This window comes from Fluviicola sp. (assembly GCF_029266855.1).
Taxonomy (GTDB): Bacteria; Bacteroidota; Bacteroidia; order Flavobacteriales_D; family Crocinitomicaceae; genus Fluviicola.
The window spans coordinates 576716-634386 of the sequence record NZ_JAQSWB010000001.1 but is presented as its reverse complement, the minus strand read 5'-3'; the positions used below and the strand labels follow the sequence as shown (position 1 = coordinate 634386).

Sequence of the window (57671 nt, the reverse complement as noted above, 5' to 3'; positions counted from 1 at the left end):
AGATCAAAAAGGTGTTGACTTGCCAGTCAGAGATACCGACTGCAGGAAATCTTAAAAAACTATAGGTAATGGCGGCCAGGCCCGCAACCAGTAACAGTGCTCCGGGAATGTCTACCCTGCCTTTGTCTTCTTCATTGGAGGTTTCGGGTACTTTTAGCCAAAGAACTATCAGTGAAATGATGCCGACCGGGATATTAATAAAAAAGATGTAGCGCCACAAACCGTGGTCGCCGAGAATCCCGCCGATTACCGGTCCGCCGATACTTACGATAGTAGTCACTGCCGACCAGGTCCCGATCGCTTTTCCCCTCTCCCCGTCTTTGATCAGGGAAGTAATAAGCGACAAACTTCCCGGGATCATGAAGGCACCGCCCAAACCCTGGATCAGCCTGGAAATGATCAGGAATTTGACATTGGGAGAAAGACCGCATAGTAACGAACCGATGATGAACAGCACAATTCCGATCGCAAAGATTTTCTTTCGCCCGAACTTGTCTCCGAGCGATCCTCCCGGTAACATCATTGCGGCCAATACCAGCAGGTAAGCATTTAATACCCAAAACACATCTGCTCCTGTGGCTTTCAGGTCGGTTTGAAGAGATGGAAGAACTACATTTAACGCACTTCCGTCAATGAATACCATAGACGTGGCTAAAATGGTTGAAAACAGGATCCATCTGCCAGTTGCGCTTTTTAAAGATATTCCCGACATCCGTTTGTGATTTGAAGAAGTAAATTACTGATTTTCTTTCGAATGACGATGTTCTCAATCTTCGTTCTTAAAATCTTAATATCCTAACACTTTGAGAAAGATCCTGCTTGCTAAATTGCAAATGCGGATGGTTGAGCGATGTCGGAACCATGCGTTTTAAACTTTCTCAAAAGTGTAAATGTTTCCGGATACAAATATTGGACTTTTGACTATCGAGTCTCTCAAAGCCTTTCGTATTTAGTCTCTTGCCGTAATAACTAACAAGTTTTAACAGCGTAAAAGGACAAAGAGGATTTCTTTTCGTAAAGTTAAAATGGCCCTTACGCTGAGAATCGTAGCAAACGAAGGAATGAAGCGAAGAAAAGCATTTGCTGTTTGAGTTCGCTCTGCTACTGCAGGGTGGACGAGTTTTAAATGCTTTCGCGTAATGACCTGTAGTTTGCAGATTCTTGAGTATAGGCCTAGACTTTTGGCTCCACCTTTTTGGCAATGAAAAAGGTGGAAGAAAAAAAACGGCGAAAGCCGTTTTCTTACCTTCATCTCTCAGGTGGTTTGATCTGGTTGATAGTGAAGGATAACCAATGATGTTTACTTCTGCACCTGGAATTTAAAGGTGTAATTGAAGGTGTTTCCGATCAGATTTTGGGGTACTTTGATCTTTATTTGCTGCACTTGTTTTTCGATTGCGGCTTTCATTTCTTCGGAATCCGAAGCTATTTCTATTAGTTCGATTTGATTTTCTGACAAAACACGCACTTTTACCTTTACCATCGTTTCAATCCCCTTTTCACGTAGTGATTCAGGATAGGAAATCTTGCGGTGCATAATGCGATCCAATAAGTTCTCACCGTTTCCTGCAAAAACAAATGAACCGGTGGTGGTGAAGAAAAGTGTAATGAATAGGATTGTTGCTTTCATAATCTAAAAATTGAATTGGTTTCCCGTAAGACCAACTCAGCCGGCATTTGTTACAGCAGGCACTTATTTTTCTTGTTAAAGAAAGTGAAAGCAAATCGAAACCCTTTTGGGGTTATGAACAGCTTATGTCTGTTTGATCAGTAAAATCAAGGTGTTATGACTAATCTGACGAAAATTGATTTCATAAGATCAAAAATTGGGACTCAAATAAACGAGTACCAGATCGAACGTATGCTTTTTTGATTTGGTTGGTAATGGTTTCTATTTTGCTGGGTCCACGAATATGGATTATTTCAAAAATCCCTGCTTTTTCAACGCATCCTGTCGTTGTTTGATGTTCTCAGGAATTTCTCCGGAAGTCAGCCAGTCAATATCCAATCCGTTTTCCATTGCTGTTTTCTTCAAAAGCGCATTTTGATTGATCAGTTCGCCCAAACTTGCCAGGTCATCTCTGAAATCGGCGAGGTAATCTTCATGCATAGATCGGATCAAAACCAAAAGCTTAAATGCTCTCGCAATGACATAAACAGCAAATTTATGTGCCTTTACCCGGGAGAAAAAGGAAAGCTGGGGTTTGTTTGTTTTTAGTATTTCGTTGAGCATCAGTAAATTCAAACTGACCTCTCCGAATTTGTCTTTGGTAATTTTGATCTGTTCCGTAATATCGCCGCTCAGAGAACGCATCTCTTTCAGCAGATCGTGGATCGATGAACTGCGCTTACTCATATTGGAAGCTCTTTTAATAACCATTTCCTCGAGTTCTGAGCGACGTTCTTCCACTGTTTGTGTGCTAACCAATTCAAAATACAACTGATTGGCCAATGGAACATCGCGTTTCAATAACCTGAGAAGAAGTTTGTCTTTTTCCTTAATGGGTAAATCAAGTAAAGCTTCTTTGAATTCTTTTTCAAATACCATATTCTTTTTCCGAAAGTTTGTCCGGGATAATTATTCTGAAAATTAAGAATAGAACAGGAATTAACCAAATAGTGAAAATTAGGAAATTCCTTTTTAAGAGCATTTTTATTTTAAAAGGTCTTTTTTATCTTTAATCCATATTTGAAACTTAAACACTATTCATTATGAGCGCGATCTCTTTACCATGCCAGTTGCTGTGCGCATCTGCTTCGGCTTATGCCATCAGCCCCACAGATCCGAGTGGAAGATACAATCCACTGGGAGAAAATTCCCCCTTCCAAAATCAATACGATGCAGTCGGTTTTACCAGTGATCCTTTTGTGGTTACTGCAGATCAGATCGAAGCTGCACTGGTCGGACAAACAGCTGAGGGAATTATAGTTGCTTTTCGGGGAACCCTCCCTCCTGCTGAGAATTGGGATTCTTTTTTCGATTGGTTGCAGGATTTTATGATGCCGACCACGAGTAATATCGATCTTCCGGGTGAAGTGCACGAGGGTTTTCTCTTTGCCTTGAACTTATTGAGAGGTGGTATTATCGAGGCGATTCAAACGCTTGATCCGACAGGTTCCCTGCCCTTGTACATCACCGGACACAGCAAAGGCGGTGGAATTGCACCAATTGCAGCTATGTTCTTTAGAAATGTGTATCAATTGTCTGTTACACAAACCATTACTTTTGCCGGACCGAACTGCGGAAATGGAGATTTTGCAACGGTCTATAACGAAGTTTTCCCGAATCATATTCGCTATGAAAATTATTTGGATATCGTTCCTTTGTTACCTCCTGACAGTGAGTTTATCACGCTTTTGGAACAGATTCCGGACCTCCCGGTTTCGTTTATCAATAAGCTAAATGAAATGAAAAACTATGATTACGACCCGGTTGGTAGCCTGATGTATATCGATTCGGATGGTCATGCATCTGCCTATTCTACCATCGAAGCGGAATTGCTGCTGCCGATTCGGATAGCTGAGATTGTGAGCAGGATCCTAGTGTTTGACTTATCTGCTATCGGGGACGCGCATCATGCAAGCTGTGGGTATCGTTATATGCAGGGAACTTGTTCCGGTACAGGTATTTGTCCCACTTCATATTAAGAATGACTCCACCTTGAAAATTAAAAGCAGTCTGATCCAAATCAGGCTGCTTTTTAATTGATGCCTGCCTAAAAATCCAGTATGTCGGAATCGGTTCTCCGGTCTTTTGGCGGCTCTGTTATTGCTCTTATAAATGATTGTGTGATCAAAACGACCTGGCAAATGAGCATCAGGTAGAATCCGCTTAGCATCTCATCCTGCAATGTTCCTCCCCTGTTTTCCGATGTGGTATAAATAAGCAGCAATAATGAGATCACAAATACGAAGGCGGTAATGAGTGCTGTGGGAAAAGATCTTGGGAAAAAGAAGCGGGATAAAAGCAGAATAATTGCAATGACAAGATTCATAAGTGCGAAGATTGATCCGAAGCCATTGAATACCCAAAATGTGACGCCAAAATCCGACGATTCGTAGGTTTCAACGATTACAAAACTTTCGCCGGAAAACAGGTTCTCACTTCGTGGGCTCTCATAAAACGGCAAAAACATGGAAACCAGGATAATCCCAAAGCAAATAAGAGTAAGTAATATTGATTTGTTTTTCATTACCTGCAATCAGCGGGTTAAATTCCAGTTTGTGCAATAATTGGTTTAAAAATAAACTAATTTATGAATCGAAGAACGCAGTAAAGAAAAAGGGCTGCACCAACCTGGATACAGCCCTTACTTCCTGGATAAATTTAAATTATTCGATTACAAGTCGATATGTTTTTAAAGTACCGTCAGCAGTTACATGAACCAAATACATTCCTTTTGGTTGATCCGAATGAACCGCAAGTCGATCACAATCTGTAAATGACTCCGTATAAACTTGTTTCCCGGCAAGGTCAGTAATTTCCAGCCTTACAGTTTTGTAGGTGCTATTTAATTCCACAAATACTTCTCCTGCTGTAGGATTAGGGTATAATTTCCAGCTTTCGGAAATGACCTCAATACTACCTGATTTTGTATTGTTGTTTTCTCCGTAATTAGGAGCGATAATCATTTCGCGTGGCGGTGATGTGGTACAGAAAGCATTATTCGAATTGTTGAAAAAGTAAGTTTGACTCCCCTGGCAGCCGGTAGCAGTATTTGTTACAACGACTTCATAAGTAGCATTTGAACATGGATTAGGATATTGACTTGCTGATCCGATATAGGAACCATTTCTATACCATTTGTAAGTGTGTGTTCCAGTTGTTCCGGAAACGACCGCATTTAATGAAGTGGTGCCGTATGGCCAACTGGTACTAATGGTTTCAGTAATAGTAACCACCGGTAATGGATTGATCGTATATGTGATGGATGTGGATACCGGTGTTCCGGTACATGAAGTGGAGTTGAACGTGATGGTATAAGTTCCCGTCGCACTCAATGAATGGTTAATAGTTCCTGTTGAAGCATTGATGGATAATCCAGCAGGCAATGAGGTGAAAGTTCCGCTTGCTCCACCTGTGTTCGGAGTAGACGGATTCGCATTTTTACATTGAGCATGACCGGCCGGGTAATAAAACGCACCTGCAACGGTATTCAAATGTTCGTATGCGCCTTTGTCGACATTCTGAAAAGTCCGTGTGTTTCCATCCAGATCTTTGGAAATTTGAGCAGTGCTTCCCAGTCCGAAATAATTGTAAGCGTCTAAGGAAATGTTTCCATTGACTCCGCTGTTAATAGCCGGTGAACACACCTTTAAATGATAATTTCCATCTACTGATGGAGGCACAGAACCAATTTGAACAAACATCGGGTTAACTGGAGAGGCGCTGCTGCCGATCAAATCATTGGTTGTTGGTGTAAAAACTCCTGGCGCAAGCCCGATTTTTCCGATTAAATTTCCTCCGGTTGAGATGCATTGAACATTTGCGGTTGGCAAATATAGATCAGGGTCATTTCCCGGTGAGCTGGAATTATTGGCAACAATACAATTTCCGATGTGAAATGGAGCTGTATTGTCCAAATAAATTCCACCCCCTTTTGGTGCAAAGTTGTTGGCAACAGTAAGATTCGACAATTTACATTTGATGATATAGTTTGATGGTGAATTGATAGCAAAAGCACCTCCAATTCCACCTAATCCTCCTTGTGCAGCATTCCCGGTAAACGATGAGTTGGAAAATTCCAGGTTTACATTACCGGTAACATAGATTGCTCCACCGTAACCACTTAGATTTGATGGGGCTGAGGCATAGTTTCCAGTAAAACTGCAATTCAATACATACGCCTCAGCATTTATAATATAAATTGCACCTCCACCCGCTCCGGTAGCAGTAGAGACTACTCTTCCATTGTTCTTAAAGCTGCATCCTTGAGCACTTAACTTAGCAAATCTTATATAAATTGCACCTCCAATACCCGATCTGTTGTCTTCAAAAACACAGTTCGTTACTTTGACCTCTGAACCGGCAGTGTTGCTATAAATGGCACCTCCGTATTTACTTACATTATCCTTGAAAATACAATTTGTTGCGATAAGGTTTCCAAATAAATGCACGGCATGTCCGTATAAGGGAAGCGGATGATTAGGTGCTAGTGATCCTTCCTGTAAAGTTAAACCGGTCATTTCTAAGGTTACTCCGGAGTTGACTTCAAATAAATTGGTCATCAGGTTTCCATCGATCACACCTGGTCCATTATGAGCTACTAATTTTACATTCTTTGTAATAATAATTGAATCCAGTAAGTTGATGGAACCGGTTAATCCTGAGAGATAAATAGTCGTTCCGGGTGCCGCATGATGAATTTCATAACGTAATGTTCCCGGAACATAGCTCGCATCACTCGGATTGTTAACGATGGCAGTTTGTGCCTGGCTGTTACATGTGAAAAGCCCAAATAAGAGCAGTAACAATTGGTTTCTTTTTTTCATAATGAATAATGATTGTTTTGCACAATAGTAAAAGATTGATAAGAAAAAATTGGATTTAATTCAGGAACGGACAATTGGCTTCAGCAATGGATTATTTAGCTCCCGGAAGATGGTATTCGTTTGAACTCATCTTTTAACTTGTCCCCGATTTTGGTCGGTCAAAATGTAAATTCGTTCATTCCGCTTCTTAAATGAACTCATTTTGAGAACTTTTTGTTTAATTTGCACAAAATCTTCTACAACATGAAAAAACTAATTATCGGATCAATTTGTTTATTTTCTTTACTTGCGTGTACAAAAGAAAAATTCTCGGTTAATCATTCTTTTTGGTATAATACAGCTACGGCAGATGATTTGGCAGCCTATGGCATCGATGAATTGACTTTGTATGTTGATGAAGTCGAAATTGCTACGATAGATGCTTACGCACATTACACGGCAGATCCGGGATGTGGTGTCGGTAATTTCGTTTTCACCGATATGATGTTTAAAAGAGAAAACAAAACACATGCATATAAAATCCTGGATGAAGGTGACAGCCTGATCTTTCAGGGAAGTTTTCAAATGAAACAAAAAACGGGTTGTGAATCAACTCAATTGGTGCACAGCTTCTAGTTTTGTCTTCTTTCCTTTTAACGGGCATTCCTTCAGTTCCTGATTACGGGCCGGTTTACCGTGAAACAACCGACTTGTCCTCGTTCATTGTAGAACCCTGGAATGCCTGGTCTTCTTTGACTTTCCTGGTTCCTGTGATGATTTTTTTGTGGCAACTCCGTGGACGCCATTTCGAATATGCATTCATCGTCTGGTTCTGTTGTCCGCTGCTGGTTCTCGGTGGATTAGGAAGCACTTTTTTTCACGCTTTCCGGACTTCAACCATTTTGTTGTTAATGGACGCCATTCCAATTATGATTTTAGTAGTAGGCGTCAGTATTTGGATGTGGCTCAAAGTCCTCCCGAAAAACATTCAGATCCTCTGGGTTTTGTTGATCTTCTTCGGATTGACTTTTTTATCGCTGGTATTTCTGAGCGGACAGGATCGTATTTCGGCCAGTTACTTTATCCGCGGATGGATGTTACTCCTTCCCTGCTACTTATTTCTGCGCCAGACCAAGTTCCGGAACTTGGGCCGTTTGTTCACAGCTATTGCTTTTTTTGCGCTTGCCTTGCTTTTCCGCTTTTTGGATGAAAAGGTTGAAATCGCATTCATGCCTTGGGGAACACACTGGCTGTGGCACGTTTCAACTGCCTTTGGTGCTTATTTTTTAGGAGAATACCTGATTAAGAATGCTTACGATAAATAGGTGATTTTTCACAATTCAAAAATTTCATTCAATTGCGGAATAATACATTCGTATCCATATGTTTCCGAGATACTTTTTTTCAGTCCTTGAGCACCTTCCTTTTCACCATGAACAATGAAAATTCTTTCCGGAGCATACTCAAGTTCACCCAGCCATCCTATTAATTCGGTTTGATCTGCATGGGCAGATAATCCTTCCATCAATTCAATTTTTGCACGGACTGTCCAAAACTTCCCACGCATCTTAATCTCCTGAGCCCCGTCCAATAAAGCCCGGCCTCTTGTTCCTTCTCCTTGAAAGCCTACCAGTAAAACCGTTGCTTTCTCATCTCCAAGGAAGTGTTCAAAATAAGTTAAAACCCTTCCCCCGGTTGCCATTCCGCTTGCTGCAATAATGATCTTGGGACTGTGGTCTTGTGCTAAGCGGTAAGTTTGTTCAGGTTTTGTAATTAATTTGATTTTGTTAAACAACTCATCGAGCATGTTTTGATCAAGTTTATGCCACGGATGATTTCTTTTAAAAAGTGAAAGCACCTCTGAACCCATTGGACTGTCCATATAAACCGGGACTTCCGGTATGAGTTTCTTCATGGATAGTTCCCAAATGTGATACATGATCAATTGTGTCCGTTCAACTGCAAAACTTGGAATAATGATCACACCATCCCTGTCAATGGCTGAATTGATAGCATTCATCAGCAATAGTGAAGGGTCTTTTTTATGAATCCGCGCACCATAAGTGGATTCCACAAAAAGGATATCAGCTTGCTTCGGCTTGGAAGGTGGGAACAACAAAGGATCCTCCGGGCGTCCGAGATCTCCTGAAAAAACCAATAGTTTGCCGTTTATTTTTAATTCAATGGATACAGCACCTAAAATGTGTCCGGCATACTGAAACCTGAAAGAAACTTCCTTATCCAAAACGATCCATTGGTCCGCTTGTTCTCCCTGGAGATGAGAAAAAACTTTTTCAGCCTCTTCGGTTGTATACAATGGTTTTGCCGGATGGTGTTTGCTGTATTGATGCTTGTTCGCACGTTCAGCGTCTTCCTCCTGGATTTTTGCACTGTCTTTTAAGATCAGTTTCGTGATTTCAACTGTGGGCCCGGTGCAATGAATAAGACCTTTAAATCCCTGTTTGATCAGTAACGGAAGATAACCGACATGGTCCAGGTGCCCGTGAGTAAGTAAAACATAATCAAGAGAAGAGACATCAAAAGGTAATGGTTGCCAGTTGAGTAAACGAAGTTCTTTTAAGCCCTGGAAAAGACCGCAATCCACCAATATTTTTTTATTTCCCGTTTCGATCAGGTATTTTGATCCTGTAACAGTTCCGGCAGCACCTAAAAACCGTACGCTTATTTTTTCACTCATTATGCTAACTATTTGTTGTTGGGAACTTGTTCCGGTATTTGACACAATTTATCTGCTTCTTCCAAAACCGTTATAAGCCTTTTTGATTTAACTCCGATTGATTTCAGGGTTTTCTCATGACTCAGAAGCTCTTTGCACAGTACGATTTTTAAATCAAGTAATTGCTGTTTTTCACTTCGCGTTAGGGATGTAAGACAAGTTATCGGATAAAGCCCTGATTGATCAATTAAGTCCTTCAATCCGTGATTTACAGGATAATCCCAGCCAAGTAATTCAAGATTTGAACAAATGGCATATTTTACCGCATCTATGGAAAACCGGGTATTTGTAGCAATAAGTACCTGAAAGGCGGGATTGTGCTTGCTTGCCGTTTTTTGCCGGTAAGCTTTGATGTCTTCGAACCTTGCGTGGATATAAAGGGGGATTTTTACGTTGCAAAAGATTCCGGGATGATTGTGGTATTTACATTCAACCATCGTTAACTGATCGTTTTTTTTGGCAATAATATCAATTTCATGAGTAACACATCTGCCCTGAATGATTTGCCCGATTTGAGTAGAGTATCCCTGGTTCTTCAGCAATTCCGCAAAGTATTTCTCAAATGGAAACCCGGAAGGACCAAGTTCCATAATTGCTTGTTTTAGATGATAACGCGCCGCTGTATGTCTTCCGGAGCCTTTTAGAATTGAAAAAGCAATTTGGTAGATTTTTTTTGTGGTAATTCCATTATACAATTGACTGGAAATTTGTTTTAGGATAAGTTCGATCTGCTCATCGCTGGCACCCGATCTGGAAAGTGAACGGCGAATTTTTTCTGCTGAAAACAAACTTTTTTCACCTGAAGCTTTTGTTACATGTATATTTTGATTCATAGTCAATATCCTCGTTTCAATCTGTGACCTTATAATGATCAAACAAATCTAAAACAACGGACACCCCATTAAAATGATGCAGATAAGTCTATCGGCTGATGCTAATCAGTTTTAATGGGGGAAAAAGAATTGTTTGATGATAATTGTAATACCGATAACCAGTATGAGTGAGAGTACAATGTATTTAAATTGCAGCTGCGTAAAGAACGAAAGGATTTTTTTTCCGATAAAAGTTCCGATAATACTCACAATCAATAGAATGGGAACCAGGTATAGATCGTGTTTGTGCACATAGCCGTTCGAAAAGTAAACAATACTTCTGCTTAGGTCTATGGCGAGATCAATAATTGCTGAAGTCGCAATAAAACGCTCCTTATCCATGTTGAACGCAGTTAGTGTCAATCCGCGGATCGCTCCTCCGGTTCCGAACAATCCTGCACTGAACCCTGATAAAACTCCTCCGCTGATAGCATTGAATCGAGTGGGTTTTAAGGAGAATTTTTTGAATACGATCAATAAAATACTGATTACAATCAGGAATACTGCCAAGATTATTTCAAGGATGTTTCCATCAAGGAATTTACTGAAATAAGCTCCGGTTACAACGAATAAAACTGCTGGAATGCCAATCGTAAAAACAATTCGTTTGTCAAATCCTTTTCTGAAAAGTGCAATTTTGGCAGTATTGCTTGAAAGGTGGAAAAGCGCCGTAATTCCAAGTACTGAATGAAAATCAAAAAAGAAGCCGGCTATCGGAACAAAAAACATAGATGACCCGAAGCCGCCTATCGTTCCTAATATTTCGGAAAGCAGGGCAAGTGGAATAAAGTAAATTAAAAATCCCATGGCGCTATCCGTGTTTGATTAATTAACAGGCATTATTTCATTTCGAACTCAGGATCTCCCCTTCTCTATTCTGTTCTTCCAGGGTCCAGTGACCGGTCAGTTTTGTCTCTATCCATTCTTTTCCCGATTTTCTGAATAGTTTAATTTGAAGATCAAATTCATCCCGAAACATTTTTTCGAGTGAGTCAATGCTCATCCCGGGCAATATGTATAGATCGTCAAGCTGGTTAAACTTTCTGAGCGAACTGGGTCTCAATTGTGAAGGTGTAACTATTTCTGTAGCATTCCTGAATACTTTTAACCTTAAATAAGGAAACAGCTTGTTGAACTCTTCTTCAATTTCAACTACAGTTTTGTTATTGCTGATTTTCATATTAAACCGAATTACGAATTGAGCAGGTTTAATTTATAACAGACCCAATGATGTTTCGTACAAAATTACACCTTCAAAGGAGGGTGTAAAATGAGTCTTGTCAGCTAAGTAAATGATGTGCATCACTGACGAAACTCATGTCAAAAACTGATCGGGATCATGTTTTACGGCTGCGGAATATTGCAGCTTTGTCATGTAATTAAGGGTAAGGCTCAAAGCAATCAGAAGTTAAGTGCCTTCCTGATGTGCATATAACAAGGTTATTTGCCGATATTTTGAGCTAAATAAGGCACCCTTTGAAAACCAAAGGGTGCTCTTATGATTAGCGTCAATACGAATATCGATCCGGTCATAATTTTGAAGTCGGACTCATTTATTTATGAACCAAAAAGTGTACATTGGACATGAATTTTGGAAAACAGAGAATGGAAACAAAAGAAGGAGTTGATGCACTTTTTTTATATGCAACAGAAGGAATTTTAGTGGTTAACGAAAAAGGTGAAATCGTTAGGATCAATCCAAGTGCAGAAAAATTATTCGGTTACCCGCAGGATTACCTGCTTGGAAAAAAAATAGAAGCATTGATCCCTAAACGCTTTTCAACACAACATGAAAAGTACCGGACAAATTATGCAGAAAAGCCATATGCACGTTCAATGGGTGCAGGAATGGAACTTTACGGACTCAGAAAGGATGGTTCCGAATTCCCCCTTGAAATAAGTCTGAGTCCTTATTCTACAAATGAAGGAAGGTTTGTGATTGCCTTTATTTTGGATATCACTTCAAAAAAACAGTCTGAGGAACGGCTTAAAAATTATTCCCTGGAATTGGAAAGACAGGTTCGAAACCGGACACTTGTACTGGAAGAGGCCATTGATGAACTTGAAAAGACCAAAATGGAATTGAGAAAAGCACTGGAAAAAGAGAAGGAATTGAATGAGATGAAATCTCGCTTTGTTTCCATGGCTTCACATGAATTCAGAACTCCGCTCACCACGATGATGTCTTCGCTTTCCTTAACTTCAAAATACGGCGCGCAAAACGATTTGACGAATCAGGAAAAACACATTCAGAAAATAAAGAACTCAATTCATAATATGACCGATATCTTGAATGATTTTCTTTCTGTCAGTAAACTGGAAGAAGGAAAGATCGTCAATATGCCGCTTGAATTAAATCTTAAAACCCTGATAACTGAAATCGTTGGGGAAATAGAGGCCTTAACGACAAAAGATCATTCGCTGACGTACACTCACCAGGGAGCAGAAACAGTTGAACTGGATCCTAAATTGTTGCAGGGAGTTCTGTTTAACCTGCTTTCAAATGCTATTAAATTTTCACCTGAAGGTGGTGCCGTAGACTTGGCCTCACTGGTGAATGAAGAAGAAGTGAGGATTAGCGTAAAGGATTCGGGGATCGGAATCTCGAAGGAAGACCAGGAACACTTGTTTGAGCGTTTTTTCAGGGGACAAAATGCAACTCACATCCAGGGAACGGGACTTGGTTTAAATATTATTGCGAGTTATTTAAAATTAATGAATGGAACCATTCGGATTGATAGTGAAGAGAATAAGGGGACACTCATTACGGTTATTTTTAAAAGATAAGGATTACAAATAAGAATTATGAAGAAGATTCTACTGATTGAGGACAATAAAGATATACGAGAGAATACAGCTGAAATTCTTACTTTGGCAAACTACTCCGTACTGACTGCTGAAAACGGGAAAATAGGTGTTGAGCTGGCGCTGAAAGAGAAACCGGATTTGATTATTTGCGATATTATGATGCCGGTTCTCGATGGTTATGGCGTACTGCACCTCCTTTCAAAGAATGACGAAACTGCAACTATTCCCTTTGTTTTTTTGACTGCAAAGGCAGAACGTTCCGATTTTCGAAAAGGAATGGAAATGGGAGCGGATGATTACCTGACAAAACCTTTTGATGATATGGAATTGCTTAATATCGTTGATGTCAGGCTAAGAAAAAGTGCATCCCTGAAAAAAGAGTTTTCTAAGAATATTTCCGGAATTGATGACTTTATTCAAAGTGCAAAAGGATTTGAATCGTTGAAAGAACTTTCTGAAAAGAATGAGGTCCGGTCCTACAAAAAGAAATCCGAGATTTTTCGCGAAGGATCTTACCCGAAAGGAATCTATTTCATCAGTAAAGGAAAAGTAAAGATCTTTAAAAGTAATGACAACGGAAAAGAGCTGATAACTTCTTTTTACAAAGAGGGCGAGTTCTTTGGTTTTCTGGATCTTTTGAAGGATGAACAATATTCTTCTTCTGCAAGTGCGTTGGAAGATTCGGAGATTTACGTTATTCCAAAAGATGACTTCTTCTCCTTATTGTATAACAATTCCCAGGTTGCCAGGAAATTTATTGAAATGCTTTCGGATAATTTGCAGGAAACGGAGCAGCAATTAATCAAAATTGCTTACGACTCAGTAAGGAAACGTGTTGCTGAAGCGTTGGTAAAACTTTCCGACAAGTATAAAAAAGAATCCGAAACCCAGTTTTCAATGTATGTCTCAAGGGAAGATCTGGCAAATGTCGTTGGAACTGCAACGGAGACCGTGATCAGGACACTTAGCGATTTTAAAGAGTCGAGGTATATTGATATTGCCGGGGGAACAATTACTATTTTGGATTACGATAAGTTGGTTCACATGAAAAATTAAACTATTCGTAATTTTGAAAGATGAAATTCTCGCCCCTTACAATTGGTTTAAAAGATGGACGAAGTGTGTTGCTTCGCCATGTGGAAGTTGCCGACGCGCCCAAAGTAATGGAATTTGTGCATGGTTTTGTGTACGATGAAGAGTATGTTCCATTAACGGAGGGTGAGTTCAACCCTACCCTTGCTGAAGAAGAACAAGTCCTGGCAAACTATATTAATCGATCAAATGCCTTGTTTCTGGTAGCGGAATTTGACGGGAAACTGGTTGGGAATATTAATGTGGACGGAAATCAGCGTAAAATATTGCGACATACTGCTGTTTTTGGAATGGGAATGCACAAGGAATGGCAAGGCTGTGGCCTGGGAACTGCAATACTAAATGCCGCAATTGATTGGGCGAAGAACAATTCCGAGTTGGAAATCCTATTCCTGCAGGTTTATGCTGATAACAAAGCCGGGTTGGCATTATATCGGAAAATGGGATTTGTCGAACATGGAAGGATCCCGGATTTTTTCAAGCAAAATGGCCGTTATCACGATGAGATCTCCATGCATCTGTCTGTGAGATAAGAAGTTCAGATCATAATCAGTTACTATTTGATACCGTTCCTCAATTCCGAAAGCAGGATTTTTAAGGACTTTTCACTTTTATCTGCTCACTTGTCTGGCGAATCTTCTTATATTTAAGAAAGTCAAGATTATGGTGAACCTACAAGACAAATATTTGAAGCGTATTTTCACAATCCTGCTTCTGACATCACTTACGGTAATTATTTGTCTGGCAAGCGATATCCTTTTCCCACTGTTACTGGCATTTATCTTTGCTGTGCTTATTCGGCCAATTGATTCCTTTTTGCAGAATAAGTGGCGCTTTCCCAAACTATTGTCGGTAATTCTCACGGTTACAATTGCGATCTTATTTTTCGCAGGGGTTATGTTCCTGCTAGGGTTACAGTTGAGAGACTTCTTTGATGATCTTCCAACCCTGGAAAAGAATATGACCAAGGTGCTCCATGATATAGAAGGATGGATCAACAAAAAGTTTGGGGTGACACACTTCCAGCAGGAGAAAATGGTGAAAGAAAACTTCAAAAAAGGGAACTTTTTCTCCATGGAGAATTTTGGGTCAATTACCGGGGCATTGATAAATTTCATTTTAGTTCCGCTTTACCTCTTCCTGTTCTTATTCTATCGTTCACTGTTGCTGAACTTCTTGTTGAAATTAGTTCCTGCTGAGAGTTCTGAAAAAATGCAGATTGTTGTGAATGATATCAAGATTATCATCCGCATGTATATCCTGGGATTATTACTTGAAATTGCAATTGTAGCTGCATTGACGACCTTGGGCTTGTGGCTGATCGGTGTGAAATATGCTTTGTTCCTGGGACTTTTGGTTTCTTTACTGAATCTGATCCCATATGTTGGAATACTTGTTGCAAATTTTTTAAGTTGTCTGATATCGCTTTCCAATAATCCGAGTATTGAACAATCTGTTCTGGGAGTTATAGCCATAATCGGTACGGTACAGCTCATTGATAATAACATTTTGTTGCCGCGAATTGTAGGTTCCAAAGTTCGGATCAATGCCCTCGCCTCGATTTTATGCGTGATCATTGGGGGCTCTCTTGCCGGAGTTCCAGGTATGTTCCTCGCAATTCCGGTCACAGCGATCCTGAAAGTTGTTTTTGATGCGATTCCGAATCTGGAACCTTATGGTTATTTGTTGGGGGATGAACTGCCAAAAGCCTTGTTCTGGTCTAAAAAGAAAGATATTGGTAACCAGGCAGAAAAACTGGTGAGCAAACCGAAAAGTAAAAGTGAAGGTACGACTGAAAGCAAACCGGAAGATAAACCGGTAAGTAAAAAAACAGACAGTAAACCTGCCGATAAAACTCCGGGTAAAACTGGAGGTAAAACTAAACCGGAATAAGGTCCTGGAACCAAAAACCGTACTCAAGAGGTTTGTCGTCCTTATCCTTCATGGAATAGGTTTTCAGAACTCTTTCCCCTAATTCGAATTGGATGGGTTTTTGAAAGATCGGTCCGTCGTAAACAAAGGTGTGGAATTCCCCATTCTCTCCGCATGGATCTACGTTTGCAGGCAGATCGTTAAGAAAGTCCCTGTCAATGATTCTTCCGGCAAACTCCTCGCCCAGTTTGGATCCGTCTACACAGACAACCATTGTTTTGAAGCCGAGATCTATGAACTCATTTACAAGATCGGAGGTGTCTCCCTTCCATAGTGGGAAATGAGCGGAAATTTGAACTTCCTGGAGTTTTTGTTCCCGGTAAGCTCTCAGGTCTTCCAGGAAGATATCACCGAAAATACAATCTGAAATTCCTTCTGCTTTCAATTCCCGGATTGCGGTGCTCATGACGGTTTCATAGGCTCCCATATCTGCACTGCTGGGCAATTGAATTTGTTTCACGGGAATCCCAAGTGATTCAGCCTGTGGAAGTAACAACTCACTCCGCACTCCATGCATGGAAATACGGTCGGCTTCCTGGTTCAGGGTGGTAAGCAAATAACGGATGTCAAATTTTTTCTCCCGGAGGATTTTGTAAAGCGCCAATGTACTGTCTTTACCTCCGCTCCAGTTGAAATATGCGGGGATCAAACGTCCCATTCTTCATTCAAAAAAGCAACGATCTTGCGCGCTGTGGTATTGAAATAACGTTTTGTCCGGTATCCGCCTACCCAGGTAATTCCACGCACGGCATTCGTTAAGAACACTTCATCTGCTACCAGTAAGTTGGATGGCAGGATCGGGCATTCGTAAACTTTTAATCCGTTCTTCAAAGCCAGGTTAATGACCTGCATGCGCATGGTTCCTGCTAGACAACCGTCTGAAAGGCTTGGTGTATAAAGTACTCCGTTGCTGACTACAAAAATATTGCTGTGCGAACTTTCAAGAATCTGACCGTTATCATTTGTGATGAGCATGTCGTCCAGGCCTTTTTCTTTCGCTGAAATTGCAGTTAAAACGTACAAAAGGCCGTTCTTTGTCTTGTAATTGGAAAGAATATTTTTGGTTTTCCGGATGTCCTGGTACAGATCTACTTCCAGCCCTTTTGCATTCAAACTGAAGAGATTATTTTCAATCGGATAGATCTCGATGAAATAGCTAACTTCATTGGTGTCAGGTAAATAAGTCCCGCCACCTAAACGATCAATCGAAAGTCTTATTCGTGCTCCTTCCGTAATTTTACAAAGCTGGATCAGTTCATCGATCTGCTGCTGAAAGAATTCGGTAGTATAAAAAGCCGGCAAACGCATTTTCAGAACCTTTGCTCCTTCGCTCAAACGCGAAAAATGATGGGAAAGATTCAAAGCTTTTCCATTCATCACACGAATACTTTCAAAAAGTCCGTCACCGTAAGTATAAGCTCTGTTTCCCGCAGCAATGGAATGCCCGGTGTTACTAATGATTTTACCGTTATTGTTTACGAATAGTTCTTGATCACTCATTAAAGTAGGTTTTGAAATGCAAAAATCACTTGTTCAATATTAGTAATTAAAATGAAAATAATTCCGAAAACAGCACCGGATATATGTGCATCATGCGCAATATTTGTTTTCCGGTTCCTGTCGGAATAGATTTCGAAAGCCAGGTAGATCAATCCGAAAATCCAGGCACTTATCGGGATCGGGATAAACATGAACCCGATTTTCATACCCGGATCAAGCATGATCATTGCAAACAGGATCGCTGAAGTAACTCCGGAAAGTCCCAAAGAACGGTAGTTGGGGTTGTCTTTGTGCCTGAAATAAGAAATGGAACTGGATGCAAACATGGATGCGAGTATAAAGGCCCAAAAGATAATTTCTCCGGTTAGCGGACCATAGAAATTATATAAATAGAACTCAAAATACCTTCCAAAGTAATAAAGCGTGATTCCGTTAAAAAAAAGATGGCCGAAATCACCGTGAAGAAAAGCATGTGTGATGAAACGGTAATACTCTTTTTCGTGTTTGACCAGGTAAGGACTGAACAGGTATTTCTCCATGAAATCACGGTTATTAAAACCTATAAATGACATGATCGCCATGGTTCCGAGAAGAATATATGTTGAATAAATTTGAGGCTCCATATTTGAGGAATAAGTATCTTGCAGTAAAATTGCTCATTATTTTTTGATTCCTTTATGAAAATTAGCAGAGTTCTACTTCTACTTCTCGCATTTGCACTAATTAGATGTTCCTCCTCCATTGATAAGACAGATCCCATTTTTGACCGCAAAGTTTCCCTGAAGAAGCGAATTGCACTGGCTGTCGAGTCCGATTTATTAACAAAACTGGATTTCCCCGAAGGAATTAAGGATTCTGTTTATGCATTCTACAAAGCACGCGATTTTAGACCTGTTTGGGCGAATGATACCATGCTGTTGGAAAAAGGAACTAAATGGAAAGAATTGTGGAAATTTCCCTGCGCACTGGGATTACCGGATAACAGGCCTTTTAGGTTTAAAGCTGATTCATTAAGCGGGGCTTCTATTATACAGGAGTTTTTGCTTACAGCACGTTTGGCCCAACTGCAACAGGATTTGAAGGTTGGCTTCCTGGATACGGCAATAAATGCATACAGGCCACATAGATCAATTGATATAAAATCATTGAGCAGGTCGGTGAAGGAAATAGATACGGTAAAAAACTGGGGATCCTGGCTGGCTAAAATGGGACCTTCGAGACCTGAATACCGTGCTTTGGCCAAGGGTTTGTTCCGTTATGCTGCTAAAAAGAAATTGTCAACCATCCACTTCGAAGTTCCGGCCTTGGTCGAGGATTCACTTCGCTGCCTGGAATTGGCGGAAGAATCACTGATCGATAAAGGTTATCTGGATCCGAAAAAGACCGGCGAGGAAGCTTTTTGGGAAGCAATGGGACGTTTTCAGGCGGATAACGGTTTGAAAGCAGATGGTGTCATCGGAATTTACACCCGGAAAGCATTGAATGAATCGGAACGTTACAAATGTCACAGAGCGATCTTATCGATGGAAAGATGGAGATGGCGCGCTCCCTTCCCTGAAAGGTATGTATGGGTAAATATCCCGGAATATAAACTGAGATTGTTCTACAACGATACCTTGTATTCCGAGCACCGGGTTGTTGTGGGAAAACCGGAAAATCAAACACCGCAGTTGAGCTCCAGGTTACGGGCAATCGTTTCCCTGCCCTATTGGACTCAGCCACAATCCATTGCCAGCAAAGAGTTTTTACCTGCTATTCAGCGCAATTCAAATTATGCTGCTAAAAATCATTACAAGGTTTACCGTGGGGAAACGGAAGTGGATCCGACAACCATCAACTGGAAACGCTACAAGGAAAAGAACTTCCCTTTCAGAGTGCGCCAGGAACCTGGGAACGACAACGCGCTTGGATTGGTAAAGTTTGAGTTCAATAATAAATACGGAGTTTATATCCACGACACCCCTTCCAAAGGATTTTTCAATAAGGATATTCGCGCTTATTCCCATGGATGTATGCGTTGCGAAATGCCTGATTCATTGGCCCGTTATATTCTCACACGTGATAACCGCCAGAAAATGACACGTGATTCATTGGATACTTTGATCGCGCGTAAAGAACATTTCACGATTCCCTTACGAAAACCGATAACCTTGCAGGTCGACTATATTACGGTGGTTACAAATGAAAAAGGAGGTTTACTGTTCTTCCCGGATGTCTATGACCGCGATGAAAGCTACCTTAAAATGATGAACATTTATCCGAAGGTGAATTAGGAATTATCAATTGATTAAGAGGTCTCCTCTTGATAATTACACCATTGCTAATTGATAATTAAGAAAAAGGATTTAGTACTTTTGTGAAAAAAATTAGAAATATGTCAGTAATAATTGCTCCTTCTATCTTGTCATGCGATTTTGGAAACCTCGAACGCGATTTTGAATTGATTAATCAAAGTGAGGCAGACTGGTTTCATGTCGATGTAATGGATGGAGTCTTTGTTCCGAATATTTCTTTTGGTTTCCCCATTATTTCAGCATTGAAGAAAGTGGCGAAAAAGACCATTGATTGTCATATCATGATCGTAAATCCGGATCAATATGTAAGTGATTTCGCGAAAGCTGGAGTAGATATCCTGACAGTTCATTACGAAGCTTGTACGCATTTGCACCGCACAATCGGCGCTATTCACGAAGCAGGAATGAAAGCCGGAGTTGCATTGAATCCGCATACACCTGTTTCTGTTCTGGAAAATGTGATCGCAGATTTGGATTTGGTTTTGATCATGTCGGTAAATCCGGGATTTGGCGGACAGAAATTCATTCACCAGGCAATTGAAAAAGTGAAACAAACCAAAGAACTGATCGCGAAATCAGGATCGAAAGCATTGATTGAAGTGGACGGTGGAGTAAATACGGAAACAGGAAAATTATTGGTAGATGCAGGTGCGGATGCTTTGGTAGCCGGTAGCTTTGTATTCAATAGTCCGGATCCGAAAGCAACTATTTCTTCCCTGAAACAACTTTAATGCTCGATTTTTTCCAGCAGCGATTCTCTTATATCCATCAGTTAAATTTGAGCTGGATTGCTCATTTGACTAAAAACGATGCGGATATTCCCTGGGATATCAAAGTTGCTGTTTCTCAATTGATCAATTCGCAGCACATTGCGGTTTGCGGAATTCTGGACCTGGAAATTGAATCCGATTTGAATGATGTACTTCCCGAAATGTATTGGGAATCATTGGAACGCGATAACTACAAGCAATGGATGAATGTTTTCCTGCAATACAATCAGGGACTTCGCGACAATATCGCATGGCTCACTCCTCTCCTGTTTAAATCACTTCACGAAACGGCTCAATATATCGGTCAGCTGAAATTACTCGTTGCTCAGCATGGATTGGAAGAATTGGATGATACACTTATTCGTGTAGAATAAGATTGAGTGACTGCTCTGTCTTTTCAATTCTCCATTAAAACCGGTTTACTTTTTTCATTTTCGAACATATTGGTTCATGAAGTATCTATTATCTTTTCTCATTCTGTTTTTATGTCTTTCCGGTTTATATGCCCAGGACTTTTGTAAAGCAAGCAGCGTTTTTTTCGATCTGAATAAGTCGGAGCTAAAGTCTGAAGGACAATTGACGGTTGATAGTTTGATCAAAACAATGAATAATTCTGAATTTATCCTTGAAATTTACGGGTATACAGATACGTCAAACACGTCTGATTATAACAGCAGGCTTTCTCAAAACAGGATTGATGCAGTTCTGAATTATCTGAAATCAAAAAAGGTCGCTCCGAAAGAGATACGAACCTTTAATGAAGGCGAAGATTTTAATTCCAGTGTCCAAAGTAAGCATCCGGCATTTCAGCGTCGTGTGGATGTGTATCTGACACCCATGGAAGGAAATGATGTAACATTTAAATCACCGGATGGGGTGATTATCAAAAGAGATCTTTCTTCATTTGGTGACTGCGGAATTTGTGCACTGAAGCCAAAGATGAAGTATTTACAGACGGAAGCAGATGCGAAAGCCAACGGTATTGACCTGGTAACAGACAGAGGAGAACGCTTGGTTACTTATGGAATGGTTTTGTTTGATATAGATACCTGTTTCTCTGTTTCAAAGGAAGAACAGCAAAAGTTTGAAACGTGTATGGAAGTACCGGCTCCTTTTTGGAACGATCGGGTAAAGTTGTTTGAATTAGTAGAACAATCCGGAAATGATAACTGGAGACAGCTGGATGAATCGATCATTTATGATTCTGTGGCACGTGTGGCCAGGTTTTGCTCCGGTGCGAAAAGGATTAACTGTGATCTTATCCTGGATCGATATATCCCCGGGAAACTGTACTTGATTTTCCCGGAGGAATCACAAACCGGGAAATCGTTTTTCCTGCATTATCCGCAAAGCAAACCTGAACGTTTGTTCAATGATACGATGAATTTCCCTGATGATATTGAAACAGTAATTAGCTATTATTCGATCAATAAAGAATGGTATTTGTACAAAGAAAAAGCTCAAAGAATCCTGAATCAATTTTTGAACAGGGATTCCGTTTCATCGAATGCTTGTTTGCTCTATACTTCAGATTACAAAATCGCTTCTCCCAAAGAAGAAATGGAGTTAAAGGTAAAAGTGAATGGAATTGATAAAATCGGTTACTACCACCCGGATTTCGATTTGTTTATTCCGCTTGAAAGAAGAGGCGGTAATACCTGGTATGGACCGGTTTACCAGGATGGTTTTGAATTGTGCTATATCAAAAAAGATAAATACTATATTGAAAAGAATAAAGCAAAAAAGCTGAAGGTCAAAACGAAAAACGGGATTTCAAAAGCGAAACTGAAACAAGTTTACCTGCTTAAAAAGAATAAGTTAAGCTGGAGAAAAGCAAAAAGACGAGAGTTAGTTTGAAATACTTAATTTTATAGATCAACTCAATGATCGATGCGCCTTTTATTTTTCATTCTTTGTACACTTTCAGTTATTCTGTTCTCAATTTCATGTGAAACTAAGAATGAGGTGTCCGAAGTTCCGATCGAACGTTTTCCATTTGTAAATGATTCCGTTCCTGATTTAGAACTGGTCTGTAAACAATTAAAGGATTCCTCTGAAGAAACAGTAACTTATGAGCTCAGTGTTTTAAATCATACTTTCAAGACAAGGAAAATACTATTTTATCATTGTGATATAAATTATGGAATTCACTGTACGGGAGGTTCTCTTGTTCCTCAAATGTTCCAATGTAACGCAAATATTCCCTATTATCGGGTTCTCATGGCTAACGATAAACTCAATTATCACGTTAAAATGTATCGGGAAACCTTGCGCAATCCGAAATTTTATTGGACATTATTAGAGGTTGATGGTATTACTGCCGACCATGAGTTTGTAGTTTTAGATACTATTCAATTAGAAAGCCGTTAGATGAATCTTCCTCCATATTCCATTTTTCCTGAACTAAGGCATTCGGAGTTGCTCCTAAGAGAGGTTAAATCGAAAGATATTCCTTCCCTGCTTGAAATTCTGACTTATGATGGAAAGAAACCTGAAACATTGGAGGAAGGAATCGCAATGACAAACCGCATCCATCAGAACTATTTGGACGGAGATACAGTCAATTGGGTCATTGAATACCTTCCAACAAAAGAATTGATTGGTTTTGTGGGTTATTACCGCGGATTTGAAAATGGGACAGGTGAATTAGGTTTTATTTTGAAATCCTCATTTCGCGGAAAGGGATTGATGTCCCCGGCCTTACTCCTGGCAGTTGAATTTGGATTAAATTCGATGAAACTGTCCCGGGTAATTGCAATTACCGGAAAAGAAAACAGTAAAGCTATTGCCTTATTGGAACGAACCGGTTTCGTATTCATGAAAGAACTTTCGGAAAAACAACTGGAATTCCGGTTTAATCCTTGATAAATCAACAATTCACTCGTTTGATTGTGAGTTGATTAACCCGTCGAATCAAATCATTTGAGAAAAAATCGCTTTTTGAGTTCATTATCTCTGAGAAAACACTAATTTTGCGGCGGGGTAAGTCTTTTACGACCAGCTCCCTCTTAATCCTCCAGGACGGGAACGTAGCAAAGGTATGAGGTTGTAGCGGTGCGATAAGAGTAGCTTACCCCTCTTTTTTTGCCTAATTTTCCGGAGGTTCAATTTCTTTTTTTTTTATTCCCTCTTTGGCTATCCCTCTCTTTCAAGTCCGATAAAAGGAAACAATAAGATCAACTGATTAAACGCATGTTTATTTTTTTTTGTTTAGCTTCTGAGATCCCCGCCAGTTATGGCTGATTCGAATTTATTTAAAGTGATTATTTAAGCCGGTCGTAATATTGCGGAATTACGTCAAATTTAATTTGCTTAAATCTGTCCAATCTTGAACACACACCCTCTCCCGATCTTCACATATGGGTAAAGCATAGATCAAGTATGGATCAAGTACGGATATAGTATGAGGGAAGTATGGAAGTGTGAAGGATTTAACAAGGGAAAGCACAATTACTTATTAAATGAGTTTATCTTTGTTCTCAAATAAAAACAAACATGAAATTTTTCATTGATACAGCAAACCTGAGCGACATTCGTGAGGCAAATGATTTGGGAATTTTGGACGGTGTTACAACAAACCCGTCTTTAATGGCTAAAGAAGGAATCACAGGTCAAAACAATATTTTGAGACACTACGTGGATATCTGCAAAATTGTAGACGGACCGGTAAGTGCAGAAGTAATCGCAACTGATTTCGAAGGCATGATCCGTGAAGGTGAAGCTTTAGCGGAATTGCACAAAAATATCGTAGTGAAGATCCCGATGATCCCGGAAGGTATTAAAGCTATCAAATACTTTTCATCCAAAGGAATCAAGACGAACTGTACATTGATCTTTAGTGCCGGACAAGCATTATTGGCAGCAAAGGCAGGTGCTTCTTACGTTTCTCCTTTTGTCGGACGTTTGGATGACGTTTCTACAAATGGCTTGGATCTTATCCAGCAAATTCGAATCATTTTTGATAACTACGGATTCGAAACGGAGATACTTGCTGCATCTATCCGTCACCCGATGCATATTATTCAATGTGCAGAAATTGGTTCGGATGTTATGACAGGTCCTCTTAGCGCAATCCTGGCTTTGGCAAAACATCCTTTAACGGATAACGGATTGGCTCAATTCCTGGCTGATCACGCAAAAGGGAATAAATAATCCGCAATAGATTAGAGAAATATTTAAAGTTCAAGTAATTCGTAATTCGTATCCCGATAGCTATCGGGACGTAATTCGTAATTATTTGAACTTTATCCTCTTTTTTTACCTGCTTAACCCGAATATTCCCCCTTTAGTCAAATTTCGACTCACTTCTAAAAGCATTCTGCTATTTTTGCTTCAATATTCTACTTTATGAAGAAGCTCGTCGCAGTCTTTGCATTTATTTCTGTTTTGTTTTCAGCGAATGCGCACGAGTATTATTTTGCTTTTGGCGAAGTAGAATACAACGGATCGACCCGAAAACTGGAGATTACTCTCGAAATGAGTGCACACGATCTCGAATCCGATATGAAAAGATCGGGAATCCTTCTGGATAAACACATTGAAAATCAATCACAGAATCCCGGTTTCAAAAAACAACTCGAATCACATCTGTCAACTGGATTCAGTATCACTGCAGATAATTCACCTGTTGTATTGAAATTAATCGGATTTGATGTTCTGCCTACCGGCTTGCTTTACGTTTACATGGAAAGTGAACCCCTTGAATTAATGAAATCACTTGCTTTTAAGTTCGACCTGCTGATGGAATCTTTCCCGAATCAGCAAAACAAAGTCACATTTATTCGCAATTCACACAAACAAACAGCTGTATTCTTACCCACAAAACCTACAGAAATCATAACCCTGTAATTATGAAAAAAATCCTTTCTCTCTCTCTTGTCCTTTCGGCATTAAACGTTTCTGCACAAACAAAATTTGCTCAATTGGATATAGAACTTCCGACTCCTAATGAATACCGCACTGCGGCAGGAGCTCCGGGACATGGTTATTACCAGCAAAAGGCAGATTACAAAATGAGTCTGACTTTGGATGATACCAAACAAATGATTCGTGGAGAAGAGGTAATAACTTACACAAATAATTCACCGGATGTGCTTGAATATTTGTGGCTGCAGCTGGACCAAAACATCTTCAAACCGGATTCCGACAGCAAACTGATTGCAGTGGAGAAAATGGAGGATTTCCAGTCGATAAAAGATGTAGAGCGTAAATTGATGACTTTTGAAGGCGGATTCAATATCGAAATGGTTGCTACGGTAAATGGAGAAAAAATGCGTTATGCGATCAATAAAACCATGATGCGGATCGATCCGGCAAAACCGCTCGGACCAAAACAAAGCATCTCTTTCCGGATTAAATGGTGGTACAATATCAATGATCGGATGAAATTCGGGGGAAGATCAGGCTATGAATATTTTGAAAAGGATAATAACTACTTGTATACAATCGCTCAGTTCTTCCCTAGAATGTGCGTCTATAATGACGTAGAGGGTTGGCAGAACAAACAGTTTTTGGGCAAAGGAGAATTCACTCTTCCGTTTGGTGATTACGAGGTTTCAATTACGGTTCCTTCCGATCACGTGGTGGCCGGAACTGGTGAATTGCAAAATGGCGCTTCTGTGATGACGGCTGAACAAAAACAGCGGATGGAAAAAGCGAAAACTTCCAATACTCCGGTTTTAATAGTAACCCAAGCCGAAGCTGAGAACGCAGAAAAGAACAAAGCAACGGCTACTAAAACCTGGACCTTTAAGGCGAAAAACGTACGTGATTTTGCTTTTGCTACTTCCCGTAAATTCATGTGGGATGCACAAAATACAGTTGTGAAAGGCAAGAATATCTTATGCATGTCTTTTTATCCGAAAGAAGGAAATCCGCTGTGGGAACGCTATTCAACGAAACTGGTAGCTCATACCATTCAGACTTATTCAAAATACACGATCGATTACCCTTATCCGGTTGCAATTTCTGTTCATTCGAATCAAATCGGAATGGAATACCCGATGATTTGTTTCAACGGCGGACGTCCGAACGAAGACGGAACCTATTCGGAGCAAACAAAATACGGTATGTGGGGTGTGATTATCCACGAAGTCGGACATAACTTTTTTCCAATGATCATCAATTCGGATGAGCGTCAGTGGTCCTGGATGGATGAAGGCTTGAATACTTTCGTTCAATACCTGACAGAACAGGAATGGGAACGCGGTTATCCTTCACGAAGAGGTCCGGCTGCTATGATCACGGATTACATGCGCGGCGACCAAAAATTCATTTCTCCGATCATGACCAATTCCGAATCGATTTGGCAATTCGGAAACAATGCTTACGGTAAACCGGCTACAGCCCTGAATATCTTGCGCGAAACAGTAATGGGACGTGAATTATTCGATTTTGCATTCAAAACTTATTGCGAGCGCTGGAAGTTCAAACATCCTACTCCTGCTGATCTGTTCCGAACTATGGAAGATGCCTCAGGTGTGGATTTGGATTGGTTCTGGAGAGGTTGGTTTTATTCAACGGAATATGTTGATGTATCGCTTGACTATGTAAAACAGTTCGAATTGAATTCAAATAATCCTGAAATTGAAAAAGCGGAAAGTAAAAAAGAAGCCGATTCAAAACCGCAGTTCATCGGAGATATCCGGAATAAAGAATCGATTAAACAAACTGTTAACGAGAGAGATACTACGATCGATGACTTCTATGCGAAAAGAGATATTTATAAGGTGGATCGTTTGGATAAAAAAGAATACGATGATCTCCAGGCAAAACTGACTCCTGAGCAAAAGAAGTTGCTGGATTCCAAAAAACAGTTCTATGAACTGGCTTTCACAAATAAAGGTGGTTTGGTAACTCCTCTGATCATTCAGGCAAAATTTGAAGACGGTTCTACCCAGGAAGTGCGTATTCCTGCTGAAATCTGGAGAATGGACGATATTACGGTGACAAAAGTGCTGATCTTCGATAAACCGGTTGCCTCATTCCAATTGGATCCCTTTTTGGAAACAGCAGATTGTGATGTGAATAACAACTCCTTCCCTCCTGCTTCAAAGCCAACACGGTTCCAGTTGTTTCAACAAAAACAAAGCAACGAAAATCCGATGCAGCGCCAGAAACGTTTGGAGAGTGGGAATTAACGAAGACTTAAGACTCGATATGTAAGACAGAAGACTTGAATTTTTATTTCAATCTTCATTTTGTCTTGAGTCTTTCGTCTAAAGTCTCCTATCTTTTAAGAATGAAAACAGTCCTCGCAATCATCGGAAGCGCAAGCGAAAACTCTGCCAATCAACGATTAATTGAGTTCCTGGCAAAAGAAACCGGGAAGGATTTCGAATGGATTCTTTTCAATGAATTGAAATCTCTTCCCCACTTCGATCCTGAATTATCCGTAAATAATCCCCCGGAGGAAGTAGTCAATTTTAGAAAGCAGATCGAACAAGCGGATGGAATTATCATTTGTACTCCGGAATATGTGTTCAGTATTCCCAGCGGACTAAAAAATGCAATCGAATGGTGTGTATCAACCACCATTTTCTCAGATAAACCAACAGGATTGATCACCGCCTCTGCCCAGGGAGAAAAAGCTCACGAAGAATTGCAGCTGATCATGCGTACATTAATGGCACAATTTATTGATGAAACCACCCTTCTGATTTCCGGGATAAAAAGTAAAATTTCAATGTCCGGACAACTGACTGATTCCGAAACCCAATCCGAATTGGAACAATTTACAAACTCTTTTATGAATCTTGTTGACGGAATGTAAATGATTGATTACGTGTGTGTTTATTTTTTGAGAAACCGTGAATAATTGAAAACAGAACCTGTTTTTAACGAAAAATCCAACAAGCAAAATCAAACCGGATTCCGGAATTAACCACTTCTTATATATTCCAAAAATTAGTCCAAGATTTTATTCTTCATTCGTTTTAAAAGAAAGTACACATTGCTCAAACGTATTTTCTCATATCTAAAACGATTTTTTGTTCCAAATAGTTTGTTGAAAATTAATATAGCTTCCAATCTATCGAAAAACTTAAAACATTGTTGTTATTGACTTTAAACCTTTAAAATCAGTTGCTTGTAACTTTACTTCGGTTTCGAAACCATTATTCACTTTAATAAGGAAAAGTCATGAAGAAAAAAAACAACACACTAAAACAGTTGATTGCTACCAGTGCAATCGCAATGATGGGATTTGTCGCAAATGGACAATTTGTGGAAACGATGGGAACTGTGGGAAGCGGTACTCAAACAATTGCTGCCAGGGAAACTGCCGGTAATTTTGATTTGGTATCACTTACGTATTCCGGAACTGCTGATATGAGAATAACTTCTCCGTCAACCGGCTATACTGGTGCTTCCGGAAGTTACAATACCTTGATTCAGGCACAGGAGGATTTTGAGATTCAGGGAATTAATGCTGGGTCGTGTTCGGTAAGTGACTCTATCCGCTTCGGTTTGTTTAAAACAACAAATGCTTCCAATGGAATTGACTTCCTTGTATTGGAATACAGTAACGACAATGGGGCTAGCTGGAGTTCAATCAGCTTTCCTGCCTTGCCAACAGGTACCGGAACTGCAAAATGGTATAAAGTAGCAGCGGCTTTGCCTGCGGGAGCTTTGGTGCCAAACCTGCGCGTGCGTTTTCGCAGCACTTTGGTCGGGACTTCCAGTTCTAATCCGCAATTCAGAGTGGATGATATCGCAATGACGTGCGGGTCAACTACTTCTTGTGGAGAGCCAACGGCGACTATTGCTGTTACGGGATCAACAATTCTGTGTGCAGGAAGTACAATGCCGGTGTTAACGGCTACAACTGACCTTGACAATCCGATTTACCAATGGTTCAACCAGGATGGTTCTATTGCAGGAGCAGATTCGGATGTGTTTTCACCGACAGGTTCCGGAACTTATTATGTTACTGTAAGCAATGAAGATGGTTGTGAGGCTATTTCGGGGCAAGAGTACGTATTGGTTTATCCGCAAGCTCAGTTTTGTCAATCAAGAGGTGTTCAGGGTTGTCCGGAAGATGTTGCTCAGGCATGTGTGACTGTAGCAGCAAAAGACCTGATCTTCTCTCAATATGTGGAAGGAAGCGGATTGAATAAGTATGTTGAAATTTTCAACGGTACATGTGCAAGTGTAAATTTATCGGGATACGAGTTAAGAGCTTACCACAACGGTGCATCCTTATCGGGAGCTCCGACTTATACAATCGCACTTTCAGGAACATTGGCTGCTGGTGACGCATATGTAGTTGCTCACCCAAGTGCAACAGTTTGGAGTGGAACACCAGATTTGTTTTCTGCTGACCTGCAATTCAACGGGGATGATGCATTGGTATTATTCAATGTAACTGCTGCTGCAACTGCAGATATTTTTGGTTCTGTAGGACATGATCCGGGATCTGCATGGAGAGATGCTGATACTTTAAGCACTACATACCGTTGGTCTACAGAAAACAAAACATTGGTAAGAAAACCGTGCGTTTATTCAGGAATTACAGTAAATCCTGATTTGGCAGGAATTGGAGGTTTTCCAACATTGTTCACGGAGTGGGATACACTTTCTGTTGATAATGTTACAGGTCTTGGATCTCATAGCATCGGAGCATCGGCTTATAATTTCACTGTAACTACTGGTGATGCAGCTGTATTGTCCACAACTGGTAATTGTGCGAATATTGAGATCGGTACAGTGAACTCGGTTGTTACTGTAAGCGGAACTTTCTGCACATTTAATAATTGTGGTGGCAGTACAACATTCGCAGTAAATGTAAATGCAGATGGTTGTGGTGAAGCTCGTGGTATTACAACGACAACTGCAAACGGAACATTAGCTGAATTGTTCCCGAATCCTACTAACGGGGTGTCAACATTGTCATTCACAACGGATTCTGATGAAAATGTATCGGTAGTAGTGTTTGATCTTTCAGGAAAAGAGCGCATGATCCTTGCTAACGAATACTTAGTAAAAGGAACACACCGTTTGCAGGCTGATTTGTCAAAATTGACTGCCGGAACTTACATTATCCGCATTACATCTGCTTCTGAAAACCAAACGCTTCGCGTGATTAAAACAGAAAAATAGTTATTCGATAATTTATCTGACTACTATGAGGAGTTCTTCCGTTTCGGCGGAAGAGCTCTTTTTAATTCTTTATTTAAGTTCTTTAAAATGAAAAAAAAGTACCTGATGTTAATGATGCTCATTTCTGTTTTTGGAATGAGTACAACTAATTTAAAAGCTCAAACACTATTTAGCCCGAATACCTACTCTGGCTGGGTATCAACTCCAACTAACTCCTTTGCAACAATTCCTTCGGCTCCGGGAGTCACATTTACACAAATCACTCGTGGATCCGGAAATACTTTTTCAACAGCTGCAGATGGAATCAATTCAAGTAAATGGAATAATCCTTCTGCCAATGCCGCTGTCACAGCCAATCAATACCTCACGTTCTCTGTTAGCGCAACAAGTACTGCAACAGCTGAAATTGATAGTTTGGTACTAATTCTCGGAAGATCTGCTTCAGGACCTGATTCCTGTATCCTTCAATATAAATCAGCCGGTACCGGTAATGTTTTCACTTCTGTTGTTTCCGGTGTACGGGTAATCCAGCATCCTACAAACAGCCCGACTACTATTTTGTCATTTATTCCTCCCGCTCCTATTTCGGTTGCTGCCGGCGATACAGTTGTTTTCCGCCTGGTAGCATGGCACGCGGCCAGTACCCTGGGAACTATGAAACTGATCAATAATAGCGCGGTTTACGGGAAAGCAATAAGCGTAACTACGAATTCAATAACAGCTCCTGTGGTTCAATCAAATAATGCGACTTGCGTTTCCTCGCTTTTGAGCGACAGTGTGCAGGTTACTTTTAACTCTGCCGGAGTTTTTAATGCCGGAAACAGCTATTCCTTAGAATTGTCGGATGCTTCAGGGGATTTTTCTGCCCCTTTGATTTTAGGCACCTTGAACAGCAATTCCAATACAGGCACGATTAACGGATTTATTCCGGCCGGTACGGCCAGTGCAAATTACCTCTTGCGAATTAAATCCAGTGATCCGGTAATTAATGGTTTGGATACAACTCATCTATTGGTTTACCCGGGAATGGCTCTTGGCGCTTCTGTTATACAACCGGATTGCCCCGATAGTACAGGGGAAATTGATTTGACAATAACAGGTGGTTCCGGTTTGATCCAGTATTCCTGGTCTAATGGTGAGCTCACACAGGATTTGAATAACCTGGATGGAGGAACTTATGAGGTAAATTTATCAGATGCTGTGGGCTGCTCAGCCGATTCTTCATTCAGTATTCAATCAGTTTCCGCTTTTTTGGTGACCGACTCACTTGCACATATCCTTTGTAATTCCGGTTCTGAAGGAAGCATTCACGTTTCTGTAAGCGGAGGAACCGCGCCCTACTCGATTTCATGGACGGGAAATGGGATTAGTCAGACAGGGCCTGCGGCTTTAAACCTTTCTGCCGGAGATTATGATCTGGTAGTTTTGGATGCTCACAATTGCATTTACAATGCGGATTACACACTAACGGAACCGCTTCCTCTTAGTGTTTCTGCTTCGGTGGTTAATGCTGTTTGTTCAACATGTAACGGAACGATCACACTAAGCACACAGGGGGGTGTTGCTCCCTATTCTTTTCTTTGGGAGGACAACACAACTTCCCCGGTAATGACAGCCGTTCCGGGAGAATATTGTCTTGAAGTTTCAGATGCGAATGCTTGTGAACTGGACACCTGTTTTACGATCTCTTCAACCGCAGGAATAGCAGATGAAGATTCTAATTCATTGATTCGCATTTTCCCTAATCCGGCCTCCGATATGTTCCAGGTTCTGTTTTCACAGCAGTTACTGGGAGTTAAAAAGGAGGTTCTGGTTCTGAACTCATTGGGTGAAGTTGTTTTTGAAGAAACACTGGATTCAAACATGCAGCAATTAATAATTAAGGCAGATCAATGGCACAGTGGAACATACACTTATCAAATCAACTCGGAGAACGGATTTGTTGAAATAGGTAAAATCATGATAATTCAATAAATCGGAATGATCTTAAAAGGAAAGGCTGTGATTGATTCACAGCCTTTTTTGTTGAGTGAAGTAGAATTTCAGATCCCTTCACTAAAAGAAGAATTTGATTAAGGGTATTGAAAATTGAATATAATCTCAATAGCTATCGGGATCAAAAGTTTTGGAACATCTCCGGTCTTTTCAATTCTCAATTATCCATTTTCCATTTTCAATTGTTGCGACGCAGCTTAATCAATGTAATCTCAGGATAAATCCCTACTCTGCCGGGAAAACCCAAATAACCGAATCCGCGGTTTACATACAGGAATTGTTTTCCAACCTGGTACAGTCCTGCCCATTTCTTATAGCGCAGGGAAACGGGACTCCACTTGATTCCGAAACGTTCGATCCCAAATTGCATTCCATGTGTGTGTCCGGATAAGGTCAAATCAATGTCTGTTTTCAAAACCTGTTCGTCAAAATGACTCGGATCGTGTGAAAGCAGGATTTTAAATGCATCGGAAGGAACTTGTTCCAGCGTTTCGTCCAGTTTTCCGCTTTGTCTGAATGGAGCTGTGCCCCAATTTTCTACACCCAAGAGCCAAAATCCCGGTTTCAATTCAACTGCTTCATTTAGCAAAGGTGTAAATCCGATTTCTTTATGGATCGCGATCAATTTACTTAAGTTCTCATTTTTGGTTTCTTCCTTTTCCCATGGAACGTAATCGCCGTAATCGTGATTACCAAGGATACTGTATTTTCCTTTTTTAGCCTGAATCTTTGAAAACACAGATTCCCATCCCAGCATTTCTTCTGCAATATTATTTACCAGGTCGCCCGTAAAGAATACAAAATCCGCTTCCAGCTGATTGATCTGCTGAATCGCTTTCTCTACTTTTTCATATTTATTGAAGAAACTGCCTACATGAATATCGCTGATCTGCACGATTCTTAATTCGTCGGAGTCTTCCGGAAGATTTTCAAATGGAATTTCAATAGTATGTGTTTTCCAGTTCCATCTCCCCCAAATAATTCCGGTCAGGATCGCCAGGAATAAAGAAATAGCAATCCCGAATCCTAAGTATTCGATAAATGCAATTCCCGTTATAAGGTAAATAATTCCGAATGGGAAAAAGCCTAAAGCAGGAACGCCACTGGCCACCATCACCCCGAAAGCATTAAATCCATTCCTGTAATCTGTTGTCTTCCGGTTTCGGATTGCACGCATCATAATGATCATGCTCCCGAAAAATAAAACAAGTTGTAAAATCCCCAGTACAATGAAAAAGGGATGTTGAAATTCAAAAAGCGTGTATGAAAGTGTAGCCTGCGCTAAAAGTATGATTAAGAGAATGATTCCGAACATAATTGTTTTTTTTAGATGGGTAAAAGTAGAGCGCAACGGATGATACTTTAGCCAATCTTCGTTAAAATCGGTGAATTAATCGGCGAAATATTCATCAACAATAAAATGTTAAAAATAAATACACTTACTAAAGCGACTTTTTTCCTACTTTGGTGAAAAATAATGGCTATGAGTCGAAATTTGTACATCGTCCCACATGATTTAACTGAGGTTGGAAACACTGCTTTGGATTATGCGCTATTCCTTGGCAGGCACGTAAGAACGGATATTATGTTGTTGCATTTGGTTGACAATAAATCCAAAATTCCGACTGTTGAAGCAAAGTTGTGGGAGATCGTTAAATCGAAAGCAATTTCCGAAAGTGTCGAAATGTTTGTACACGTTGTGGTCGGTGATATTTTTACGGACATCAGCAAAATCGCAAACCGGGAACACGCTCAGTTAATTTTAATGGGTACCCACGGAGCAAAAGGATTTCAAAAGCTCACCGGAAGTTTTGCAATGAAGGTAATTACCAGTTGCGATGTTCCTTTTATCATTGTACAAAAAGAAACCAAACACCAGGAAATTAAAAATATCGTCGTGCCAATTGATTTGACGAAAGAAAGTCTTCAGATTGTCAGTTCAGCAGGAGATTTGGCACGGATCTTTGATGCTACTGTTCACGTTATCGGGGAAAAGCATTCCGATGAAGGCTTGTCACAGCAAACCAAAAACCGGGTATTGTTAATTCGAAACAAATACGACGAAAAAGGAGCCAAATGTGAAGTGAACCTGCTTCCTTCAAGCGGCAGCTATTCGAAGAAAGTAATGGCTTACGTGAAAGAAAACAACATCGAACTGATCGCAATTGCATATCACTCTGAAAGTTTACTTCCTCAGTTTGATAATTTCGCTCAATCCCTTATAACGAATGAGTTGAAACTGCCTTGTATGATCATTGCAGCGAAGCAATCAGGGAATTTATATTTCTGATCGGATTCATAATATTCTAAAAAAATAATTTAATAGTTAGATCAATCCTTAATGGACTGATCTGCTATTTATTTACTTCACTCTCACCATTGCAAAGCGTTCTTTAGCGAACTCCCCTTTTTGTTTTCCGGAAATCTCTGCGATCAGAGAATCTCCCTCATGCATGTAGGTGATTACTTGTGGGAAATCGTGTTTCGGATTTTCAAATACCAATTTATGATCTTCCTGTTTCGTTAGCTTAAAAACGATCGGTTTACCATTGTTTTGGTCCTGAATTGTAATCGCGCATTCCAGCGTCTCATCTGTTTCTTTTAATTCGGAATGTTCTCTGAATACTGTATCGGTGCCGATTACGAAGTAAGTCTCCGCTCTGTACATATCATTATCACCTTTTACCCAGGTCTCTGACATTTTTCCTTGCTCCGAATTATTTTCCCAGCTTCCAAGAAGCCAGTCAGCTTTTTCAAGTTTGCTTTTTTCACCGCTTCCGCAAGCAGAAACAACTAAAAGGGCAATGCAAAAACCTGGTGTAATATATCGATTCATAGTTCTGTATTTTATACTTTAAAGATGCAAATAAAATCCCGGAACAATTAAATAAATCCGGTACAGCATCATGATATTCATATTCAGATCTTGTCAGCAATAAGCGATTAAACCTTAATCGGGAATTCGGAATTCGGCATTCGCAATTCTTTTGATTACCTTTGTTCTGTGGAATTAGGAGTTTATAATGAATTGCGCCTGGATCGTTTTACGAGTCCGGGAGCTTATTTGGTCGATGAAGAAGGCAATGATGTATTGTTGCCTACAAAATATGTTGATCCGTCTTTTCAGATAGATGATATGGTAAATGTGTTTTTGTACAAAGATTCTGAAGGCAGGATCATTGCAACTACACTTACCCCGAAAGTTTTGGTAAATCAATTTGCTTTCCTGAAAATAGTTGAAGTAAACCAATACGGTGCTTTTGCCGAATGGGGAGTTGAAAAGCACTTGCTGATCCCTTATCGCGAACAGCCGAAGCCGCTTGAAGAAGGCAAACATTATTTCATATACATGTATATTGATGAGGCAACTGAACGCTTAGTTGGCACATCCCGTATCGGAATGTACATGGATACAGTAAACAATGATGAATTGCAGGCTGATGATGAAGTTGATTTAATGGTTTGGGAATTTACGGATCTTGGCTTGAAAGTATTGGTCAACAACCGTTATCAGGGATTGATTTTCAAGAATGAACTGCACCGTCGTGTAAGAATGGGTGAAACTCTGAGAGGATATGTGAAAACAGTAAGACCTGATGGTAAACTGGACATCGTTTTGGAAAGACCTGGCTACGACAAAATTGACACACATGCCCGGAAATTCCTGGCAATGCTTGAAAACAATGGTGGATTCCTGGATTTAACGGACAAATCGGATCCGGAAGAAATTCAATACAGAACAGGCTGGTCCAAAAAGGTATTCAAACAAGTTGTGGGAAATCTTTACAAACAGCGTCTGATCAGTCTCCACGAGAATGGAATCACTTTAATTGAGAGTTGATTTCGACTTCGTTCAGTCAGCTTAAATATTAATAAACAGGTCATTGAGCGAAGTCGAAGTACCTGTTTATATCGAGAACAGCTCCTTAAACTTAATAGCCTGTCTTCTGGATATTTCGATCTTTTCCCCTTCACGGATTTCATCTGCACCTGAGGCATTTTTGACAATTAGAGGTTTTAGTTCTACCTGCAAACCGCCATTGAACCAGTTTTCCACTTTGTGAATCCAGTTCAGGTTAATGATGTATTTCCGGTTAGCCCTGAAAAAATGTTGTGGCTCCAGGCGTTCTTCCAGGCTGTTCAACGATCTTAAAATCAGCGGTCTGCTTTTTTCGAAATAAACTTTCACATAATTTCCGTCGCTTTCAAACAAGCGCACTTTATCCAGTGAAACATAGAAACACTTTTCACCGTCCTTGATGAAAATAGAATCGGAAATGGTTAAAGGACGTGATGAACGATCAATTTTAGGAGCTTTTGCCGTGGATTGGAAATCAGCCTCGGAATTATTGAGCAGCTTTTTAATAGTTTCGTCCAAACGTGCCGGATCTACCGGTTTTAACACATAATCCAATGCATTTACCTCGAAAGCTTTCAAAGCAAAATCATCAAATGCGGTTACAAAAACTACCTGTGGAATCTCATCCAGTTTCTTTAGCATATCAAAACCGGTCATTCCCGGCATTTGGATATCCAGGAATATCAAATCAGGTTTCAAAGCTTTTATTTTTTCAATCCCTTCTTCCGGATTCTTGGCTTCGTCAATGATCTCGATTTCGTGATAATCTTTCAAGAGTTTCTTTAACTCTTCGCGAGCAAGTCGCTCATCATCAATGATTATAGTTCTCATGCTTCTTTAATTTCTATGATTGCAATAACAGTGTTCGGGGTGTTCTGTTTTAATTCAAAATGCGCTTTTCCCTTGTATTGTAACTCCAGTCTCCGGAGTGTATTGGAGATTCCTATTCCTATGGAGTCTTTACGTGTTGAGCGCAGATTCCCATTGTTTTCTACTTCAAGCAAAATGGATTCTGTCTTTTTTTTGACCCTGATCCAAACGGTTCCGCCTTCAATCAGCTGTGAAATTCCATGTTTCAGAGCGTTTTCAACCAATGTTTGCAAAATAAAAGGCGGAATCAGGAAACTCATCACTTTTGGATTCAGTTCCTGGATAATCTCCAGGCGTTCCTCAAAACGTACTTTCTCCAGGTCCAGGTAATCCTGTACGATCGACAGTTCTTCTTCCAACGGAACCAGTTGTTCGCTTCCGATGATTAATGATTTCCGTAATAAATTGGAGAGTTTCGTAATGTTTTCCTGTGCACGGTAGGGTTCGATATCTATCAATGCGCGAATAGAATTCAGGGAATTGAACAAGAAATGTGGATTGAGTTGCGAACGCAGGTTTTTCAATTCAATTTCATTGTGACTGGCTGTAAGCTGTAAGTTGCTTACCTCCTGTTCGCGTGACCGTTGGAAAAAGTGAAACGTAAAGTAAACACTGTTCCACAACACGAAGAAGATCAGGGTTGCCGCAACGTTCAGTGAGAATTCAACAATGGAAAAACTGAAAGGAGTTCCTGAAACAAAATGCGAAACGAGCGTGTTTAAAATCGACATGATCGCCGCAAAGAAGACCGAAGTAAGCAGAACGCGCGGAATCAAATTCGATAAGCGCATATTCAGCCAGCCCATTGCAATGAAGAAATAACGCATCAGGTGAGTCAGTACGATTCCCATCACGAAGAAACAACTCGTGGAAATAACGATTGTTTGCAGGTCGATACTTTGATTTGAAAAGGTAGATGCCGAAAAAATAAGTAATGAGAGTAAAGCCCATCCTCCTATTTGCGCCATCCAGTAAGTCCTTCTTGCTTTAAACATAAACCAAAGTTAAATGAATTCTAAAGCGAAATACAAGACTTTGGAATAAACGGCGCTTTTAGTGGTTGATTGGATGTATTTCGGGAAGACGGACTATTTCGGTCTGAAAATTGTAAATTCGTTTTCAATGAATCGCTTCTTATTTTTAATCTTCTTCTTATTTCCTGTATTGGTATTCGGCCAAAATCGCTGGAAACCTGGTGCAGGAATTAAAGCAGGTATACTGATATCCTTCGGTTCACATCAGAATTCATTTGGGTTTAAATTGGATACTTATCTGGGAAATGATTTTGTCCAGTTGAATGCAGGTGCGACAACACGTTATTTCCTGACCAATTTAGGGAAACGTATCAATTTCGGAGAGATTCGATTCAGCACCGGGGGTGTTTTGATGTTCGGGAAAGGTAAAAATCCGCAGAATATGGATTGGGACGGACCATTGCATCAGTCAAAGTCAGAATATTCAATCGGATATGCACATTATTGGTACTTAGATCGATTGGGAACTTCCCAGCGCTCAGGAGCCTGGAATATCGGGATTCAGCGCGTGGATATTTTGATGGAAAACGATGTCTTCGGAGGACAGGCAAAAGACCGCTTTCGTACCGGGGCATTGGTTGTGTCGTATAGAGATAGCTTGTATAAAGCCAGTATTGGATTGACGATCTGGACCGGCGAAACAGCTGAAACAATTTGGGATAGAACTCCTTTTCCCGGTGGGCCGAATGGATTTAGAGATCTGACTTCCCGCCCGTTTGGAAAACTGAATCACGGGATTTTATATGGGGAACTGAAACATTGTTTTGTTGGGATGCAAACTGCCGGAACCAGGCTGGGCTGGGACAGCGAACAGATCAGGCACGTCTTTCAAAATAAATTAAGTCATGATTTGATACTTTTCCCTAAGAAGATGGTACGGAATACACCACATTATCCGCGATTGAGTGAATCGGGTGAAAATGTTTTTACCAGAAAAGGAGTGAGGAAATCACGCTTCTACTTTCAGACATTTCTCAATGATGGTTTACCCTACTGATTCAGTCTTTTTTGTGCCGTCGGTTGCAAATTCGCGATATCGCGAACAGCCCTTTGTTTATAAGGGTTTCATGACGCTTGTAAACTTGTTTTTTTAGCATTTTTATTTGTGTAAACATGTTTAAAACCAAAGCATCTCTTTCCATTCTATATTCTAAATCACCATTCACCGAACATTTTAATACTTATAAATGAAGAAATGAACACTTCACCGATTGTTTCTGAAAAAGCTATTCAAACATTCGTGTTTATTCATTTATTTGATGTAATTTTGCGCCCCGTAGTTACAATTTTTATATATGTCCAATTCAACAAAATACGTATTTGTAACCGGGGGGGTAACATCATCCTTGGGTAAAGGAATTATCTCAGCTTCCTTGGCGAAATTGCTTCAGGCACGCGGTTACTCTACAACAATCCAAAAATTAGATCCTTACATCAATATTGATCCGGGAACATTGAATCCTTATGAACATGGCGAGTGTTTCGTTACGGATGATGGTGCGGAAACTGATTTGGACTTAGGACATTACGAACGTTTTTTAAATGTTCCTACTTCACAGGCCAATAACGTAACTACCGGAAGAATCTACCAGAACGTAATTGAAAAAGAGCGTAAAGGAGAATACCTGGGAAAAACAGTTCAGATTATCCCTCATATTACGGACGAAATCAAAGAACGTATTCAAATCCTCGGTAAAACCGGGAAATTCGATATCGTAATCACGGAAATCGGTGGAACGGTTGGTGATATCGAATCACTTCCCTTTGTTGAAGCTGTGCGTCAAATGATGTGGGAATTTGAAAGCGATTGTTTGGTTATTCATCTAACATTGATTCCATATTTATCTGCTGCAGGTGAGTTGAAAACAAAACCAACGCAGCACTCCGTTAAGCAATTGCTTGAACTAGGGGTTCAGCCGGATATCTTATGCTGCAGAACGGAGCATGAACTGGATTTAACGATCCGTAAGAAAATCGCGAAATTCTGTAATGTAAGTATGAATGCCGTTATTGAATCGCGCGATGCGGAGTCGATCTACGATGTTCCTCTTTTAATGCAGGCGGAAGAATTGGATAAGGTTGCTTTGGAAAAACTGGGACTGCCTTCTAAAAATTCTCCTGAACTGTCTAAATGGAAAGAGTTCTTACTTCGCCTCAAAAACCCGAAACAAGAGGTAAATATCGGGTTGGTTGGTAAATATGTAGAGTTGAAAGATTCTTACAAGTCAATTTCCGAAGCATTTATTCATGGTGGTGTTGCAAATGAAGCACGTGTGAATGTGAAATGGATTCATTCGGAATCATTGACAAAACAAAATATCGAAGCTGAACTGGAAGGCCTTGATGGAATCCTGGTTGCTCCCGGATTCGGTTCACGCGGGATTAGTGGAAAGATCGAAGCAGTTCGGTATGCGCGTGAAAACAAAGTTCCTTTCTTTGGAATCTGTTTGGGAATGCAGTGTGCGGTAATTGAATTCGCTCGCCACGTCCTGAAGTACGAAGATGCACATACCACTGAAATTGCAGAAGATTCGAAATACCCTGTAATCTCGATGATGGCAGAACAAAAAAGTATTTCAAACATGGGTGGAACCATGCGTTTGGGTTCTTATAAATGTCAGTTGAAACCGGATACACAGGTTGCCTCTGCTTATAACACGGAATCGATCGAAGAAAGACACCGTCACCGTTACGAATTCAATAACGAATATTTGGAAGCTTTTGAAAAAGCCGGAATGATCGCTACAGGAAAAAATCCGGAAACAGGCTTGGTTGAAGTGGTTGAAATCCCGGATCATCCATGGTTTGTTGGTGCGCAATATCACCCGGAATACAAAAGTACAGTGGATAATCCACATCCTTTATTTGTTGCTTTTGTGAAAGCAGCGATTGAAAAAAGAAAATCATCCGAGGGATGATCGAAAAAGATATCCGCGGGAAACGGGATATTGAGAAATTAAATTAAAAAGAACATTGCTTCCAATGAAATCGGTTCACTAGATGATTCGATTTAAATGAAGCAAATAAACAAAAACGAATGGATAGGAATACAGTTATTGGTCTTACGCTTATTGGTGCCTTATTGGTAGTGTTCACATACATGAGCCAGCCAAGTGAAAAAGAGGTTAAAGCCAAGCAGAAAGAGCAAAAAGAATTAGCAGAACAGGCAAAAAAGGATACTGATTCGACAGAAAAGGCGAATAAGAACAAACCAGTGCTTGTTGCTAAGAAAGATAAGGATGGGAATCAGATTAAGGACGAAAAAGGTCACTTGGTTTACTTCAATGAGAAGACAAAACAAGATACTACCGTTGCTCCTCGTGTAAAAGCTCCCACTAAAGTTATCGCAAAAGGAGAAATCGTTCGACTTGAATCTGAAAAACTGATCGTGGATTTTTCTACGAAAGGTGGTATTGTTTCTGCCGTTCAGTTGAAAGAATACGAATCCTATATGGATTTTGCAAAGAACGACGGCAAGATCACACCTCTTTATTTGTTTAAAGACGGGGATCATAAGAATCAGTTGATCTTCAATATTGCAGGAAATAAATATACAACCGGAAACAAAGAGTTTGAGATCGTTTCCAAAACGAAACACAAAGTTGTTTTCAAACACGATGTGGCTGACGGTTCGATCATTTATACCTATAATTTGAAAGGTGGGTATGATTTGGGATACACGATTGAATTGAAGGATTTGAATGGCAAGGTCATCCCGAACTCAGTCATGCTGGATTGGCAGATGGAAATGCTGCGTTCTGAAAGATTGCTTTCTGAGCAGCGCAAAGTTTCTACCATCTGCTATGAATCTGCCGACGGGAAACTGGATTGGAATAATGAAGTTGCTGAAAGCTATAAGGTTGCTGAGACAGATATGAAATGGGTGGCTTACAAACAAAGTTACTTCTCCTCTATCCTGGATGCTGACAATGGGTTCAAAGTAAAAGGAACGAAATTTACCTCTACGAATTATAAAGAGGGCTCAAAAGAATATTTTACACACATTCGCAAATACCGTTCGAAATTGAATTTGGGAATGCAGTCTGTAAAAGATGGTAAAGCAAGTTTTTCCTGGTATTTCGGTCCGAATGATTACCACACATTGGCTGCTTACGACAAAGACTATGACGATATCTTAAATCTTGGATGGGGTCTTTTCCGTTGGATTAACTTATATGCAGTACAACCGGTATTTACCTTCTTCCTGAATTTAGGTGTTAATGCAGGTCTGGCTATTCTATTACTGACAATTATCCTGAAATTGGTTCTAATGCCGGTTCAATGGAAAATGTTCGTTTCATCGGCTAAGATGAAGATCCTGAAACCACAGATCGATGAGATCAACGCGAAATATCCGAACAAGGAAGATGCAATGAAAAAGCAGATGGATATGATGGCACTTTATCGGGCATCAGGAGCCTCGCCCCTGGCCGGTTGTGTACCGATGCTGTTCCAAATGCCGATCTTACTGGCTGTTTTCCGCTTTTTCCCGGCAACATTTGATTTAAGACAGCGTGGATTCCTTTGGGCAGAAGATCTCTCTTCATTTGATTCGATTTGGGATTTCGGAACTTATATTCCGCTTTACGGTAATCACGTTTCCTTGTTTACACTATTGATGGCTGTAACAACCTTGGCTTATACGCATTTGAACTCATCAAACATGACACAACAGCAACAGCCGGGAATGCCGAACATGAAAATCATTATGTACATGTTCCCGATCCTGATGATCTTCTTCTTCAATAATTATTCTTCAGGTTTGAGTTACTATTACTTTATCTCAACTTTGATGACGATCATCCTGATGTTTGTGATTAAGAAATTCTTCGTTGATGAAGAAAAATTGAAAGCAAAAATGGCTGCAGCACAAACAAATTCTGCAAAGAAAGGTACGGCAGCACCAAAGAAGAAATCAAGCTTTATGCAGCGTTTGGAAGATGCTCAGAAAGCTCAACTGGAGCAAGCCAAAAACAGAAAGAAAAAATAAAATTCAAAAGCGAGATAACTAATCTCGCTTTTGAATTTAAAATAAAGGGATTATTACATGCAGGGGCGCGAGATTAATCGCGCCCCTGTTTTTTTAGCGTCCTCTGCCTCCTCCATTCGAAGGTCTGTTGACTGGTCTGTTTTGAGGCGTTTGCCGAATTGGTTGCGTTTGTCTTTGTGGCTGTGGCTGAACTCTTTGCGGAGCTTTCTCAACCGGTCTTGGCTGTGGTTGAACTCGCTGCGGACTTCTTTCTACAGGTCTTTGCTGTGGAGCCGTAGTCGGATTCTTTCTGGCAGGTTCAACCGTTCGGGTTGTTCCGTTGTTGGGTTTATTTGTTCCCCCATTGTTTACATTTCCCCGGTTGTTTGAATTGATCGGTCGTGGAGCCGACTGTTCCCGTTTCACATTTTTAGGCTCGGAATTCGTTGTCGGACGTGCAGGTTCTATTTTTTTTCCGCTTGTTCTGCCGGCATTGTTAACCGTTCCTGTTTTTCCCGGTTCAATTCTTCCTTTTGTTCCGTTCGCAGATTGCTTGTTCACCACTCGTGCTTTGTAAGCTGCTTGCTGAGGAGCATATCTTGATCTCACAGAAGGACTGTTGGAACTGTTGCGGGCATAAATACGGTGTGCGTTCGGGACGTGATAAGATGTAGTATACTGACACCAACCGTGGTAATAATATACACGTTGATAATACACGTAATAATATACCGGTCGCCATGGAGACCACCAGGAAGGATAATAATCCCAGTAATATGGGGAATACCATGGGTCATAAAAAGGATCGTAAATGTATTGAATACAAGGCCAATACCAAACGTTTACAAATACAATGACCGTAGGTGAATTGAGAGTAGCCGGACCGCGAGGTTTTTTAATCGCCCTCTCCTCGATCGGCTCCATAATTTTCTCTTCCCCATATAAGACTTCATTACCGATGATTTGCAGTTGTGCTTCGGAATCACTGCGTTTCTCAATAGCAATTGCCGCTACATCCTGCGTTTCTTTCTTATTGATCGGAATTTGAAGTAAAATAGCGTGATTGTCCCCGTCTTTATTGTCTACTACCCGAATGTAGTCGATGACATTATTTCCATCCAGGTCCAAATTGTTCACTCCGTTGGATTCTGTATTCAGTTTCTTTTCGAAGTCTTCCAGGTTTTTAGATTGTTTAAAAAGATCCAGTGCCGCTTGGAGATCAAAATTGTCTCCGGGCATTCCGGTACTGTCACTTTGCTGAGCGAATGTGCTGAATGATAAACCCGTTATCAAAATCAACCCCAAATTAACTAACCGTTTCATACTTTGGTTTTCAGTAAGTTATCAAAAATGGTGCTAGAACTCCGTGAACCTGAGCCAAAAAAAGTTAATGGGTGTCAAAGATATCTGCAGAATTGAAGAGCGAATTCTTAATACCTTTGTATTCGTGATTTTCTGTTTATTAACTTCGACCATATGATTCTTAAAATCCGCAATATAATGACAGTAATCTCACTGGTCTGTCTAGTTAGTTCATGCGTTTCTTGGAAGAAAATAGATCAGGTAATCAAAGGCGAACCTGTACCTCACACTTTTTCTACTTTGCGAATCTGCAATTACGCAATTCCTGATTCAATAGAACAACCACACCCTTACAATTCATTTTATACCCTAAATAAGATGAGTCTTTCGAGAAAAGACACCTTGACAAATTGGAAAGAAACCCTTATTCAGCTGGATAGCTTGGAGAGAGGTTTAATGGTGACTTTTTTCCTTAGGGACACTTTGGCAGATCAGTACTTCTTAAAAGGGAGATGGAAAAATAATTTCTTTTACGCTAAAAGGAGAATAAAAGCAAAAGGAATACCCCCGTTTTTTTTCTTTTACAATGAGAAATTAAGTGTGCTTGGAAATTACGGCACCCATTTAAGTCTCTTCCAATCTGATCTGAGAGCGGGAATGATTTTATTACTTTCAGCAGGAGGTCAGGATTACTATCGTGAACAGTATGGAATAAAAACACATTAATCCTTTACAGCATCGCGCAAGCGGATGAATTCCTGTATCTTATCATTTTCGATCAATACAGCCAGGTTATACTGACTGATCTTCCATTCTTTTCCTGTCTTGATCAAAACACCACTTCCCCTGCAATCTTTCATCCAGGTGTTGATCCGCTCGTCAAACCAGGCAGTTTTTCCGTCTTTGGAAATTTCAATGTGGCGCTCAATTTTCCGGAAGTCCCATCCTTTCCCCTGGTCGAAATAAGGTTTGCAGAATGCTCCGAACTGTTCTTTATTCCAGCGTTCCGTAGGATCTGTTCCCATGAATATAAAATTATCAGCCATGACCTGGAAGTAATTCGTATAATTAGCTTCAGCAGCAGCTTTGTGCCAACTGTCAATAAGTAGGTCGATTTTTTCTGTTTCACTTGGCTTCGGATTACTGAATCCGGAACTTATTAGGAAAAACCCGATGAAAAGGAACGGGATGAGTCTGATTGTTTTCATAAGCAAAAAAATACCGCCTCGGCCAAGCCCAGACGGTATTAAATATAAGAATATTGAATTATTTTTTAACTTTTGACTGGCACATTTTCACTGCAGCAGAGATGTCAATTACAGCACCTGTTGTAGAAAGTGTTCCAAAGTCAACGGATGTTCCTGTTCCCGGAGCAGGGATCATCGTTCCTTTATAACGTTTCGCCGAAGCAAGCATGATGTCTTTAATTTCCATCATTGTTAATGAAGGGAAATAAGATTTCAACAAAGCAGCAACACCTGAAACCATTGGAGCGGCCATTGATGTTCCCTGAAGGATTTTGTAATCACTTTGAGGTACAGTATTGTAAATTTCAAATCCGGGAGCAAAGATGTTTACCTGGCGTGAACTGTAATTTGAGAAATTGGCAGCCAGGTTCTTTTTATCTCTTGTAGAAGCACCAACACATAAATATAGGTCCAAAGGTTTTGTTTGGAATGAATATTCATTTGTAGGGAAATTCGGATTCTCATCTAAGTTTACTCCGTCATTTCCTGCAGCATGAACCAACAAAACTCCTTTGGATTCAGCGTAGAGCATTGCATCGTATACTTCTTTCTGGTGTTTTGAGTAAGCTTTACCGAAAGACATGTTAATAATAGAAGCTCCGTTGTCTGCAGCGTAGCGGATTGCCAAGGCAACATCTTTATCCTGCTCATCACCGTCCGGAACTGCGCGTAAGGACATTAAACGAATGTTTTCGGCAACACCGTCACCACCCAATTCATTATGTCTTACTGAACCGATAATTCCACCTACATGTGTACCATGTAATGCGTCAGGTCCTTCTACATCACTGTTTCCGTAACGAACATCATTAAAATCATCCGGATTATCTCCTACGAATTGACGATCGTTGTATTCCATGTTCAACTGGTAGTTTGCGCTTGCATCCAAATGCTGAATACCTTCTTTAATCGCTTCTTCAGACAATTGTCCGTTTGCAATGTATGTCCCCAATTGTTTTAATTGAAGATCCTGAGGAGATTCTGCTTTCCATTCCTGAACATCTTTTTCAGTGAAGTTTTCACCTAATTTCTCTACCAGTTTTGCTTTCAGCATAGGAAATGCTTCTCCCAACTGAGTATATTGCTCTAAAGCAGAAAGATTTCCTTCTCGCTCTGTTTCAATTTCTTTTAAAAGCCCTTTGTATTTTGTATAATCTGCCTTTTCTGCAGCTGAAATATCAGATTCCGATTTATCTTTGAATTTTGCATGTAATTCAGCACAAATTCTGGTTTTTTCCAAACGTGCATAGTTCTGGTTCTGCCCGTCAGGACTTCCTAAGAAGTTCCACCCGTGAACATCGTCGATATATCCGTTTTTATCATCATCCATCCCGTTATTCGGAATTTCATCATCATTTGTCCAGATTTTTCCTTGTAAATCTTTATGCTCAATATCAATACCCGAATCAATTACCGCAACAACAACAGTTGTTGATTTTTGCTTCTTCAGACTCGAATAAGCTTTTTCAGTATTCATCCCGGGAGTTGGGCCATTATACCAGTTCTTTACTTCTTCAGTTTTCTGACCATAAATAAAATTCATTACACCAACAGAAAACAGGGCAAATGACAATGTGAGGATTCTTTTCTTCATGCTATTAATTCTTTTTTTGACAGGAATACAATTCCTTTTAAACAAATATCTTAATTTGCAGAAAGATATTTAGAGTATTCTATATTAAAGGTTAAAAAAAATGTTCATAGGAAAACTACTACAACAAGCGGTGAAAGTAAATAAAATATTATTTATAGCGGGATTAATTTTGATTAATTCGGTTCAGGGCCAGGCACAAACCGATAATTTCCGGTTCAGAAAATTATTGGAGGAACAAGCAACTGTCCCGACAGCTTTTGCCATTGCAAATTCAGGGAATTTGGATGCCCTGCTGGCTGTAAAAGAGATTTCTGTGAAACAGGTAACCAGGGAATGGATCTTTGTCCAGGCAAGCCCGGAGTGGATCAAAAAGGCGATGGATTCCAAACTGATCAAGTCTTTTTACCTGGAGTTCTCAGTTCCAAAAGCTTTAAATGACTCTACTTTGGTTAAGCATTTCGTGAAACCTGTTCACCAGGGACTGGGCGGTTTGCAAACCCCTTTTACCGGGAAAGATGTTATTGTTGCGTTTGTTGATCAGGGCTTGGATTATAATCACGGGGATTTTAAAGACAGTAGCGGAAACACACGCGTTCTTTATTACTGGGACCACACACTTCCGTTTGATGCTCTTAGAACTCCCCAGCCTTACAATTACGGACAGGTTTGGACTGCCGCTGATATCCAGGGTGGAACCTGCGGAAGCATGGAAGAATCCTCTGCACACGGAACTTCTGTTGCCGGTGCTGGTGTTTCAAGCGGATTGGCAAACGGGCAGGAAACCGGAATGGCTCCTGAAGCCAAAATAATTATTATCGAAACAAATTTTAATTTACCCAACTGGACAATGACTGTTGCAGATGCCTGTGATTTTGTTTTTAATAAAGCGGATGAACTGGGTCTCCCTGCTGTGGTCAATTTATCTGTTGGTTCTTATTTGGGAAGTCATGACGGAACCGATCCTGCCGCTGTATTGATGGACAACTTACTGGACGAAAAAGACGGACGAATCATTGTTTGTGCAGCCGGAAATTCAGGTTCATGGGGGAAATACCATGTTCATGGGGATGTAGACACAGATACTTCCTTTGTTTGGGTAAAACCGAATCCTGGAAGCCAATTAGGACCAAACACCGTTTACCTGGATCTTTGGACTGACCTTTCAGATGCTACCTGGGACTACTCTTGGGGAGCTAACCTGGGAAGCGGAAGTTTCGAGGAACGTGCCGAATTAATTTACAGAGCTGCTGCTACCGGGGTTGGAACAGTAATCAGGGATACTTTGTGGAACGGTGCTAACCGGATTGCAACTTTGGAGATCTACCCTGAAATTGTAGGCCCGAACTTGCATCTGGAATTTTATTTCAATAATGTGGATTCTACCGATTACCTCTATGCATTTAAAACAAAAGGATCCGGAAATTACGACGCGTGGAGCGGTTCATCAATCATCGCATTGAATGATATGCTTACGACCGACTTGCCTTCCGCTGCCGTATACCCGGATATTCAGCATTATAACTTACCCGATTCCCTACAAACAATTGTTTCTTCCTGGAATTGTTCACCGAAAGTGGTTACTGTGGGAAATATGCGAAACAGATTCGGACATATCGATAATAATGGAAATCTGTATCAACCCAATCCACCGAATTATACTGCGGTTGGTCAGCTGACACCTGCATCTGCAAAAGGACCTACAAGAACAGGCTTAATCAAACCGGATGTGGTAGCTTGCGGTGATATTTCATTAAGCGCCGGGCCGTTTTGGCTCTTAAATGATCCTGGTCTGAACTCGGTGATTTCCAACGACGGACTGCACGTTCGCAATGGAGGAACATCTATGGCTTCGCCGGTTGTTGCGGGAATTGCGGCTTTGTACTTACAGAAATGCAGTAGAGGAAATTACCAGAGTTTCCTGGATGCAATTCACACTACTTCTTATACCGATGGATTTACGGGTACAATTCCGAACAACGCATATGGATACGGTAAAATTCATGCATTGAACCTGATGCTGCAGTCTAATTTCACGAATACGATCACGGCTGATTTATTATTCTGTCCGGGAGACAGCGCGATCTCTACGGCTTCAATTCCAAATTACTCGATTCAGTGGATGAACGGGGACACAACCTTCAATTCTGCATTAACTGCCTCGGAGGATGTTTATTTCACTGCTTACGACCAGAATGGCTGTGTTTCTTATTCCGATACACTTGCAGTAGTTGCTTTATCTGCCCCACCCGCTCCAACACTTTATGTAAACGGAACTTTACTTTCTACAGACCCATATCCAAGTTTACAGTGGTATGAGAACGGAACTTTAATTCCCGGTGCAACAAATACCACTTATACCATCACTTTACCTTCATCATCATTCTTTACAGTTTCAAGAACCAGCACCGATGGATGCGAAGTTTTTTCACAACCTTACAATCCTTCGTTAGGAATTGATGAATTAGCTAATGAAATACATGTTTATCCCAATCCGACTTCAGGTGGTATAACAATTGATGCTTCCATTCCGCTAACAAGTATTCAAGTAGTTGATGTTCAAGGAAGAACGGTAAAGGAAATTAACGATGGAAATCACGAAATCTCAATTTCAGAGCTGGAAAAAGGTACATATTATTTAATTATTCACACGGATGTTCAATACTTTCAGGTGAAAATTGTGAAGAATTAAAAAGAAGCCGTATTTTTGGCGCAAATAATTAATCGAATGAATTTAACAGGTATAATTGCTATTTCAGGAAAACCAGGACTTTATAAAGTATTGGCACAAGGTAAAAACAACATCATTGTAGAATCTTTAGAGGACAAAAAACGTGTTCCGGCATATGCTTCAGACAGAATATCTGCTTTGGATGATATTTCTATCTATACCTATGACGATGACAAACCGTTAAGAGAAATTTTCACTTCGATTTTTGAAAAAGAAAAGGGAAAAGAAACCATTTCTCATAAGGAAGATCAAAATAAGTTGAAAGCTTATTTGATTGAAGTGTTGCCAAATTTCGACCAAGAGCGTGTATATGCTTCTGATATCAAGAAAATTTTCCAGTGGTATAACTTATTGCATAAAGCAGGTGCGTTAATCCCTGACGAAGAAGTGAAGGAAGATGCTGCAGCTACAGAGGCTCCTAAAGCTAAGAAAACTGCTAAAGCAAAAGAAACGGATGCTCCTGCTGCTGAAGCAAAAGCAAAAGCACCGGCGAAAAAAGCTCCTGCTAAAAAAGCAGCTACCGCTACGAAGTCTGCAACTGCAGCTAAAGCCCCGGCTGCTGCGAAAGGTCCTGCAAAGGCTGCTGGTAAAACAACAAGTGCTAAAAAAGTGGCTGCTCCTAAAACAGGGTCGTCAAGAGGTAAATAATTATCCGAATATTTCATAAAAAGTTGGGGCGCGATTAATCGCGCCCCAACTTTTTTATCCCTTTTTATATTTTTGTAGTATGAGAAAATTTGTTTCAGCCGACTTCAAATGCGAAAGTTGGAAATCCGTAGAAATGTACCTTTTGGATCTTCAAAACAGGGATATTTCTTCAAAAGAATCCTTTAAAGAATGGTTGTCTGATAAAAGTGAACTGGAAGCTCTTTTGGAAGAAAATATGGCGTGGCGCTATATTAAAATGACTATTAACACGCTTGATGAAAAACTGACGCAGGCATACCAGTTCTTTGTAACTGAGATTCAGCCGAACCTCGCTCCTTTTGAAGATTCACTGAACCAAAAGATGATGGCCTCTCCTTTTGTCAAAGAATTGGCTGCAGACAAGGCTTATGCTATCTATTTCAGAGGAGTCCAATCTGCACTGGAATTGTTCCGGGAAGAGAATATTGCAATTGAAACGGAATTAAATACCCTGAGCCAACAATTCGGAGCAATTTCGGGGAAACAAATGATTACCTACAAGGGAAAGGAATTAACTATGCCGCAGGCTGCGAATTTTCTCAAAGATCCGGACGAATCAGTTCGCAAAGAGGTCTATGAACTCATCACGGCGCGTAGATTACAGGACCGCAATGCATTGGATGATCTGTTCAATCTTTTGATCAAACTGAGAAATCAGGTTGCAAAGAATGCAGATTGCACGGATTACCGCGATTATAAATTCAAGGCGCTTGGAAGATTTGACTATACAGTTGAAGATTGCCTGGCTTTTCATGATGCAATAGAGAAATTGATTGTTCCGATCGTGAAGCAGCTGAATTTGAAGAAACTGGAAAAATTAGGAAAACCCAAATTAAAGCCGTGGGATACGGAAGTTGATCCGGATGGATTGGCTCCTTTAAAACCATTTGAGAACGGAGAAGAGTTACTCGATAAATCCATTGCCGTTTTTGAAAAGCTGGATGCTTATTTCGGTGATTGCCTGAAAACAATGAAAAGCGGGGGCTTTTTAGACCTCGATTCAAAAGTGGGGAAAGCACCGGGAGGTTACAACTACCCGCTTTACGAATCCGGAATTCCATTTATTTTCATGAATGCAGCCGGTGCTCAAAGAGATTTGACCACGATGGTCCATGAAGGCGGTCATGCGGTGCACTCTTTCCTGAGCCGGGACCTGGAATTGACAGGCTTTAAGTCTTTGCCTTCAGAGGTTGCAGAGCTTGCTTCCATGTCTATGGAATTACTGACTATGGATCTCTGGTCTGAATTTTACACCGATGAGAATGATCTGAGACGCGCTAAATTGGAACAGTTGGAGTCTGTAGTGAAAGTTTTGCCGTGGATCGCACAAATCGATGCATTCCAGCATTGGATCTATACACATGCTGATCATTCAACTGCCGAAAGAACGCAGGAATGGTTGAATTTGAGTAAACGCTTTGGAACCGGATTGGTTGACTACGAAGGTTACGAAGCAGTTTTGGAAAGTTCTTGGCAAAAACAGTTGCATTTGTTTGAGGTCCCATTCTATTATATTGAATACGGAATTGCTCAATTGGGTGCTTTGGGTGTTTGGAGTAATTATAAAAAGAATCCGGCTAAGGCTTTGACCGATTATAAAAACGCGCTTTCATTAGGTTATACAAAGTCGATTCCTGAAATTTATGAAACCGCAGGATTGAAATTTGATTTCTCACAAGCTTCATTGGAAGATATCAGTAAAAACTTGATGGATTCGATCAACGAATTGGGTTAAAACGACAACGGTAGGTAGGCGATTAATCGCCTACCTACCGTTGTTTTATAATCTTTGTTTCTACAAAATGATAGAAGATTCGTTTAAACCATTTTCCTGCTGGTTTTTCTACCAGGAATGTTATTCCTGCTGCGACCAGAATACATGCCGGCAGTGCAATTAAAAATGCTGCGATGTAATAATTTATCCCCAGCTTCATCAGGTTAGGGATCAGGAAATAGATCGAAAAGTATTGGTGGATTAAATATAGTGCGAAGGATATTTTCCCCAGGAACAAAGTGCTCCGATTCACAATAAACCGCAGCTTTCCGAATACAAAAAGAAAGAACACGAGAAAATATACAGCCAGTACAGCTTTGTATTCCGGATGTGAGATGTAATAGTTTGCCCTGCCTGTTTTCGTGAATAACAATACTTGCAGAAAGTAGCAACCGATTATCAAAAGGATGTTCAGAACAAAATTCGTGTCTTTGGTAAACAGGCGATAGAACAGAATTCCCGAAACAAATAAAGGCAAAGACTGAGCCAGGGGAAAATTCTTAAAGTAAGCCATTGAGAAAGGCTGAAACCAGTGGAATTCGGTTAGTATTGTTCCGAGAAGAATTAATGGTATCAGAAAGGCAACAGCATTCTTTAATGATTTCGTAAGGAATAAATAAAGCATGACCAGGTAGAAAAGCATTTCAATAATCATGGTCCAATACGGTCCATCCAGGTCTTTGACCCCGAAATAGCTTTGAAACATTGTTAGATTGTAAAGGAAATCTTTTATCGGCAAGGGAACTTGGGGTTCAAAGTCAAAAAAGTATTTATTGATGACGATAACGGTAAAAGTAAAAATAACGGAAGTCCAGTAAGTTGGATAGAGCCGGCTGAAACGATTAATAACGAATTGATATCCGTATTGAATCCGATCCAGGCTCATTGTGATCACAAAGCCGCTGATAATAAAGAAGAGGTCTACTCCTGTGACTCCAAATTTGGTAAATGCCAGTAATTCCGGCTTTAGTAAGGAGAAATGAAAGACCAGTACAACAAGCGCTGCAATTCCTCTCAACGAATCAAGTTCCCGGATACGGCTGATTGAATCATCTTCTTTGATGGAAGAAACAGCAATCGTCATTTAAAATCAGATTTAGAGTTATGCCCCGATCACTCTTCTCAAGTCACTGATCTGCGATTCCCAAAGGCGAACAATTTCATCTTTTTCTGTTCGTTCAGCAAAGTCAGAAACAGTCAGAATAACCACTTTCGTCATTGGGTCGATGGTATATTTCATTTCAAAGAAGGTTTCCAAATCATCTTCCTCATCGTTCAACCATTGCCATTTAATGTATTCTCCCGCTTTCTTGGAAATTAATCGCGCTTGTTCTTCACTTCCATCCCAATGAAAGGTATACATATCATCTTTTACAATAACATCATCAGCAAACCATTCGCTCAATCCGTCAGGTGTAGACAGTAATTTATCCAACACCTTCGGAGAGGTTCTCAATACATATTCTAATTCGAATTGTTCCTTTTTTGTCATAGTAGTTTAATAATGTTAACTTCGCGCCGAAAAATCATTTTCGAAATATACACATTTCTTTCATGGCGTTAGTACATTCATTTGAAAAAAACGGGAACAAGCTCTTCAAGTACAGAGGACAAATTCCGATTATTTTATTCGCTTTAGCTGTTCCTGTAATTTATTTTACAGATGTTCAATGCATTATGGATGATGCACGATGGTATTACATCTGTACCGGGGCAGCAATTGCTATGTCAATTTTAGGACAGGTAATCCGTGCAATTGCTATCGGAACAAGTAATAAAAATACTTCGGGCCGGAATACACAGGAACAGGTAGCTGAGGCATTGAATACAAAAGGGATTTATTCCACGGTTCGTCACCCACTCTATTTGGGGAATTATTTTATGTGGATCGGGATTGTGTGTTTCACATTCAATGTTTACTTCATTGTTATCGTGAGCTTACTGTTCTGGATTTACTACGAACGCATCATGTTTGCGGAAGAGCGTTTCCTGGAGCGCAAGTTCGGTGAAAGTTATGTAAACTGGTCTAATTCTGTTCCGGCATTTTGGCCGAGCATGAAAAACTATATTAAAGGACAGATTCCTTTTTCCATGAAAACGATCTTACGTCGTGAGTATTCAGGGATTTCAGCAACTGTACTGGGCTTTGTTTTCGTAGCCGGATTACGCGAGTTTTTCATGACAAAAACGATTGCATGTCCACTTTGTTATGTTTATTGGATCGCAGGAGCTTTATTGTTTAGCTTGATTTTCAAGTTACTAAAGCATAAGACAAAAGTTTTATACGAAGAAGACCGTTCATAGGCTTGCACAGAAAAAAAAAGTAACTATATTTGCACCGCCTTTCAGGGAAACGAAAGGCTTATGGCGAGATAGCTCAGTTGGTTAGAGCGCAGGATTCATAACCCTGAGGTCCGGAGTTCAACTCTCCGTCTCGCTACAAAAAAGCTCAGTTTTTACTGAGCTTTTTTTTGTTTTATAGAATTTAGATTTTCTGTGATGCGTCGCGTCCCCACATGAGGGAGAATAGAAAAATCAATCCTTTACCACCAAATCGTACTTCGAAAGCAAACCGATCAATCCACTTGAAGAAAAAACAGCTTTTTTGAGCCGGTTCCGTTCCGGGTTGATATCAAAATTAACGGCTGAACTGAAATCAGCTTTATCTAGAACGCTTCTGTCGAATATTGTTCGCGTCAGATCACAATTCTTAAAAACTGCCTGGGTCAGGTTCACTTCCGAGAAATCCACTTCTTTTAAAATGGTGTTGGTGAACACGCTGTTTTTCATGCTTTTCGAATGGAAGGTCGCGTAATCCAGGGTGCAATCCGTAAACTTGACAGCGAAGAGGAAATCATTGCAGGAACTGAAGTCTACTCCTACTATCTTACAGTCCTTAAAATGAATATCTTTCAATCCGGAATGTTTGAATACCGTCAGTGAAAAATTACAGCTTTCAAATTCACAGTCTATAAAATCGATATTACTGAAATTGCTTTTCGTGAAATCACAATCAATAAAGATACAGTTGCTGAATTCATTGTTAATGAGTTGCTTGTTTGCGTAATTGATTTTGTTAAATGTTTTTCCTTCGTGAAGTTTGTTGCTCATGCTGTTGCTTTGGATTGAGACAAATTTAAGCAGTAGTTCGTTATATCGTGATTTCATGATATAATGATTTCGTGATATGACGAAGACACTAGTTTCTTCATGGAAACTGGTTTCCTTAAGTATATCCGTATCTTTTTGAAACTATCACAATGTATCTTTACCAAAAAATACAGAAAACATGAATTTAATAGACACATTGAACTGGCGATACGCCGCGAAACGCATGACATCCGAAAAAGTAGCGAACGAAAAAGTAAACGAGATCCTGGAGGCTATCAATCTGACAGCAACATCTGCAGGAATGCAACCCTTCAGAGTGCTATCGATTTCCAATCCGGAGATCAAACAAAAATTGCAGGCAGCTTCTTTTAATCCGCAAGTGAGCGAATCTTCTCACTTGTTGGTTTTTGCCTCTTATACTCATGTTTCTAAGGAACACATTGATGAGTATATGGAATTAGTGGCAAAAACGCGAAACATCCCTGTAGAGAGTTTGAATGATTTCAAAATGAAACTTTCTGGATTCTTAAGTATGCCGGAAGAATTTGTTAGAACATGGGCTGCAAAACAAGCATACATCGCATTGGGAACAGCAATTGTTGCCGCAGCAAATCTGAAAGTCGACAGCACACCAATGGAAGGTTTCGATAATGCGGCTTTTGATGAGATTCTGGGATTAAAAGAAAGAGGATTGCAATCCGTTGTACTCCTTGCATTGGGATACCGCAATGAAGAGATAGATCCTTATGCGAAAGCGAAAAAAGTGAGAATTCCTTTGGACGAATTAACTATTACTTTAAACTAAGCATCAATAACCAACCCTAAAGAAAGAATCCGTTGTGGCACGGCGGATTCTTTTTATGGACGTAATATTGCGGAATTACGTCCAACTTTAATTGATTCTCTTGCAACTATTGGTGCTGCTTAATAATTTGAGCCAATTGATTCGCCTGAACTACTCCCGATTGTCTCCAGACCGGCTTGCCTTTTTTGAACAGGATCAGTGTTGGAATGCTTTTGATCAGGTATTTATTCGCTGCATGCGGGTTTTTGTCGACATCTACTTTTAAAACCGAAGCAGAATTTCCCAGTTTCGATTTTAAATCTTCCAAAATGGGTTTCATGGTTTTGCATGGACCGCACCATTCTGCGAAAAAATCAACCAAAACAGGCTTGTCTGAGTTTATTATTTCTGAAAAAGATGCCATAACGTGTTTTTTTTCAAAGTTAGAAATTCACTGAGTGATTCACTATTTTGGTTTTGCAATAATTGTTAATGTCTAGAGTCGTTTCATTTTTTTATTTTTTGTTGAAGACTGCTCCAGCCACCGCCATTATAGACTTCACGAAATCCTTTTGATATCAGGATGCTTTTAGCGGATGCACTTCTCATTCCTGATGCACAACAGGTAATAACAGGTTTGTCTTTTTTGATTTTATTTAGATTTTCTGAAATGTTGGATAATGGAATATTTACAGCTCCTTTGATGTGTCCACCATTAAATTCGGAAGGGGTACGTACATCGATGATTTGAGCTCCATTGGTCATCAAGTCATTAAAATCAGTTTTCGGCCCCAGTCCGAATAAGTTTTTTAAACGTTGTATCATGATAGTTTGTTTAATAATTTGCGTTTACATCCATCCAGCTACCTCCGTTGGAACATTCAATGCCATTACCTTGAAGAAACAAAGTTGCCTGAGCGCTTCTGTTTCCACTTGCGCAACATAAAATAAGCGGTTGTGCGAATCGCCTGATCTCATCCAGTCGGTTTACAATTTCCTGGACCGGGATATTAATACTTCCTGCCACATGTCCGTATTGGTATTCTGCATGAGATCGGACATCAATAATTGTTTTTTTCATTCTGCCGGGTTATTCTTTTTTTGAATTTTTTCTGAAACTGCTGAAGAGTAAAGTGCCCATCA

General features: G+C 40.2%; 56 protein-coding genes, 1 tRNA gene and 1 other RNA gene (2 of these 58 running past the window's edge). 32 read left to right on the top strand and 26 right to left on the bottom strand.

The genetic code is table 11. The features are described 5' to 3' along the window. From K0S23_RS03050 to K0S23_RS03040, 3 genes are all read right to left on the bottom strand, one after another. Positions 1-712, bottom strand: partial view of an MFS transporter gene (locus K0S23_RS03050; protein ID WP_300354094.1) — the 5' portion only. It extends 845 nt beyond the left edge of the window; 712 of the gene's 1557 nt are visible here — the first part of the coding sequence; the start codon lies at positions 710-712; its stop codon lies off the left edge, out of view. Positions 713-1300: 588 nt separating this feature from the next. Further along, complete coding sequence (locus K0S23_RS03045) at positions 1301-1630, bottom strand: hypothetical protein (protein ID WP_300354091.1); 330 nt, start codon at positions 1628-1630, stop codon at positions 1301-1303. 288 nt (positions 1631-1918) lie between these two features. Beyond that, on the bottom strand, positions 1919-2548 hold the full coding sequence (locus K0S23_RS03040) for a hypothetical protein (RefSeq protein ID WP_300354088.1): 630 nt from the start codon (positions 2546-2548) through the stop codon (positions 1919-1921). A gap of 164 nt (positions 2549-2712) precedes the next feature. On the opposite strand from K0S23_RS03040, the gene K0S23_RS03035 reads away from it, so the two are divergent. Next, positions 2713-3648, top strand: a complete 936-nt coding sequence (locus K0S23_RS03035) for a lipase family protein (protein WP_300354085.1) — start codon at positions 2713-2715, stop codon at positions 3646-3648. A 68-nt stretch (positions 3649-3716) separates the two neighbouring features. On the opposite strand, the gene K0S23_RS03030 is transcribed toward K0S23_RS03035, so the two are convergent. Next, on the bottom strand, positions 3717-4193 hold the full coding sequence (locus tag K0S23_RS03030; RefSeq protein WP_300354082.1) for a hypothetical protein: 477 nt from the start codon (positions 4191-4193) through the stop codon (positions 3717-3719). Positions 4194-4332: 139 nt separating this feature from the next. Continuing rightward, positions 4333-6492 (bottom strand): T9SS type A sorting domain-containing protein, encoded by a 2160-nt coding sequence (locus K0S23_RS03025; RefSeq protein ID WP_300354079.1) that lies wholly within the window; start codon positions 6490-6492, stop codon positions 4333-4335. A 243-nt stretch (positions 6493-6735) separates the two neighbouring features. Between K0S23_RS03025 and K0S23_RS03020 the strand changes: the two genes are divergently transcribed. Both K0S23_RS03020 and K0S23_RS03015 read left to right on the top strand, forming a co-directional pair. Then, positions 6736-7107 (top strand): hypothetical protein, encoded by a 372-nt coding sequence (locus K0S23_RS03020; protein WP_300354077.1) that lies wholly within the window; start codon positions 6736-6738, stop codon positions 7105-7107. A gap of 2 nt (positions 7108-7109) precedes the next feature. Further along, positions 7110-7796 carry a hypothetical protein gene (locus tag K0S23_RS03015; RefSeq protein ID WP_300354075.1) on the top strand — a complete coding sequence of 229 codons (687 nt, stop codon included), beginning with the start codon at positions 7110-7112 and terminating at the stop codon, positions 7794-7796. Positions 7797-7804: 8 nt separating this feature from the next. Here the strand turns inward: K0S23_RS03015 and K0S23_RS03010 are convergent, their stop codons facing one another. The 4 genes from K0S23_RS03010 to K0S23_RS02995 form a co-directional block, all read right to left on the bottom strand. Further along, positions 7805-9169 (bottom strand): MBL fold metallo-hydrolase, encoded by a 1365-nt coding sequence (locus K0S23_RS03010; RefSeq protein WP_300354073.1) that lies wholly within the window; start codon positions 9167-9169, stop codon positions 7805-7807. 8 nt (positions 9170-9177) lie between these two features. Continuing rightward, complete coding sequence (locus K0S23_RS03005) at positions 9178-10041, bottom strand: ATP cone domain-containing protein (RefSeq protein ID WP_300354070.1); 864 nt, start codon at positions 10039-10041, stop codon at positions 9178-9180. A 111-nt stretch (positions 10042-10152) separates the two neighbouring features. Beyond that, positions 10153-10887: a sulfite exporter TauE/SafE family protein gene (locus tag K0S23_RS03000; RefSeq protein ID WP_300354067.1), complete on the bottom strand. Its 735-nt coding sequence runs from the start codon at positions 10885-10887 to the stop codon at positions 10153-10155. 37 nt (positions 10888-10924) lie between these two features. After that, a complete protein-coding gene (locus tag K0S23_RS02995) occupies positions 10925-11260 on the bottom strand; it encodes a hypothetical protein (protein ID WP_300354064.1) in 336 nt (111 codons plus the stop codon). A gap of 425 nt (positions 11261-11685) precedes the next feature. Between K0S23_RS02995 and K0S23_RS02990 the strand changes: the two genes are divergently transcribed. The 4 genes from K0S23_RS02990 (at position 11686) to K0S23_RS02975 (ending at position 15873) form a co-directional block, all read left to right on the top strand. Further along, complete coding sequence (locus K0S23_RS02990) at positions 11686-12867, top strand: PAS domain-containing sensor histidine kinase (RefSeq protein WP_300354061.1); 1182 nt, start codon at positions 11686-11688, stop codon at positions 12865-12867. Positions 12868-12885: 18 nt separating this feature from the next. Then, positions 12886-13944, top strand: coding sequence for a response regulator (locus K0S23_RS02985; RefSeq protein ID WP_300354058.1), 1059 nt, complete (start codon positions 12886-12888; stop codon positions 13942-13944). A 20-nt stretch (positions 13945-13964) separates the two neighbouring features. Then, positions 13965-14513 carry a GNAT family N-acetyltransferase gene (locus K0S23_RS02980; protein ID WP_300354055.1) on the top strand — a complete coding sequence of 183 codons (549 nt, stop codon included), beginning with the start codon at positions 13965-13967 and terminating at the stop codon, positions 14511-14513. A gap of 130 nt (positions 14514-14643) precedes the next feature. After that, the gene (locus tag K0S23_RS02975; protein ID WP_300354052.1) at positions 14644-15873 is read left to right on the top strand and encodes an AI-2E family transporter; all 1230 of its coding nucleotides are present in this window, start codon (positions 14644-14646) and stop codon (positions 15871-15873) included. Here K0S23_RS02975 and K0S23_RS02970 read toward each other — a convergent pair. From K0S23_RS02970 to K0S23_RS02960, 3 genes are read right to left on the bottom strand one after another with little or no spacing between them, the layout of a single operon-like run. Further along, positions 15860-16570: a diphthine--ammonia ligase gene (locus K0S23_RS02970; RefSeq protein ID WP_300354049.1), complete on the bottom strand. Its 711-nt coding sequence runs from the start codon at positions 16568-16570 to the stop codon at positions 15860-15862. The two genes, K0S23_RS02975 and K0S23_RS02970, sit on opposite strands and share 14 nt — an antisense overlap. Next, positions 16558-17412: an aminotransferase class IV gene (locus K0S23_RS02965; protein ID WP_300354046.1), complete on the bottom strand. Its 855-nt coding sequence runs from the start codon at positions 17410-17412 to the stop codon at positions 16558-16560. Before K0S23_RS02965 ends, K0S23_RS02970 begins: the two co-directional genes overlap by 13 nt. Beyond that, on the bottom strand, positions 17412-18035 hold the full coding sequence (locus K0S23_RS02960) for a rhomboid family intramembrane serine protease (protein ID WP_300354043.1): 624 nt from the start codon (positions 18033-18035) through the stop codon (positions 17412-17414). The genes K0S23_RS02965 and K0S23_RS02960 overlap by 1 nt, the downstream gene beginning before the upstream one ends. A 54-nt stretch (positions 18036-18089) precedes the next feature. On the opposite strand from K0S23_RS02960, the gene K0S23_RS02955 reads away from it, so the two are divergent. From K0S23_RS02955 to K0S23_RS02895, 13 genes are all read left to right on the top strand, one after another. After that, complete coding sequence (locus K0S23_RS02955) at positions 18090-19685, top strand: L,D-transpeptidase family protein (RefSeq protein WP_300354041.1); 1596 nt, start codon at positions 18090-18092, stop codon at positions 19683-19685. Positions 19686-19786: 101 nt separating this feature from the next. Further along, on the top strand, positions 19787-20437 hold the full coding sequence (gene rpe / locus K0S23_RS02950; protein WP_300354038.1) for a ribulose-phosphate 3-epimerase: 651 nt from the start codon (positions 19787-19789) through the stop codon (positions 20435-20437). After that, positions 20437-20850, top strand: a complete 414-nt coding sequence (locus K0S23_RS02945; RefSeq protein ID WP_300354035.1) for a hypothetical protein — start codon at positions 20437-20439, stop codon at positions 20848-20850. Before rpe ends, K0S23_RS02945 begins: the two co-directional genes overlap by 1 nt. 76 nt (positions 20851-20926) lie before the next feature. Then, positions 20927-22333, top strand: a complete 1407-nt coding sequence (locus K0S23_RS02940; protein ID WP_300354032.1) for an OmpA family protein — start codon at positions 20927-20929, stop codon at positions 22331-22333. A 33-nt stretch (positions 22334-22366) separates the two neighbouring features. Further along, positions 22367-22846: a hypothetical protein gene (locus K0S23_RS02935; protein WP_300354029.1), complete on the top strand. Its 480-nt coding sequence runs from the start codon at positions 22367-22369 to the stop codon at positions 22844-22846. Beyond that, entirely contained in the window at positions 22847-23341 is a 495-nt protein-coding gene (locus tag K0S23_RS02930) for a GNAT family N-acetyltransferase (RefSeq protein WP_300354026.1), read from the top strand. 115 nt (positions 23342-23456) lie between these two features. Further along, an RNA gene (ffs, locus tag K0S23_RS02925) (signal recognition particle sRNA small type) lies at positions 23457-23555 on the top strand. Positions 23556-23971: 416 nt separating this feature from the next. Further along, positions 23972-24628: a fructose-6-phosphate aldolase gene (fsa, locus tag K0S23_RS02920; protein WP_300354024.1), complete on the top strand. Its 657-nt coding sequence runs from the start codon at positions 23972-23974 to the stop codon at positions 24626-24628. Positions 24629-24823: 195 nt separating this feature from the next. Next, on the top strand, positions 24824-25324 hold the full coding sequence (locus tag K0S23_RS02915; protein WP_300354021.1) for a DUF6702 family protein: 501 nt from the start codon (positions 24824-24826) through the stop codon (positions 25322-25324). A gap of 2 nt (positions 25325-25326) precedes the next feature. After that, on the top strand, positions 25327-27615 hold the full coding sequence (locus tag K0S23_RS02910; protein WP_300354018.1) for a M1 family metallopeptidase: 2289 nt from the start codon (positions 25327-25329) through the stop codon (positions 27613-27615). A gap of 101 nt (positions 27616-27716) precedes the next feature. Then, the gene (locus tag K0S23_RS02905) at positions 27717-28247 is read left to right on the top strand and encodes an NADPH-dependent FMN reductase (RefSeq protein ID WP_300354015.1); all 531 of its coding nucleotides are present in this window, start codon (positions 27717-27719) and stop codon (positions 28245-28247) included. A 368-nt stretch (positions 28248-28615) separates the two neighbouring features. Beyond that, a complete protein-coding gene (locus K0S23_RS02900; protein WP_300354013.1) occupies positions 28616-30574 on the top strand; it encodes a T9SS type A sorting domain-containing protein in 1959 nt (652 codons plus the stop codon). An 87-nt stretch (positions 30575-30661) separates the two neighbouring features. Then, complete coding sequence (locus K0S23_RS02895; RefSeq protein WP_300354010.1) at positions 30662-32548, top strand: T9SS type A sorting domain-containing protein; 1887 nt, start codon at positions 30662-30664, stop codon at positions 32546-32548. A gap of 199 nt (positions 32549-32747) precedes the next feature. Here the strand turns inward: K0S23_RS02895 and K0S23_RS02890 are convergent, their stop codons facing one another. Beyond that, positions 32748-33884, bottom strand: coding sequence for a metallophosphoesterase (locus K0S23_RS02890; RefSeq protein WP_300354008.1), 1137 nt, complete (start codon positions 33882-33884; stop codon positions 32748-32750). Positions 33885-34052: 168 nt separating this feature from the next. Here K0S23_RS02890 and K0S23_RS02885 point away from each other — a divergent pair, with 168 nt between their 5' ends. Next, the gene (locus tag K0S23_RS02885) at positions 34053-34859 is read left to right on the top strand and encodes a universal stress protein (RefSeq protein WP_300354005.1); all 807 of its coding nucleotides are present in this window, start codon (positions 34053-34055) and stop codon (positions 34857-34859) included. 72 nt (positions 34860-34931) lie between these two features. Here the strand turns inward: K0S23_RS02885 and K0S23_RS02880 are convergent, their stop codons facing one another. Next, positions 34932-35405, bottom strand: a complete 474-nt coding sequence (locus K0S23_RS02880; protein ID WP_300354002.1) for a DUF6265 family protein — start codon at positions 35403-35405, stop codon at positions 34932-34934. A gap of 168 nt (positions 35406-35573) precedes the next feature. Here K0S23_RS02880 and K0S23_RS02875 point away from each other — a divergent pair, with 168 nt between their 5' ends. After that, positions 35574-36410, top strand: coding sequence for a S1-like domain-containing RNA-binding protein (locus K0S23_RS02875; protein WP_300353961.1), 837 nt, complete (start codon positions 35574-35576; stop codon positions 36408-36410). A gap of 66 nt (positions 36411-36476) precedes the next feature. Here K0S23_RS02875 and K0S23_RS02870 read toward each other — a convergent pair whose 3' ends face one another. Continuing rightward, entirely contained in the window at positions 36477-37259 is a 783-nt protein-coding gene (locus K0S23_RS02870; protein WP_300353959.1) for a response regulator, read from the bottom strand. Next, positions 37256-38293 carry a histidine kinase gene (locus K0S23_RS02865; protein WP_300353956.1) on the bottom strand — a complete coding sequence of 346 codons (1038 nt, stop codon included), beginning with the start codon at positions 38291-38293 and terminating at the stop codon, positions 37256-37258. Before K0S23_RS02865 ends, K0S23_RS02870 begins: the two co-directional genes overlap by 4 nt. Before the next feature lie 127 nt (positions 38294-38420). Here K0S23_RS02865 and K0S23_RS02860 point away from each other — a divergent pair, with 127 nt between their 5' ends. The 3 genes from K0S23_RS02860 (at position 38421) to yidC (ending at position 43322) form a co-directional block, all read left to right on the top strand. Beyond that, positions 38421-39329 (top strand): polymorphic toxin type 23 domain-containing protein, encoded by a 909-nt coding sequence (locus tag K0S23_RS02860; protein WP_300353953.1) that lies wholly within the window; start codon positions 38421-38423, stop codon positions 39327-39329. A gap of 298 nt (positions 39330-39627) precedes the next feature. Continuing rightward, the gene (locus K0S23_RS02855; protein WP_300353950.1) at positions 39628-41250 is read left to right on the top strand and encodes a CTP synthase; all 1623 of its coding nucleotides are present in this window, start codon (positions 39628-39630) and stop codon (positions 41248-41250) included. Between the two features lie 119 nt (positions 41251-41369). After that, positions 41370-43322: a membrane protein insertase YidC gene (gene yidC / locus K0S23_RS02850; protein ID WP_300353947.1), complete on the top strand. Its 1953-nt coding sequence runs from the start codon at positions 41370-41372 to the stop codon at positions 43320-43322. Positions 43323-43415: 93 nt separating this feature from the next. Here the strand turns inward: yidC and K0S23_RS02845 are convergent, their stop codons facing one another. Continuing rightward, on the bottom strand, positions 43416-44624 hold the full coding sequence (locus K0S23_RS02845; RefSeq protein ID WP_300353944.1) for a hypothetical protein: 1209 nt from the start codon (positions 44622-44624) through the stop codon (positions 43416-43418). Positions 44625-44777: 153 nt separating this feature from the next. Between K0S23_RS02845 and K0S23_RS02840 the strand changes: the two genes are divergently transcribed. Next, a complete protein-coding gene (locus tag K0S23_RS02840) occupies positions 44778-45329 on the top strand; it encodes a hypothetical protein (RefSeq protein ID WP_300353941.1) in 552 nt (183 codons plus the stop codon). On the opposite strand, the gene K0S23_RS02835 is transcribed toward K0S23_RS02840, so the two are convergent. Both K0S23_RS02835 and K0S23_RS02830 read right to left on the bottom strand, forming a co-directional pair. Next, the gene (locus tag K0S23_RS02835; protein WP_300353938.1) at positions 45326-45811 is read right to left on the bottom strand and encodes a nuclear transport factor 2 family protein; all 486 of its coding nucleotides are present in this window, start codon (positions 45809-45811) and stop codon (positions 45326-45328) included. The genes K0S23_RS02840 and K0S23_RS02835 overlap by 4 nt on opposite strands. Before the next feature lie 58 nt (positions 45812-45869). After that, on the bottom strand, positions 45870-47444 hold the full coding sequence (locus tag K0S23_RS02830; RefSeq protein ID WP_300353935.1) for a S8 family peptidase: 1575 nt from the start codon (positions 47442-47444) through the stop codon (positions 45870-45872). A 100-nt stretch (positions 47445-47544) separates the two neighbouring features. Between K0S23_RS02830 and K0S23_RS02825 the strand changes: the two genes are divergently transcribed. From K0S23_RS02825 to K0S23_RS02815, 3 genes are all read left to right on the top strand, one after another. Further along, positions 47545-50133: a S8/S53 family peptidase gene (locus K0S23_RS02825; protein ID WP_300353932.1), complete on the top strand. Its 2589-nt coding sequence runs from the start codon at positions 47545-47547 to the stop codon at positions 50131-50133. A gap of 36 nt (positions 50134-50169) precedes the next feature. After that, positions 50170-50820, top strand: a complete 651-nt coding sequence (locus tag K0S23_RS02820; protein ID WP_300353930.1) for a DUF5606 domain-containing protein — start codon at positions 50170-50172, stop codon at positions 50818-50820. A 79-nt stretch (positions 50821-50899) separates the two neighbouring features. After that, positions 50900-52594 carry a M3 family oligoendopeptidase gene (locus K0S23_RS02815; protein ID WP_300353927.1) on the top strand — a complete coding sequence of 565 codons (1695 nt, stop codon included), beginning with the start codon at positions 50900-50902 and terminating at the stop codon, positions 52592-52594. Between the two features lie 34 nt (positions 52595-52628). On the opposite strand, the gene K0S23_RS02810 is transcribed toward K0S23_RS02815, so the two are convergent. Continuing rightward, positions 52629-53717, bottom strand: a complete 1089-nt coding sequence (locus tag K0S23_RS02810) for an acyltransferase (protein ID WP_300353924.1) — start codon at positions 53715-53717, stop codon at positions 52629-52631. An 18-nt stretch (positions 53718-53735) separates the two neighbouring features. Next, positions 53736-54125, bottom strand: a complete 390-nt coding sequence (locus K0S23_RS02805) for an START-like domain-containing protein (RefSeq protein WP_300353921.1) — start codon at positions 54123-54125, stop codon at positions 53736-53738. 62 nt (positions 54126-54187) lie between these two features. On the opposite strand from K0S23_RS02805, the gene K0S23_RS02800 reads away from it, so the two are divergent. Continuing rightward, positions 54188-54937 carry an isoprenylcysteine carboxylmethyltransferase family protein gene (locus K0S23_RS02800; protein ID WP_300353919.1) on the top strand — a complete coding sequence of 250 codons (750 nt, stop codon included), beginning with the start codon at positions 54188-54190 and terminating at the stop codon, positions 54935-54937. Positions 54938-54999: 62 nt separating this feature from the next. Further along, positions 55000-55073 (top strand) — tRNA-Met (locus K0S23_RS02795). A 95-nt stretch (positions 55074-55168) separates the two neighbouring features. Here the strand turns inward: K0S23_RS02795 and K0S23_RS02790 are convergent. Next, positions 55169-55744: a pentapeptide repeat-containing protein gene (locus K0S23_RS02790; protein ID WP_300353917.1), complete on the bottom strand. Its 576-nt coding sequence runs from the start codon at positions 55742-55744 to the stop codon at positions 55169-55171. Positions 55745-55922: 178 nt separating this feature from the next. On the opposite strand from K0S23_RS02790, the gene K0S23_RS02785 reads away from it, so the two are divergent. Further along, entirely contained in the window at positions 55923-56549 is a 627-nt protein-coding gene (locus K0S23_RS02785) for an NAD(P)H-dependent oxidoreductase (RefSeq protein WP_300353916.1), read from the top strand. Positions 56550-56655: 106 nt separating this feature from the next. Here the strand turns inward: K0S23_RS02785 and trxA are convergent, their stop codons facing one another. The 4 genes from trxA to K0S23_RS02765 form a co-directional block, all read right to left on the bottom strand. Further along, positions 56656-56952, bottom strand: coding sequence for a thioredoxin (gene trxA, locus K0S23_RS02780; RefSeq protein WP_300353913.1), 297 nt, complete (start codon positions 56950-56952; stop codon positions 56656-56658). Positions 56953-57035: 83 nt separating this feature from the next. Next, positions 57036-57353, bottom strand: coding sequence for a rhodanese-like domain-containing protein (locus tag K0S23_RS02775; protein ID WP_300353910.1), 318 nt, complete (start codon positions 57351-57353; stop codon positions 57036-57038). A 10-nt stretch (positions 57354-57363) separates the two neighbouring features. Next, positions 57364-57609 (bottom strand): rhodanese-like domain-containing protein, encoded by a 246-nt coding sequence (locus K0S23_RS02770; RefSeq protein WP_300353907.1) that lies wholly within the window; start codon positions 57607-57609, stop codon positions 57364-57366. A 9-nt stretch (positions 57610-57618) separates the two neighbouring features. Then, positions 57619-57671 carry the final stretch of a DUF6132 family protein gene (locus tag K0S23_RS02765; protein WP_300353904.1) on the bottom strand. Its footprint extends 151 nt past the window's final position, so the window shows 53 of its 204 coding nt (coding positions 152-204); the start codon falls outside the window, past its right edge — the gene reads right to left on this strand; the stop codon is at positions 57619-57621.

Bases quoted from the DNA above. Each gene is read 5' to 3' on its own strand.
- K0S23_RS03045 (WP_300354091.1), bottom strand. From the start codon at position 1,630: ATGAAAGCAACAATCCTATTCATTACACTTTTCTTCACCACCACCGGT.
- K0S23_RS03040 (WP_300354088.1), bottom strand. From the start codon at position 2,548: ATGGTATTTGAAAAAGAATTCAAAGAAGCTTTACTTGATTTACCCATT.
- K0S23_RS03035 (WP_300354085.1), top strand. From the start codon at position 2,713: ATGAGCGCGATCTCTTTACCATGCCAGTTGCTGTGCGCATCTGCTTCG.
- K0S23_RS03030 (WP_300354082.1), bottom strand. From the start codon at position 4,193: ATGAAAAACAAATCAATATTACTTACTCTTATTTGCTTTGGGATTATC.
- K0S23_RS03025 (WP_300354079.1), bottom strand. From the start codon at position 6,492: ATGAAAAAAAGAAACCAATTGTTACTGCTCTTATTTGGGCTTTTCACA.
- K0S23_RS03020 (WP_300354077.1), top strand. From the start codon at position 6,736: ATGAAAAAACTAATTATCGGATCAATTTGTTTATTTTCTTTACTTGCG.
- K0S23_RS03010 (WP_300354073.1), bottom strand. From the start codon at position 9,169: ATGAGTGAAAAAATAAGCGTACGGTTTTTAGGTGCTGCCGGAACTGTT.
- K0S23_RS03005 (WP_300354070.1), bottom strand. From the start codon at position 10,041: ATGAATCAAAATATACATGTAACAAAAGCTTCAGGTGAAAAAAGTTTG.
- K0S23_RS03000 (WP_300354067.1), bottom strand. From the start codon at position 10,887: ATGGGATTTTTAATTTACTTTATTCCACTTGCCCTGCTTTCCGAAATA.
- K0S23_RS02995 (WP_300354064.1), bottom strand. From the start codon at position 11,260: ATGAAAATCAGCAATAACAAAACTGTAGTTGAAATTGAAGAAGAGTTC.
- K0S23_RS02990 (WP_300354061.1), top strand. From the start codon at position 11,686: ATGGAAACAAAAGAAGGAGTTGATGCACTTTTTTTATATGCAACAGAA.
- K0S23_RS02985 (WP_300354058.1), top strand. From the start codon at position 12,886: ATGAAGAAGATTCTACTGATTGAGGACAATAAAGATATACGAGAGAAT.
- K0S23_RS02980 (WP_300354055.1), top strand. From the start codon at position 13,965: ATGAAATTCTCGCCCCTTACAATTGGTTTAAAAGATGGACGAAGTGTG.
- K0S23_RS02975 (WP_300354052.1), top strand. From the start codon at position 14,644: ATGGTGAACCTACAAGACAAATATTTGAAGCGTATTTTCACAATCCTG.
- K0S23_RS02970 (WP_300354049.1), bottom strand. From the start codon at position 16,570: ATGGGACGTTTGATCCCCGCATATTTCAACTGGAGCGGAGGTAAAGAC.
- K0S23_RS02965 (WP_300354046.1), bottom strand. From the start codon at position 17,412: ATGAGTGATCAAGAACTATTCGTAAACAATAACGGTAAAATCATTAGT.
- K0S23_RS02960 (WP_300354043.1), bottom strand. From the start codon at position 18,035: ATGGAGCCTCAAATTTATTCAACATATATTCTTCTCGGAACCATGGCG.
- K0S23_RS02955 (WP_300354041.1), top strand. From the start codon at position 18,090: ATGAAAATTAGCAGAGTTCTACTTCTACTTCTCGCATTTGCACTAATT.
- rpe (WP_300354038.1), top strand. From the start codon at position 19,787: ATGTCAGTAATAATTGCTCCTTCTATCTTGTCATGCGATTTTGGAAAC.
- K0S23_RS02945 (WP_300354035.1), top strand. From the start codon at position 20,437: ATGCTCGATTTTTTCCAGCAGCGATTCTCTTATATCCATCAGTTAAAT.
- K0S23_RS02940 (WP_300354032.1), top strand. From the start codon at position 20,927: ATGAAGTATCTATTATCTTTTCTCATTCTGTTTTTATGTCTTTCCGGT.
- K0S23_RS02935 (WP_300354029.1), top strand. From the start codon at position 22,367: ATGCGCCTTTTATTTTTCATTCTTTGTACACTTTCAGTTATTCTGTTC.
- K0S23_RS02930 (WP_300354026.1), top strand. From the start codon at position 22,847: ATGAATCTTCCTCCATATTCCATTTTTCCTGAACTAAGGCATTCGGAG.
- fsa (WP_300354024.1), top strand. From the start codon at position 23,972: ATGAAATTTTTCATTGATACAGCAAACCTGAGCGACATTCGTGAGGCA.
- K0S23_RS02915 (WP_300354021.1), top strand. From the start codon at position 24,824: ATGAAGAAGCTCGTCGCAGTCTTTGCATTTATTTCTGTTTTGTTTTCA.
- K0S23_RS02910 (WP_300354018.1), top strand. From the start codon at position 25,327: ATGAAAAAAATCCTTTCTCTCTCTCTTGTCCTTTCGGCATTAAACGTT.
- K0S23_RS02905 (WP_300354015.1), top strand. From the start codon at position 27,717: ATGAAAACAGTCCTCGCAATCATCGGAAGCGCAAGCGAAAACTCTGCC.
- K0S23_RS02900 (WP_300354013.1), top strand. From the start codon at position 28,616: ATGAAGAAAAAAAACAACACACTAAAACAGTTGATTGCTACCAGTGCA.
- K0S23_RS02895 (WP_300354010.1), top strand. From the start codon at position 30,662: ATGAAAAAAAAGTACCTGATGTTAATGATGCTCATTTCTGTTTTTGGA.
- K0S23_RS02890 (WP_300354008.1), bottom strand. From the start codon at position 33,884: ATGTTCGGAATCATTCTCTTAATCATACTTTTAGCGCAGGCTACACTT.
- K0S23_RS02885 (WP_300354005.1), top strand. From the start codon at position 34,053: ATGAGTCGAAATTTGTACATCGTCCCACATGATTTAACTGAGGTTGGA.
- K0S23_RS02880 (WP_300354002.1), bottom strand. From the start codon at position 35,405: ATGAATCGATATATTACACCAGGTTTTTGCATTGCCCTTTTAGTTGTT.
- K0S23_RS02870 (WP_300353959.1), bottom strand. From the start codon at position 37,259: ATGAGAACTATAATCATTGATGATGAGCGACTTGCTCGCGAAGAGTTA.
- K0S23_RS02865 (WP_300353956.1), bottom strand. From the start codon at position 38,293: ATGTTTAAAGCAAGAAGGACTTACTGGATGGCGCAAATAGGAGGATGG.
- K0S23_RS02860 (WP_300353953.1), top strand. From the start codon at position 38,421: ATGAATCGCTTCTTATTTTTAATCTTCTTCTTATTTCCTGTATTGGTA.
- K0S23_RS02855 (WP_300353950.1), top strand. From the start codon at position 39,628: ATGTCCAATTCAACAAAATACGTATTTGTAACCGGGGGGGTAACATCA.
- yidC (WP_300353947.1), top strand. From the start codon at position 41,370: ATGGATAGGAATACAGTTATTGGTCTTACGCTTATTGGTGCCTTATTG.
- K0S23_RS02845 (WP_300353944.1), bottom strand. From the start codon at position 44,624: ATGAAACGGTTAGTTAATTTGGGGTTGATTTTGATAACGGGTTTATCA.
- K0S23_RS02840 (WP_300353941.1), top strand. From the start codon at position 44,778: ATGATTCTTAAAATCCGCAATATAATGACAGTAATCTCACTGGTCTGT.
- K0S23_RS02835 (WP_300353938.1), bottom strand. From the start codon at position 45,811: ATGAAAACAATCAGACTCATCCCGTTCCTTTTCATCGGGTTTTTCCTA.
- K0S23_RS02830 (WP_300353935.1), bottom strand. From the start codon at position 47,444: ATGAAGAAAAGAATCCTCACATTGTCATTTGCCCTGTTTTCTGTTGGT.
- K0S23_RS02825 (WP_300353932.1), top strand. From the start codon at position 47,545: ATGTTCATAGGAAAACTACTACAACAAGCGGTGAAAGTAAATAAAATA.
- K0S23_RS02820 (WP_300353930.1), top strand. From the start codon at position 50,170: ATGAATTTAACAGGTATAATTGCTATTTCAGGAAAACCAGGACTTTAT.
- K0S23_RS02815 (WP_300353927.1), top strand. From the start codon at position 50,900: ATGAGAAAATTTGTTTCAGCCGACTTCAAATGCGAAAGTTGGAAATCC.
- K0S23_RS02810 (WP_300353924.1), bottom strand. From the start codon at position 53,717: ATGACGATTGCTGTTTCTTCCATCAAAGAAGATGATTCAATCAGCCGT.
- K0S23_RS02805 (WP_300353921.1), bottom strand. From the start codon at position 54,125: ATGACAAAAAAGGAACAATTCGAATTAGAATATGTATTGAGAACCTCT.
- K0S23_RS02800 (WP_300353919.1), top strand. From the start codon at position 54,188: ATGGCGTTAGTACATTCATTTGAAAAAAACGGGAACAAGCTCTTCAAG.
- K0S23_RS02790 (WP_300353917.1), bottom strand. From the start codon at position 55,744: ATGAGCAACAAACTTCACGAAGGAAAAACATTTAACAAAATCAATTAC.
- K0S23_RS02785 (WP_300353916.1), top strand. From the start codon at position 55,923: ATGAATTTAATAGACACATTGAACTGGCGATACGCCGCGAAACGCATG.
- trxA (WP_300353913.1), bottom strand. From the start codon at position 56,952: ATGGCATCTTTTTCAGAAATAATAAACTCAGACAAGCCTGTTTTGGTT.
- K0S23_RS02775 (WP_300353910.1), bottom strand. From the start codon at position 57,353: ATGATACAACGTTTAAAAAACTTATTCGGACTGGGGCCGAAAACTGAT.
- K0S23_RS02770 (WP_300353907.1), bottom strand. From the start codon at position 57,609: ATGAAAAAAACAATTATTGATGTCCGATCTCATGCAGAATACCAATAC.